37 protein-coding genes, 1 tRNA gene, 1 pseudogene and 1 other annotated feature are annotated in these 40654 nt (G+C 60.3%); of the genes and pseudogenes, 10 read left to right on the top strand and 29 right to left on the bottom strand.

Features of this window, described 5'->3' with window-relative positions:
* Positions 1 to 1051 precede the first annotated feature (1051 nt).
* The 6 genes from BLJAPNOD_RS24365 to BLJAPNOD_RS24340 form a co-directional block, all read right to left on the bottom strand.
* Positions 1052 to 2176, bottom strand: coding sequence for an ABC transporter substrate-binding protein (locus BLJAPNOD_RS24365; RefSeq protein WP_115421746.1), 1125 nt, complete (start codon positions 2174 to 2176; stop codon positions 1052 to 1054).
* 61 nt (positions 2177 to 2237) lie between these two features.
* On the bottom strand, positions 2238 to 3239 hold the full coding sequence (locus tag BLJAPNOD_RS24360) for an ABC transporter permease (RefSeq protein ID WP_077504539.1): 1002 nt from the start codon (positions 3237 to 3239) through the stop codon (positions 2238 to 2240).
* A complete protein-coding gene (locus BLJAPNOD_RS24355) occupies positions 3236 to 4216 on the bottom strand; it encodes an ABC transporter permease (RefSeq protein ID WP_115421745.1) in 981 nt (326 codons plus the stop codon). Before BLJAPNOD_RS24355 ends, BLJAPNOD_RS24360 begins: the two co-directional genes overlap by 4 nt.
* Entirely contained in the window at positions 4213 to 5727 is a 1515-nt protein-coding gene (locus tag BLJAPNOD_RS24350; RefSeq protein WP_115421895.1) for a sugar ABC transporter ATP-binding protein, read from the bottom strand. The genes BLJAPNOD_RS24355 and BLJAPNOD_RS24350 overlap by 4 nt, the downstream gene beginning before the upstream one ends.
* A complete protein-coding gene (locus BLJAPNOD_RS24345) occupies positions 5724 to 6572 on the bottom strand; it encodes a sugar phosphate isomerase/epimerase family protein (protein WP_077504541.1) in 849 nt (282 codons plus the stop codon). Before BLJAPNOD_RS24345 ends, BLJAPNOD_RS24350 begins: the two co-directional genes overlap by 4 nt.
* A 7-nt stretch (positions 6573 to 6579) precedes the next feature.
* Positions 6580 to 7446, bottom strand: a complete 867-nt coding sequence (locus BLJAPNOD_RS24340) for a sugar phosphate isomerase/epimerase (protein WP_158556160.1) — start codon at positions 7444 to 7446, stop codon at positions 6580 to 6582.
* A gap of 162 nt (positions 7447 to 7608) precedes the next feature.
* Between BLJAPNOD_RS24340 and BLJAPNOD_RS24335 the strand changes: the two genes are divergently transcribed.
* The 3 genes from BLJAPNOD_RS24335 to BLJAPNOD_RS24325 all read left to right on the top strand — a co-directional run bounded on the left by BLJAPNOD_RS24335 (position 7609) and on the right by BLJAPNOD_RS24325 (position 10950).
* Entirely contained in the window at positions 7609 to 8643 is a 1035-nt protein-coding gene (locus BLJAPNOD_RS24335; protein ID WP_077504543.1) for an AraC family transcriptional regulator, read from the top strand.
* Between the two features lie 290 nt (positions 8644 to 8933).
* On the top strand, positions 8934 to 9230 hold the full coding sequence (locus BLJAPNOD_RS24330) for a PRC-barrel domain-containing protein (protein ID WP_077504544.1): 297 nt from the start codon (positions 8934 to 8936) through the stop codon (positions 9228 to 9230).
* 126 nt (positions 9231 to 9356) lie between these two features.
* Positions 9357 to 9412, top strand: a sequence feature (sul1 is cis-regulatory element that is thought to sense ions involved in sulfur or methionine metabolism; They are found in Alphaproteobacteria).
* A gap of 71 nt (positions 9413 to 9483) precedes the next feature.
* Positions 9484 to 10950 (top strand): SulP family inorganic anion transporter, encoded by a 1467-nt coding sequence (locus BLJAPNOD_RS24325; protein ID WP_115421744.1) that lies wholly within the window; start codon positions 9484 to 9486, stop codon positions 10948 to 10950.
* A gap of 185 nt (positions 10951 to 11135) precedes the next feature.
* Here BLJAPNOD_RS24325 and BLJAPNOD_RS35210 read toward each other — a convergent pair whose 3' ends face one another.
* Complete coding sequence (locus tag BLJAPNOD_RS35210) at positions 11136 to 11426, bottom strand: hypothetical protein (RefSeq protein WP_139354056.1); 291 nt, start codon at positions 11424 to 11426, stop codon at positions 11136 to 11138.
* A 244-nt stretch (positions 11427 to 11670) separates the two neighbouring features.
* Positions 11671 to 11883: a helix-turn-helix domain-containing protein gene (locus tag BLJAPNOD_RS36410; protein WP_077504548.1), complete on the bottom strand. Its 213-nt coding sequence runs from the start codon at positions 11881 to 11883 to the stop codon at positions 11671 to 11673.
* 178 nt (positions 11884 to 12061) lie between these two features.
* Between BLJAPNOD_RS36410 and BLJAPNOD_RS24305 the strand changes: the two genes are divergently transcribed.
* A complete protein-coding gene (locus BLJAPNOD_RS24305; RefSeq protein ID WP_115421742.1) occupies positions 12062 to 13456 on the top strand; it encodes an MATE family efflux transporter in 1395 nt (464 codons plus the stop codon).
* Positions 13457 to 14115: 659 nt separating this feature from the next.
* Here BLJAPNOD_RS24305 and kduD read toward each other — a convergent pair.
* From kduD to BLJAPNOD_RS24265, 8 genes are all read right to left on the bottom strand, one after another.
* Entirely contained in the window at positions 14116 to 14880 is a 765-nt protein-coding gene (gene kduD, locus BLJAPNOD_RS24300; protein WP_115421741.1) for a 2-dehydro-3-deoxy-D-gluconate 5-dehydrogenase KduD, read from the bottom strand.
* Positions 14877 to 15716 (bottom strand): 5-dehydro-4-deoxy-D-glucuronate isomerase, encoded by an 840-nt coding sequence (gene kduI, locus BLJAPNOD_RS24295; protein ID WP_115421740.1) that lies wholly within the window; start codon positions 15714 to 15716, stop codon positions 14877 to 14879. Before kduI ends, kduD begins: the two co-directional genes overlap by 4 nt.
* Before the next feature lie 46 nt (positions 15717 to 15762).
* Complete coding sequence (locus BLJAPNOD_RS24290) at positions 15763 to 17637, bottom strand: DUF2264 domain-containing protein (RefSeq protein WP_115421739.1); 1875 nt, start codon at positions 17635 to 17637, stop codon at positions 15763 to 15765.
* 59 nt (positions 17638 to 17696) lie between these two features.
* Positions 17697 to 18983 carry an ABC transporter substrate-binding protein gene (locus BLJAPNOD_RS24285; RefSeq protein WP_115421738.1) on the bottom strand — a complete coding sequence of 429 codons (1287 nt, stop codon included), beginning with the start codon at positions 18981 to 18983 and terminating at the stop codon, positions 17697 to 17699.
* A gap of 110 nt (positions 18984 to 19093) precedes the next feature.
* A complete protein-coding gene (locus BLJAPNOD_RS24280) occupies positions 19094 to 20380 on the bottom strand; it encodes a sugar ABC transporter substrate-binding protein (RefSeq protein WP_158556159.1) in 1287 nt (428 codons plus the stop codon).
* 34 nt (positions 20381 to 20414) lie between these two features.
* The gene (gene ugpC, locus BLJAPNOD_RS24275; protein ID WP_115421737.1) at positions 20415 to 21497 is read right to left on the bottom strand and encodes a sn-glycerol-3-phosphate ABC transporter ATP-binding protein UgpC; all 1083 of its coding nucleotides are present in this window, start codon (positions 21495 to 21497) and stop codon (positions 20415 to 20417) included.
* Between the two features lie 47 nt (positions 21498 to 21544).
* Positions 21545 to 22393 (bottom strand): carbohydrate ABC transporter permease, encoded by an 849-nt coding sequence (locus BLJAPNOD_RS24270; RefSeq protein ID WP_115421894.1) that lies wholly within the window; start codon positions 22391 to 22393, stop codon positions 21545 to 21547.
* 37 nt (positions 22394 to 22430) lie between these two features.
* The gene (locus tag BLJAPNOD_RS24265; protein WP_115421736.1) at positions 22431 to 23354 is read right to left on the bottom strand and encodes a sugar ABC transporter permease; all 924 of its coding nucleotides are present in this window, start codon (positions 23352 to 23354) and stop codon (positions 22431 to 22433) included.
* A 156-nt stretch (positions 23355 to 23510) separates the two neighbouring features.
* On the opposite strand from BLJAPNOD_RS24265, the gene BLJAPNOD_RS24260 reads away from it, so the two are divergent.
* The 5 genes from BLJAPNOD_RS24260 (at position 23511) to BLJAPNOD_RS24240 (ending at position 28610) form a co-directional block, all read left to right on the top strand.
* Complete coding sequence (locus tag BLJAPNOD_RS24260; protein ID WP_115421735.1) at positions 23511 to 24701, top strand: glycoside hydrolase family 88 protein; 1191 nt, start codon at positions 23511 to 23513, stop codon at positions 24699 to 24701.
* A 64-nt stretch (positions 24702 to 24765) separates the two neighbouring features.
* Positions 24766 to 25824 (top strand): LacI family DNA-binding transcriptional regulator, encoded by a 1059-nt coding sequence (locus tag BLJAPNOD_RS24255; protein WP_115421734.1) that lies wholly within the window; start codon positions 24766 to 24768, stop codon positions 25822 to 25824.
* A 153-nt stretch (positions 25825 to 25977) separates the two neighbouring features.
* The gene (locus BLJAPNOD_RS24250) at positions 25978 to 27423 is read left to right on the top strand and encodes a sulfatase-like hydrolase/transferase (RefSeq protein WP_115421733.1); all 1446 of its coding nucleotides are present in this window, start codon (positions 25978 to 25980) and stop codon (positions 27421 to 27423) included.
* A gap of 552 nt (positions 27424 to 27975) precedes the next feature.
* Positions 27976 to 28164 (top strand): type II toxin-antitoxin system HicA family toxin, encoded by a 189-nt coding sequence (locus BLJAPNOD_RS24245; protein WP_077505054.1) that lies wholly within the window; start codon positions 27976 to 27978, stop codon positions 28162 to 28164.
* Between the two features lie 5 nt (positions 28165 to 28169).
* Positions 28170 to 28610, top strand: coding sequence for a type II toxin-antitoxin system HicB family antitoxin (locus BLJAPNOD_RS24240; RefSeq protein WP_115421732.1), 441 nt, complete (start codon positions 28170 to 28172; stop codon positions 28608 to 28610).
* A gap of 495 nt (positions 28611 to 29105) precedes the next feature.
* Here the strand turns inward: BLJAPNOD_RS24240 and BLJAPNOD_RS36485 are convergent.
* The 11 genes and pseudogenes from BLJAPNOD_RS36485 to BLJAPNOD_RS24185 all read right to left on the bottom strand — a co-directional run.
* Positions 29106 to 29421: pseudogene (locus tag BLJAPNOD_RS36485) on the bottom strand (SDR family oxidoreductase); the annotation flags it as partial.
* Between the two features lie 11 nt (positions 29422 to 29432).
* Positions 29433 to 29813 (bottom strand): hypothetical protein, encoded by a 381-nt coding sequence (locus BLJAPNOD_RS24230; RefSeq protein ID WP_244611065.1) that lies wholly within the window; start codon positions 29811 to 29813, stop codon positions 29433 to 29435.
* A gap of 23 nt (positions 29814 to 29836) precedes the next feature.
* Positions 29837 to 30625, bottom strand: coding sequence for an SDR family oxidoreductase (locus BLJAPNOD_RS24225; protein ID WP_115421730.1), 789 nt, complete (start codon positions 30623 to 30625; stop codon positions 29837 to 29839).
* 101 nt (positions 30626 to 30726) lie between these two features.
* Positions 30727 to 31716, bottom strand: coding sequence for an ABC transporter permease (locus BLJAPNOD_RS24220; RefSeq protein ID WP_077505040.1), 990 nt, complete (start codon positions 31714 to 31716; stop codon positions 30727 to 30729).
* Complete coding sequence (locus tag BLJAPNOD_RS24215; protein WP_077505039.1) at positions 31713 to 33242, bottom strand: sugar ABC transporter ATP-binding protein; 1530 nt, start codon at positions 33240 to 33242, stop codon at positions 31713 to 31715. Before BLJAPNOD_RS24215 ends, BLJAPNOD_RS24220 begins: the two co-directional genes overlap by 4 nt.
* Positions 33243 to 33290: 48 nt before the next feature.
* Positions 33291 to 34226, bottom strand: coding sequence for a substrate-binding domain-containing protein (locus BLJAPNOD_RS24210; protein WP_077505038.1), 936 nt, complete (start codon positions 34224 to 34226; stop codon positions 33291 to 33293).
* 21 nt (positions 34227 to 34247) lie between these two features.
* Positions 34248 to 35012 carry an SDR family oxidoreductase gene (locus tag BLJAPNOD_RS24205; protein ID WP_115421729.1) on the bottom strand — a complete coding sequence of 255 codons (765 nt, stop codon included), beginning with the start codon at positions 35010 to 35012 and terminating at the stop codon, positions 34248 to 34250.
* Between the two features lie 100 nt (positions 35013 to 35112).
* Entirely contained in the window at positions 35113 to 35895 is a 783-nt protein-coding gene (locus BLJAPNOD_RS24200; protein WP_077505036.1) for an SDR family oxidoreductase, read from the bottom strand.
* Positions 35896 to 35969: 74 nt separating this feature from the next.
* Positions 35970 to 36914, bottom strand: a complete 945-nt coding sequence (locus tag BLJAPNOD_RS24195) for a LysR family transcriptional regulator (RefSeq protein ID WP_115421728.1) — start codon at positions 36912 to 36914, stop codon at positions 35970 to 35972.
* A complete protein-coding gene (locus BLJAPNOD_RS24190) occupies positions 36911 to 37576 on the bottom strand; it encodes a TetR/AcrR family transcriptional regulator (protein WP_077505034.1) in 666 nt (221 codons plus the stop codon). Before BLJAPNOD_RS24190 ends, BLJAPNOD_RS24195 begins: the two co-directional genes overlap by 4 nt.
* A gap of 176 nt (positions 37577 to 37752) precedes the next feature.
* Positions 37753 to 38658 (bottom strand): LysR family transcriptional regulator, encoded by a 906-nt coding sequence (locus BLJAPNOD_RS24185; RefSeq protein ID WP_077505033.1) that lies wholly within the window; start codon positions 38656 to 38658, stop codon positions 37753 to 37755.
* A gap of 95 nt (positions 38659 to 38753) precedes the next feature.
* Here BLJAPNOD_RS24185 and BLJAPNOD_RS24180 point away from each other — a divergent pair, with 95 nt between their 5' ends.
* On the top strand, positions 38754 to 39821 hold the full coding sequence (locus BLJAPNOD_RS24180) for an SDR family oxidoreductase (protein ID WP_077505032.1): 1068 nt from the start codon (positions 38754 to 38756) through the stop codon (positions 39819 to 39821).
* 133 nt (positions 39822 to 39954) lie between these two features.
* Here the strand turns inward: BLJAPNOD_RS24180 and BLJAPNOD_RS24175 are convergent, their stop codons facing one another.
* Positions 39955 to 40449, bottom strand: coding sequence for a ferritin-like domain-containing protein (locus tag BLJAPNOD_RS24175; RefSeq protein ID WP_077505031.1), 495 nt, complete (start codon positions 40447 to 40449; stop codon positions 39955 to 39957).
* Between the two features lie 130 nt (positions 40450 to 40579).
* A tRNA-Lys gene (locus tag BLJAPNOD_RS24170) sits at positions 40580 to 40654 on the bottom strand.

The following is a 40654-nucleotide window of genomic DNA, read 5'->3' as shown; positions in this document are numbered from 1 at the left end:
CTACAGGAGCGGCCATGGAAAATCATGTCAATTGGCCGACGGCAATGGGCGCAAGAGTTCTGATCAATGACGGTTGGTATAACCCAGTCCCACCCCAGCGATTGTGAGCACAGGACGAACGGTTCACGCCGGAGCGGCGACGGACTTTGTCAGGCGTGGCCGCCTTAACTGAATAGAGGAGTGAATTGCCGAGCAGATCTCTCGCACGAAACCAAGAATGACGCGGCAGCCATCGTTGAGAACCCTGAGGACCCTTAGCGTGCCTTCAAAGACTTCGAAGAAGTCTCTTGGCAGCGCCGCATTTGTAAAGCGGAACCGAGAGACCGCCAGGTTCGCGCGCTGATCCGACGTTGGCTGCAGTGGTATGAACTCTCCGCCTACAGATCACGATGGAGGAATTGATCGTCTCTGCGTAATACTTGGGTGAATCCAGATATTATTGCGCTCTGAATGTTGCAACAATCATAACAGAAATCAGAGAACCCGAACATAGAGGCAAGATACTCTCGTATTACTGGCGAATATTCCCGTCGCAACTCATACAAGAATATTCAAATATTAGAATTATTATTTTAGCTCTTTTGATTCATCTCAACGACCGTAGTCGACTCATGCTGACTAAGTCTGCACGGATTTTCCGAAAACCCCGAGGTGACTTCTATGGCCAATAGAAACTTCGCCACACGGCGCAATCGCCGACCGTCAGGGAAACGACTTTTCGGCGATCAGGCATCGGTTGACATAGAACGGCGCTTGCGTCGGTTTGGGCGTGAAACGCTTTGAGGCTGCCTCCACGCTGTTTGGGAATTGCACGGGCGTCTTCTTTTCGGCGTCATGATCGACGGCGTCGTTGCGGCGCGTTGGCTGCGCAGAGACGGCAACAATCCCATTCTCCAATTCTTACGATTTATCCACAATGAAACCACTTCAGCCTCATGCCTAGACCGGCACGGACGTTGTCTGCCGCACCGGTATAGCCACCAATGTTTCCCGCCTGCAGACGCTCGCAAGAAATGGAAAGGGCCGCGCTTCGCGCAGCCCTGTCTTGTTCTTACTGACCACCCCATGCGGCCGGATAGTCTGGCAGCTTTTCGCAGCCGCACATGGCGTGGTGCAGCGGCGGCATCTTGTCGTTGACGTACTCGTCGAGTGTTTCGGCGGTGATTGACGGCTGCGGCATTACCCATTCCGGGCCTGGGACCGGCTCGCCCTTCAGCACCTTAACCGCCGCGATGATGGGCGTGCGCCACTGATAGGTCGGGTAGGTCGGTGCAATCGCCTTGAAGCCTTCAACCTTCCATTTCATCAGAAAGTCCTGTTGGTCCTCCCCGGTGATAACGGGCAGGGGCAGGCCGGAATCCTCGAAGGCCTCGAGCGCTGCAACGGCGGTCGCGCCGGCATCCATCCAGACCGCGTCGATCTTGCCGCGCTGCAGATAGTCCTCGACGATCGACTTGGTCTTGGCGTTGTCGCCCTCGGTGAACTCCTCGCCGATGACGTTCAGCCCCTTTTCCTTGAAGATGTGCTTGGCGGCGGATGCACGGGTTTCCAGAACGTCGACGCCCGGCACGATGCGCAGCATCAGCACGTTGGCGCCGGTGGGCGCATTGGCCGCCACGAACTCGCCGGCCTGGATGCCGAAGCCATAACCGCCGACCGGATGGATGAAGGTGACCGGGCACTTCGTGTTGACGCCGCGGTCAAAGACGATAACGGGCAGCTTGGCGCAGGCCTTTTCGACGGCCGGAGTCAGCGCTGCGGTGGTGTTCGGCGACACAATCAGCGCATTGCACTTGCCGCCGTTGATAAGATCGTCGATGTCAGAAATCTGTTTGTCGTCGGAGCCTTCGGCGTCGACATGGATGAGCTCCTTGATTTCCGGATGCAGCTTCACCTCGGCCTGCATGTTCGTCCAGCCTGTCACCCGCCACGCATTGTTGACCCCGGCATTGGAGAAGCAGATCGTATAAGGACCTTCCTTCTTGAACTTCGCGGTGTCGGCCATCTGGTCACCGTAATATTGCACCCATGGCTCGCCGTCCGGGCCGTTGGCCCTGGCAGTCAAAAGTTCACGCTGCCTGGCGAACTCGGCAGGATCGTCAAAATTCAGCTGTTGGGCCTGCGCGGTGCTAGCGATGAGGGCAGCCGAAAGGGCGGCGGTCAGCAGTCTTTTCATGTCTCACTCCCATTTGATCATGATTTTCAGTTCCTCCCGACGGCCTTGCGGCCGACGAAACTCAGGTCCCGCCGGCGCGGTTGCGCCGATAGGTGGCAAGCACGACGGCAACGATCAGGATCACCCCCTGCACGACGTCGCGCACCGGTTTCGGCAAGCCGATGAAGTTGAGCAGCGTGAAGATCGCAGTCAGCGTCAACGCGCCGGCAATTGAGGCAGGCACCGAGCCGCGCCCGCCCAGAAGCTGCGCACCGCCGATGACGCAAGCCGTGATCGCCTGCAACTCGTAGCCGACGCCGACATCGGTCGAGACACCGGCAAAACCGCCGAGCAGGATGCCGGCCGTCACCGCGCTCAGCGACGACACGACGAAGGCGGTGATACGAACCCGTTCCAGCGGGACGCCCGACATCTGCGCCGCCCGTGGATTGTCGCCGATCGCATGCAGCATGCGGCCGAGATTGGTGCGATGCATGAGCCAGAACAGGCATGAACCGAACGCAAGCAGCACCAGCAGCGCCACTGGAATGAACTGGATCAGTGGAATTCCCTGGATATTGACGCGTCCGAAGAAGCGGAACGTTTCCGGCAGGTAGCCGCGCGGTGAACCGCTCGACCACATGAAGGCTGCACCGTTGAGCGTGATCATCATGCCGAGCGTGGCAATCAGCGAGGGGACCCTCAGAAAGCTGACGACGAGGCCGTTGACGATACCGACAGCAAGCCCGGCGGCATACATGGCCGGGATCACCCACCAGGTCGCATCGGCATTGTTATTGAGCAGCATCGATGAACCGACCACCGTCAAGGTAATCAGGGAGCCGACCGAGAGGTCGAACCCGCCGGACACGATGACATAGATCTGGCCGGCGGCGAGAATCGCCAACGGCGCGGCGCGCTTCAGGAAATTCATGTAGCCCGTGGGCTCGACGAAATTCGGGTTCGACAGCGTGATGGCGACGAGCAGCGCTGCAAGCACGAAGAAGACGGGGTTGATCTTCGGCAGGCGGCCGCTTCGGGGTGCGCCAGGCGCCTCTGTTGAACTGACAGTCTGCTGGCTCATGCCACGATCCTCTTCGAACGCACGGCGTAGAAGGCGACGGCAGCGACGATTATGATGCCGCGCATGACCTGCTTGGCGAAGGCGTCGACGCCGGCGAGATTGAAGATGGAGTCGATCAGCGAGAAGATGATGACGCCTGCGACCGTGCCCCAGATTCCGCCCTTTCCGCCGGAGAGGATCGTTCCGCCGATGACGACGACGGCGATCGATTCGAGATCGTAGGCACCCTCCGTGCCGATCCAGGGCGAGCCGGATTTGAGGCGGCTTGCGAGATAGAGGCCGGCCAGCGATGCGCAGAGACTGCACAGGATATGGCTTGCAATCACGACGCGGTCCGTCTTGATGCCCGCTGCTCGAGCAGTGTCACGATTGCCACCGACCGAATAGACGTTGGAGCCGAAGCGTGTGAACCGCAGCACGACCCATGCTCCAACAACCACCAGCGTCAGCACGATGAGGCTGAACGGCAGCCCCAGCACCACGCCATAGGCGAAGAACTGGAACGCATCCGGGACCGAACCGCCGAACTTGCCGTGGAAGGATGCAAGACAGCCCTGGATGATAAGCGCCATGCCCAGCGTCGCGATCAGCGGATTGACTTCCAGCCTGGTGATCATCAGCCCGTTCAATGTGCCGACCAGCGCACCCATCAGCAGTACGACGAGAACAGCGGGCACCATCATCGCCGGATCGCCGTTCATGATCGCCGACGAGACCACCGCCGACGCGGAAATGAGATGGGCCACCGATAAGTCTATCGAGCCGACGAGAATGGCGAAGGTCTGGCCGACGGCGGTCATGCCGAGAGCAATGGAGCGGTTGAGGATGGAGATCGCCGCTTCCGGTGTCAGGAACCGCGTCAGACCGAGGCTGAGCGCGATCGCGATGTAGATCAGAAGTGCGGCCGCAAGCAGCAGGGCCGGCGAATAGCGCTCGATGCGCGACGGCAGGCGTTTGATGAGTGTCGCCGCGTTCATGCCGCCACCGCCTCTTCACCGGTTGCGGCAAGCATCACATCGGCCTCAGAAACGCCGCGCTCGAACGTTGCCACCAGTTCGCCGGCGCGCATGACGAGGAGGCGGTCGGCGGCGCCGAGCACCTCGGGCAGGTCGGACGAGATCATCATGATCGCCGTACCCTTGCGGGCAAGATCGCGCATGAGGTGGTAGATACCGGCCTTGGCGTTAACGTCGATGCCCCGCGTCGGTTCGATAAAAATCAACAGGCGTGGCGCCAGCGCCAGCCAGCGCGCGACAATTGCCTTCTGCTGGTTTCCGCCTGAGAGCGCCTTGATCTCCTGGGAAAAGCTGCCGGCGCGCACGTCAAGGTCCTGCAGCAGGCCATCCATCTGGTCCGTGGAAGCGAACGGGGTCGCATCGGCCTTGCCCGCGAGAGCCGAAAGTGCCCTTGCCGTCAGCATGCCATTGTCGGTGACCGACTGCATCAGCACCAGCCCTTCGGCCTTGCGGTCGCCCGGCAAAAGGCCGATGCCGGCGCGGATGGCGTCACGCGGGCTCGTGAACCGTGCCTGTTTGCCGCCAAGCATCACCTCGCCCTCGGTGAAGGGGGAAAAGCCGAAAATCGCCTGGGCGAGTGCAACACGCCCCGCTCCCTGCAGTCCGGCAAAGCCGACGATCTCGCCGGCGTGAAGGTCGAGGGTGATGTTCGTCAATCGCTCGTTGCCGGCGTTGCGCACGGAGAGCACCACGCCACCGATCTCCTGCGGCGTCGCCGGAGCCGCGTAGAAATCGCCGATATCGCGACCGACCATGGCGCGCACGATCACATCGGGTTCCGGCACATGGTCGAAGCTCGCGGCCGTCTCGCCGTCCTTTAGCACCGTCACCCGGTCGGCAAGCCGTGTGATCTCGCGCATGCGGTGCGTGATATAGATAATTGCCACACCCCTCTTCTTCAGCGTGTCGACGAGGCCGAACAACACCTCGCATTCCGCCTCGTTGAGGGCGGCGGTCGGCTCGTCCATCACGATGACGCGAGCATCCAGCGACACCGCCTTGGCGATCTCTACCAGTTGCTGGCTGGCAACATCGAGGTCGGCGACAACCGTGTCGGCTTCGATCCGATGTGCCGACCCGAACAACGAGAGCACGCGTCGGGCCTCCCGATTCATCGCGGCGTGGTCGACGAGGCCGAACCGCGTCGGCTCGCGGCCGAGAAAAATGTTCTGCGCCACGGTGCGCTCGGGCAGCAGCGAGAATTCCTGGTAAATCACTGCGATACCGGCGCGGATGGCGTCGAGCGGATGGGTGAAAAGGCGCTCCTCGCCACCCGCGATCACGGCGCCGCCGTCCAGCCGGTAGACTCCGGAGAGGATCTTCATCAGCGTCGACTTGCCGGCGCCGTTCTCGCCGGCAAGTGCGTGTACCTCGCCGGGATAGGCGGAAAAGCTAACGCCTTTCAGGGCCTTGACGCCGGGGAAACTCTTGGTGATGCCGCGCATTTCGATTGCGGGAGAGGGGGTGCTCATGCTTGTGCCCATGTCTTGCGAATGAACGTCGCACTTTCGGAAAAAAGCGTCTCGAAATCTGGAAACAGCGGTCGCCAGACGCGGGTTGCCGTCGCGATGGCCGGAAGTCCGGCGCCGAACGCCTCCAGGGTCAGCCAGCCGTCATATCCGATCTCCTTCAAAGTCCTGAACATCGCGGCGAAGTCTATGTGCCCGCGTCCCGGGATGCCACGGTCGTTCTCCGAAACGTGAAAGACGCCGATATCGCTGCCGATCAGTCGAATGGCGGCCTCCGGGCGGCGCTCTTCGACGTTGGCATGAAAGGTGTCGTACATGATCTTGAAGGCCGGATGCCCGACCCTGTCCACATAGGAGCGGGCCTGCTCCATCGTGTTCAGGTAATAGGTCTCGAACCGATTGAGCGGCTCGAGGCTCAGATGCATTCCGTTTGCCGCAGCCCGCTCCGCCAGGGCCCTGTGCGCGTCAGCGCCGTATTTGAGTTCGTCCTCGCTGGCCCCTGCCCCGGTGAAGAACCCGATCGGCGCATGGAACGGGCCGCCCATGCTTTCGGCTCCAAGGGCAATGGCGCAGTCCAACGCCCAGTCGAGGTGGGCAAGGCCGCGCCCCCGCACATCCGGGTCGCAACTGACGGGGTTGGCGTCCGGCGTCGGAACGATCGATGTGGTGGACCGGGCGATGCCGAGTGTGTCCAGTTCCCTGCCGAGGCGTTCGTAGTGGCTGACCGCGCCTTTGAGGACCGGGACTTCGACCCCGTCATAACCGAGGTCGCGCAGTTGTCCGATGCTTGCCATGTGCCTGTCCTCGACGAAGTCGGTCAGGCAGAGAAGGTTAATGCCGAGGTTCATGGCGCGCTCAGTGCAGCTTGATGCCAAGGTCGCGGCAGCTCGCGCGAATCCAGGCCAAGGATTTCTCGATCATGGGGCCAGCGGCACCCTCACATTCGAGGCTGAGCACACCTTCGTAGCCGTGATCGCGCAGCATCGCGAGGCAGGCCTTGATGTTGCTGGCATTAACGCCGTCGCCGAGGGCACAGTGGCTGACCGCGATACCGGTCTGTCCGCCACGAACCGCCGCGGCGAGCGTTTGCGAGACATCCTTGATGTGAACGTGACTGACCTTGTCGATGAAGTGCTGCAGGAACTCCGTCGGCTCCTGGCCGGCGATGAAGGTGTTGCCGGTGTCCATGTTCATGCGCAGCCAGCGGGAATCGACGAAGGCAAGCATGCGTTCCATGAAATCCGGGCGCGTGGTGAAATGGCCGTGCGGCTCGATATTGACGATGATTTCGTGCGCTTCGGCGACCTCAATGATCTTCTCGTAGCTGCGCTTCATCAGCGCCATCGATTCTTCTTCGCTCAGCCCCGGCGGCATGTGGAGCCCGTCGGTGGTGTCGACGCAAGGGCTGCCGGCCTGCGCCGCCCAGGCAATCGACTTCAGCACATAGGGCACGCCGCGCAACGGGCCGTCTTCACCGGAAAGCGGATAGGCGGCGTCGACCTGGGAGAAGCGCACGCCGTAGCGGTCCATCTTCCGGCGCAGCAGCGCGGGATCCTCGTAGAGCGCTACATGTGGCTGGTAACCGAGCCCGTGAATCCAGCTGACGCCGTCTATGAGGCCGCATTCGATGAAGTGCACATCATTGTCGCTCGCCCACTGCAAGCATTTTTCGAACGACCAATAGGCCGAGTTGAACGCGTCCGTGTGGAAACCTATCCGCACCGGCAAATCCTCCCTGATTCTCCTCCATGCCGTTGAGTTTCAACGACAAATCACCAAGCGCCTCCGTTTGTCGCTTGATGATGACGCAGCATTGCGCAATAAAGGACTGTTCGCGTTCGAAATAGAGGACTGGTAAATTTTGAACATCGGCGAGGGAGAGCGATGAGCAAAATCAACAATGAACGAGCTGCCGGCCGGCCGGCGGTTTTCCGGGAGCCTGGCGCCCTGCTTTACGCCGGGAACTGTCAGGACCTGATGAAGGCGTCCCTTGCCGGACAGGTCTCGCTCAACGCATGGACGCGACGCGGCTATCCGGGCATCGACCTCGGCCACGCCCTGCCTCAGGTCTGTTCCGTCGGGGGGTGGGATGCGACCACGCCACAGGACTGGGGTCTGCGTGAGCATTGCAACGAAGGCGTCAAGATCGCCTATCTTGCACGCGGCTCGCTGACCATTACGATGGATGGACGCAAGACCACGCTCAACGAAGGTCAGATGTTCGTCGTCCGCCCATGGCAGCTGCATGCGCTCGGCGATCCCAATATCGGCGCGAGCCATATCGTCTGGGTACTGATGGACATGGGCGTGCGCCGCCCGCATGAAACCTGGCTTTGGCCCGACTGGATCGGCTGGCCCGAGCGGGACCGCAAACGGCTGAGCGAGCTTTTGTCCAAGAACGAGCAGATCTCCTATCTCGCCTCACGCGAAGTCGCTCGAACTTTCATGGAGATCCACGAGGTGGTGGCAAGCCATGACATCCATGGCGGCGAAGCGCGTCTGCGCCTGCTGATCTCGATGATGCTGCTCCAGTTCCGTCAAATGCTGGAAAGCCAGGCGCCGGTGCTGGATCTGGCGCTTGCGAGCTCGAAACGCACGGTGGAAATCTTCCTCAAACGCTTGAAACACGCGCTGGACGAGGACTGGACCCTTGAGAACATGGCTGCCGAATGCAATCTCTCGCGCACCCAGTTCACCCAGCATTGCCTGGTACTGACCAACATGACGCCTGTGCGCTATTTGCAGATGTTGCGGCTGAACGCGGCTCGGCAACTGCTCGAAAGTGGCCAGCAGTCCGTCACCAACGTCGCTTATGACTGCGGCTTCTCCTCAAGCCAGTATTTTGCCACCTGCTACAAGAAGCGCTTTGGGTTCTCGCCAATCGAGACCCCGCGACAGCAGACGATGATGACCAGCTGAGCTTCTGACGCGAAGCATTTCCGTACCGAATGTGGCTCTCGTTCGAACAGGTCGCCGGCGCTATGCGCAATGAGAGCTTTGGGAAGGCCGGCGCCTCAGGTGCTACGCGGGCATGGTCCGGATCACGTCGGCGACACTGCAAACTGTTGGCAAGTCCGCATCAGGCGCGCTGCCCGAATATGTCGTGACGGGCACCCGATCGCGTTCGTACGCCGCGTGCCAATCGTGGTCGAATGGAACACTTGTCTCCCAAATCGGTTTCACCAATTCATTTCAAAGGAGAAACCAAGATGGATCACACAAATCACGTCCGCCTCGCAGCCGTAGAACTCACGCCGGCAGTCCTGGAGGGTGCGACGGTTTACGGAGCCGATGACCACAAGGTCGGCAAAGTTGACCATGTCCATGGAGAGGGCGCCGGCAGTACCGTAATCATTGACGTTGGCGGCTTCCTCGGCATCGGTGCCAAGCCGGTTGCGGTCCCGCTTACCGATCTCGATTTCATGCGGGACGAGGACGGCGATGTCCACGCCGTCACCTCATGGACCAAGGACCAGCTCAAGGAAATGCCCGAGCATCGCCACTAGGCACCAGCGCCCGGCCAATGTGCCGGGCTCCCCTCCGACATTGGCAACTCCAAAATCGATGAGCGCGCGCGAGGCGCGATTGCATGTTGCATCGCGGAATAAATGAAGTCATAAAAAATCACTCACAACGGACCCGGTGAAACTCCGGGTGGCTCTTCTGGCCGCCGATCCGCCAGACCACGCAAAAACTGCATGCCAGTCAAAACCGCCTCATCGCGCGCGTTCGCCGCCATGCTTTGCGAGAACTCACCTTATGCAATTTTCCTCCTTCCGTCGCGAATGGTCCGCTGCTCCTATGCGCGAAATGCTCGCCGGGTCCGTTGCGACATTCGCCTTGATCCCCGAGGTCATCGCATTTTCATTTGTCGCCGGTGTCGATCCGCAAGTCGGCCTCTTCGCCTCCTTCATCATCGGCATTGTCATAGCCTTCACCGGTGGCCGCCCTGCCATGATCTCGGCGGCAGCGGGATCGGTTGCACTCGTTGCAGCACCACTCGTCCATGCGCACGGACTGCCTTATCTCTTTGCCGCCGGGTTACTGGCGGGCGTCTTCCAGATCGTGTTCGGTCTTCTCCGCCTTGGCGTTCTCATGCGTTTCGTTTCGAAATCGGTCCGCACAGGTTTCGTCAACGCGCTTGCGATCCTGATCTTTGGAGCCCAGTTACCGCACATCATCGGGGGGGACTGGCTTGCCTACAGCATGCTGGCGGCGGGGCTTGCTGTCATCTACCTCGCCCCGAGGATCACAACGTCAGTGCCTTCGCCGTTGATCTGCATTCTCGTTCTCACCCTTGCGTCGGTATCGCTCCAACTCCCGGTGATGACCATTGCGGATCTCGGCAAGTTGCCCGATTCGCTGCCGATCTTCAGCTGGCCGACAGTTCCCCTGACACTTGAAACGCTGACAATTATCGCAGGTCCTGCACTCGCAATCGCCATGGTCGGCCTGCTGGAATCGATGATGACGGCCACTGTCGTTGACGATCTCACGGGAACCCCCAGTTCTAAGAACAGGGAGTGCACGGGCCTGGGCATCGCCAATGCCACGGCAAGCCTGTTCGGCGGGATCGCGGGCTGCGGCATGATCGGCCAGACCGTCAGCAACGTGAAGTATGGCGGGCGTGGTCGTCTGTCGACACTGTTTGCGGGAGCCCTCCTTCTGGTGCTGATGGTGTTGCTGAAGCCGTGGGTGTCTCAGGTTCCGGTCGCCGCCCTGGTTGCCATCATGGTGATGGTGTCGATCGACACGTTCGACTGGTCTTCGTTGAAAAGTGTGGTTGTCCATCCCAAGGTCTCGAGCGCCGTCATGATAGCGACCGTCCTCGTTACGGTTTTCACCTCGAACCTGGCACTCGGCGTAACGGTCGGCGTTCTTCTGAGCGGCGTATTCTTCACGTTCAAAGTCGCCCGTCTCTTGCAGGTTGAAACCGTCACCGGGACTGCTGCGGGGCGTTTGACCTATCGCGTATCCGGCCAGGTGTTCTTCGCCTCGGCCGACATTTTCGTCGACGCATTCGATATAGAAGAGGCAAGTGGCATGGCTGTTGCCATCGACTTATCGCAGGCGCACTTCTGGGACATTACCGCCGTTAAGGCCCTCGAAAAGGTCGTGGACCGTTTCAAGGCGCATGATATCGCCGTAGACATCCTGGGCCTGAACGAGACGAGCACCACGTTGATTGAAAGCCTGGATGGGCCGATGAAGCTTCGGGAAGTCTGACCCAGGGTTGCTCGAACCGACCGAGAAACGGTCACCAGAGCAAAGCACCGCGGCCCTGATCCGTTAGGCCGCTGGTGACTATAATGATCGAACTGCGACCGCCGGATGCGATCGCCGCAACTCCTGCTGACGCCGGTGAGATGGAGATTGGAGGATCGAAGCTGCTGCGGCGCCGGCCGCCGAGATTATGGGTTCACGCCCTGGTCAACAATCCCGAAAATTCCGAACTGCACCGCGCAAACACCGCGCATAATATTTGCGCTGAGACCGACATGTCCTCCTAATAGCTTGGGAGCCATGTGTGATGAACAAAGCCGCTGCATCTCGCCAAGAGATAATCTCGCCAAGAGATAATAGAGCCCGACGACTTCTACAAAATTGAAGGCGTATTTCGCGAACTGGTGCGCCAGAAGGGCATCGCGCTGGCAAGCAAAGAGGCCGACACGCTTGCCGCCCGTCTTATCGGGCTGCACCAAAGCGGCATCCAGGATCCGGACGCCCTCAAAGCACGTCATGAGCTGCTGGCGTTCGTCGGCAGATGGCCCACAAAGAAGCGGCCTCCCCTGTGGAGGCCGCAATTGCAATGCGTACCCAGTCCCTAACTCTACCACAATCCCAGCGTCAGCAAAATGGCAGGGCTACCATCCGCGTTTCGCCGAGCGGTCAAGAACTTCTCTCCTTGGTGGCCGTTCGCGCTGCCGAATGCTCAACGGGCGGACCTTAACGTAATATCTTCGAGCGGAACTCCCGCGGCCCGTCGCCGGTTGCTTTTCGGAATGCTCTGGCGAAATTGGCTGGAGACGAATGTCCCAACTCTGCCGACACGCGCGTGATCGAGCCGCTCATGTGTCGCAGCATTTCAGCGGTTCGCTGACCCCGTGCCGCGCTCGCCAACGCGCGAAAATCGGTTTGCGGATTTTTTGACACACGCATCTATTGACAATAGCTGGGTTTGGTGGCTGTTCTCGGCAAGGTTCCGAGCACCTGCCGCCTGCAGACGCAAGTCACGGTGAAGCCCGGCCATTAAAGACCTTTCTCACCCTCGAAGCATTTCGTCGGTGGCAACGCAGGCCCCCATCACAGTCGAAATGCCTCTTTGGAGGAGTGAGTGATGTCTTCGCGACAATCGCCCGAAAACCGTTTTCTGACTGCCTCTCCGGGCAGAATTTTTGCCGCGACCGCATTTCCCATGATCGCCATCATGGTGATGAACGGGATGCTGGGTATCATCGACGCAGTCTTTCTTGGGCATTTCGTCGGTGCAGAGGCCATGGCGGCAGTCGGCATGGCCTTTCCGGTCCTGATGTTGACGATCGCGCTTTCGACCCTAGTCAGCGGGGGAATGTCAAGTCTGCTGGCTCGCCAACTTGGCGCCGACGACCGCGATGCGGCCAACTCGACCTTCGCCGGTGCTCATGGACTTGCGTTGATGATCGCTTCGACGCTGATCGTCATCTTCTGTGCGGGCGGGTGGGCTTTCGCCCTACACATTGCCGGCTCCGACGGCCCTATTACCGGCATGGTCTGGATCTTCCTTGCCATCACCGTATTCGGAACCCCGATACAATTTCTGCTGGGAGTTCATGCCGATGCCTGGAGGAACGAAGGGCGGGCCGGATTAATGGCACTCATGTCTCTTGGGGTCACGCTCATAAACATTGTGCTGAACTACATCCTGGTCGTTGTGCTGGAGTTCGGTGTTGCCGGATCGGCCACGGGCACGGTTCTGGCACAGGCGATGGGACTGCTGCTTCTGGCCGGGCTGCGCCGTTTCATCGGGGGCATGATGCCGCTCAACAGCCTCTGGCGGAACCGCTGGACCGGCAGTTGGAAGCGTATTGTTGCGCTGGGGGCACCTGTCAGTCTGGGCTTTATCGGAATGGCGCTTTCAGCCGCCAGCGTGGTTCTCGCGTTACGTCTTGTAGGCAGCGCCGATTACGCCAGCACCATTGGCGCCTACGGGATCGTGACACGCATATTCGGCTTTGCCTTCCTGCCAATCATGGCTATCGCGATGGCTATGCAGAGCATCGTCGGCAACAATGTTGGTGCGCGTCTTTACACCCGCTCGGATGCTGTTCTGCGGATCGCCGCAGCAACAGCATTGTTTTACTGCGTTCTTGTTGAGGTTTTGCTGTTGAGCGAGGGCACAGTCGTCGGAGCAGCCTTTGTGGCTGATCCAGACGTCATCGGCGAGGTAGGTCGAATGCTTCGGCCCATGGCTTCAATCTATCTTTTTTCCGGACCAGTTCTCGTGCTTGGGCTTTATTTTCAAGCCATCGGCCAACCGACCAGAGCGGCTCTTCTTACCATGGTCAAGCCTTTTATACTCTTGCCTGTCTTGGTCGCGGCCGCTGCGGCAATGCTGGGCGCGAATGCAATCTGGTTCGCCTATCCGCTGGCCGATGGCTTGGCCGCAATAGTCGCAGCTCTTGTGCTTGCCGACGCCCTGAAGGCGCGGGGAGACGCTGGTATCGGGCTGAAGGCTGTGGGGAACCCGTCATGACAGAAAGAGCGCTGTTTGGGATTGAAAATGCGTGGCCACCGCTCTCGACGTGAAGCTATCCGGCTTCGAGGCGCCAGCAAAAATGAGCGTACCAGGCGCTGGCGGCTTCGCGGCTAGAGCCAGTTCGCTCGTGGTTTGACCGGTTAAATGCCTCGTCTCGGAGGATCAGCATCGCGACGGCCAAGGGCCGCGATCAGAGAAGCCTAGGCCCAGCAAGCCGCTCCGGTAATCGATCCTGGAAGACCCGTACTCAGCAGATTTGGCATTGAGGAAATCTGGAAGACTTTTCCTTCACGCTGTCTCGCGATGGACCCGACCTTCGAAGATAGCGCATTCAGTTGCATATCATCTTCGCCTGAGGACTCGTCCGAAGATAGGCCCGCAGCCACGGCTGCGGACCTATCTTCGGACATGACGTCGGCCAGATTCGCGCTCGACAAATTCAAGAGCGACTGGCGCCGTGTCGTCGCAATCGAAAGCGCGGGAAAGATTGCCTGTCAAATGCGATGTATCAGTTCCGATGTATCTGTAGTGTGAACGCATTCGCTCGCTCGGTTTCGGGCTGGCTCCCACCGTCATCCAAGAGACGGAGGGCACGAACGTGCCCTAGCCAGCTTGAGGAGACCCGGGGTCTACCACGGTCGTTGAGCGAACGTCGCTCACCGGGCGAGCCATCCTCCGTCCACCGGAATGATCGTACCGGTCACATAAGAGGCATGAGGACTGGCCAGGAAGAGAACGGCCGTCGCCAGGTCTTCAGGAACGCCCCAGCGCCCCATCGGAATGCGCTCGAGAATTTGTCTTTGCCGCTCCGGGTCCGCCCGCAAGGCGGCGGTGTTTTCGGTTTCCATGTAGCCGGGCGCTATCGCATTGACCGTGACACCGGATGCGGCGAGTTCGTTTGCCATCAGCTTCGTCAGTCCGGCGACTGCATGTTTGGAAGCCGTATAGGCCGGGACGCGGATGCCCCCCTGGAAGGAGAGCAGCGATGCGATGTTGATGATGCGGCCGAAGCGGCGCAAAACCATGCCGCGCGCCACAGCCTGGCTGAGAAAGAACAGGCTCTTTTCGTTGACGTTCGTCACCACATCCCAATCCGCCTCGGTGTAATCGAGCAGATCGGCGCGCCTGATGGTTCCGGCATTGTTGACCAGGATATCGATAGGCCCGGCCTGCTCTTCGATCTGGCCGACGAGCGCGCGAAAGTCGTTGGGTTGCGAAAGATCCGCCTGGATACCGAGGAAACGGCGTCCGGTTGCCTCTATAAGTCGGCCCGTTTCCGGCATCGGCATGGATCCAAGGCCGACGATTTCGGCCCCCGCCCTCGCCAGCCCCAGAGCCATCGCCTGCCCCAGCCCTCCCCGAGCGCCGGTGACCAGCGCCCACTTGCCGGAAAGGTCGAACAGATCCGCAATCTCGTTCATCGCAGGGTCTCCATTGGCACAAAATCCATGTCGGCGAAGGACTGATTATCGCCCGCCATCGCCCAGACGAAGGCATAGGATCCCGTGCCGCTGCCGCTATGGATCGACCACGGGGGCGAGATGACCGCCTGCTCGTTGCGAACGATCAGGTGACGTGTCGCCTCGGGCCGCCCCATGAGATGGACGACCATACGATCATCGGGCATCTCGAAGTAGAGGTAGGCTTCCATGCGCCGATCGTGAAGGTGTGCAGGCATGGTGTTCCAGACGCTTCCGGGTTCGAAGCGCGTGATGCCAAGCATGAGCTGGCAGGTCGGCAACAGGCCGTCATGGACATACTTGTAGATGGTGCGCTTGTTGGCGGCCTCGCTCGTCCCTAGCGCCTGCGGCGAAGCTTCATCCTGGGTGATCTTGCGGGTGGGATGGCTGGCATGCGCGGGCGCCGAGACGCCATAGAGTTTTGGCGGCGATGCCGCGTCCGCAGCGGCAAAGGAAACGCCTTTCGCCCCCTTGCCAATGTATAGCGCCTCGAAAGGCGCAATGACATGATCCGCACCATCGACAGATATTTTCGCGGCACCGCCGCCAAGGTTGACGACGGCCAGTTCCCGGCGCTCTAGAAAATCGGCGACGCCGGCGGATTTTGCCAGCGCGGCGCTGAAGGCGAGCGGCGTGGCTTCAGGCCTGATGCCAAGCAGAACCAGGCGATCATAGTGGCTATAGGCGGCGCGTATCTCGCCGGCAACGAAGAGATCCTCGACGAGGAAATGGCGGCGCAGTCCCTCGGTATCGAGTGTCTCGGCCTGTTCGAAATGTATCGCTTGGCGAATATCCATCAGTTCTTGTCCTCAGCTTTCAAAATTGGCCGACATCAGCAGCCGGTCAGGCACTCGTACTTCTGCTCATGAGCGTGACCTGCCGGCCCTTTGCCCTGATCAGGGCTTCAAGCGTCGGCAGGTCGGGGGTCGGTGGCAGGCGCGTCAGCGTGCTGCGGCCGGCAGCCGGATCGGTGCTCGCCAGGACGGCAGCAAAAAGCGTGCTCTCTCCAGGAGGAAGCTCGGCCATCAACTGTGGCACCAGCGTCTGTGCGGCAATCAGGTTGGTGTTCGGCTGAGCGATATGCGCCTTGCCGATGCGAGCGACCGACGAGCCGAGATCGACGATCGCCGAGAGGTCTCGCGGGGTCGCAACGACCGCCTTGCCAGCTTCACTTTCGAGTGCCTCGGCAAGCCTGTCGTGTCTGGCGATCGCAAAGCCCCCTTCCTTCGTGGTAACGGCTCGTTCGGTTCTCACGCGATGGGCGCGGACATGGAAATCCCCATGCCAGTAGAGCCAGGTTTCGACCAGGATGCCGTCATTGGGCCGCCAGCGCGCGTAGAGGACGTCGTCGGCGATCAACACCTCCTCATTGGCCTGGCGGACCTGAAACTGGAGACCGTCGCTGCTGAAACCCAGCATGCCATCCAGGACTGCATCGGCGAAGCGATTGGGGTCGCTCTCCACGCTGAAACCGTAGCGGGCGGAATAGACGAACTTGCTGTATTTCTCGGCACCGAACCGTGCCCAGGTGTTTTGCGGCCCCGTCTGCTGGCCGCCGCAAAGCGCGACGGCATCGCCCGGAGGGTTCTTGATGAGCATGCCCGTGTGCCGGTGTACGGCGACGTGATCGCGCGGCGGACAATCCGCCTCCTCAGCGCTCCAGAAGGGGTGTTGCTGCGGCAAGGCCAGCGGCAGAAACGCCTTCAAGGCCCAATAGGGCGACTGAGGCGAATTGTAGGTCTCGCACATCAAAAGGTTCGGGTAGGCGTAGCCAACCGGCAGGATACCGTCCCGCGACGCCATCGGCTGCTTGGCCCACCAGCGCAGATTGCGCAGGTAGAAGCCCTTGAGTTGCCCCCAGGGCAGCGCCTCTTCGCCGGCAAATGCCAAAGCACCGAAGAAACCGGCGATGGCAAAGCGATAGGTCATCGACCGACCGAACGCCAATGCGGCGCCGTCGTCGGCAAACCATCGCGTCATATCGCCGGCGGCGAGACGCGCACGCTCGCGATAGGGCTGCGTATAGGTGCTACCGTCGAGCACGGCAAGAATGAGCCCGTAGAAGTGAAAGGCGAAGGGGATGTAGTGGTCGGCACGGCGCGCGTCGCCATCGCTGTACCACCCATCGCCGAAATAGAACGTTTCAAGCTCGTCGATATAGGCTTGGTCCAACTCCCGATCGTGATCGGCACCGACGGAATCCAGCCCCAAGCCGATCAGCAACCGGAAGAACTTCCAGTTGTTCTCGGAAAACCGGCAGGCATGCCCTGCTTTCAGATAGGCGACGACGTTCTCGCGTTCATGTGGCTCCAAGGGAGCCCAGAGCTTCTCGGGTACGAGACGCAACGCAAAGCCGATGGCCGCGAGTTCGACGAGGCGCTGGTTGCGATCCGTCGGTTGCCCCCAGTATTCGGCATGGTGCGGATCCGTGCCGGACGCAAGGCCGCGCGCGATCGGAGCCCAGTCGATCCAGTCGGCCCCGCCGACTTCAGCCGGCACCAAGCCCCACAACAGCCGCGAGAAGCCCTCCAGATCGGCTGCCGCCTGATCGAAATGCGCTGCGGTCGCGTCGAACCGCAACCGCGCGCCACCGGCCGACCGATAGGTGTCGGCTGGGTCCCAGAGCGATTTCAGAGCGCGCTCGACGTCGGCGCGCGTGCGCAATTCATTGCCCGACCATGGATGGAACAGGCTGTCGAGGTATATGCCGTCTGTCATTGGCCATTCCTGTCTTGGGAGGCTTTTGGTGCAGGGCCCTGGGCGAGCCGTTGGAAACGTCAGCTCCTGAGGATGCGGTTTGCCTGCGCGACCAGCTCCTCGCCGGCTGCAGCAACAGTCAACTGGCCGAAGGCGACCTGGTCGGCAATCGGGCGGAACACGCGCTCTTCAAGCTCGGAGGCTCCGATCGGAACCTGGGGCGGAAAGGCGCCCACCCGTCCCGCTATCGAGGAAATGTAGTCCACGGATCGTTTCGAGACATCGTCGACAAGAGGCGCCACCAGCTCCCTGACATCAAGGTTGATCGGCACGCCGCGTTCCACCCCGAGAATTTCCCCGGCCGCGAGGTCGTTGATGAAGAAATCGAGGAACCGGGCTGCAAGCTCCGGCTGCCTCGAGGTGCTTGCAATCCCGAAATGCAGGCTTGCCTTGTAGAACAGGCCGGAAGGTCCCGCCGCATCGGCGATCGGGAGCGAGGTGATCCCCAGCCTGTTCTTGGCGAGCGCCTGATAGCCGAGCAACTGGTTGGAAAAGGCAATCGCCATCACCGCATGTCCGGTCGACAGCGGGTTGGAATCGATCTGCAGCTTGTCCATTGCCTGGACCTCGGCCGACACGCAGCCGCCATTCTTCGCCAGACTTTCCCAATAGCCGTACCAGTCGCTGGCATCGGCAGCATCGAAGCCGATCCGGCCATCATCGCCGTACAATCGCTTGCCGCGCTGAACGAGAAACGCCTCGAAGGCATAGCTGTAGCGCGCGCCGTTGCCGACCGCCCAGACATTCTTCCGCCCGATCGCCTTGGTGATATCTATGCAGAGCCGGGCAAAGTCGTCCCAGGTGGTCGTCGGTCCGGGCGGCGCAATGGCGGCCTTTTCGAAGGCGACACTGTCGTAAAGCAGAGCAAACGCATTCAATGACAGAGGCATGCCGACGACCTTGCCGTCGACCGCCCCGAGATCAAGGACGCCGGGCATCAATTTGTCGGTGCGGATCGTGCTTCCCAGGTAATCGCCGAGAGGAAGCATGGTGTTGCGGCGCGCATAGTCGGCAAAGCGGCTTGGCGCGAGCTGGAAAATGTCGGGCGCATTGCCGCCAGCCAGCATCGTCGTCAGCTTCGACCAGTAGTCGTTGCCGCCGACCTCGCCATTGATCTTCACGCCGGGATTTGCGGCCTCGAACAACCGGGCAACACCGAGGGTGCGCTCGGCGCGTGCGGGCGAGCCAAACCAGAAGAGGCGCATCGTTGCGCTATCCGCCAGGGCCGAACGCAACGGCGATTGCAAAAACGTTGCCGCACCTCCGAAAAACAACCCCAACTGCAAAAGTTCGCGTCTGCCAAGCATGGTTCTCTCCCGAAAGCTTCGATTTCCGTGCGCCGCCGACCTCCTTCGGCGGCGCACCTGGGCACATGGGCTATTTCGACAAGCGAAGGGCCATCGATCGTCCGAGACGATCAGCCCTTGAGAATTCGGCCACCTTCCGCCACCAGCTGATCGGCCGCCTCTGCGGGCGTCACCTGGCCGAAGGCCACCTTATCGGCCAGCGGCCGGAAGGCGCGGGTGTCGAATTCGGAGGCGCCGACAGGCACCGGTGGCGGATAGGCGCCGACCCGGCCGGCAATCGACGAGATGTAATCGACCGTGCGCTTCGACACGTCGTCGATCAGCGGAACGACCGCGTCCTTGACATCGGTGTTGACGGGAACCCCGCGCTCGACACCGAGAACCTTGCCGGCAGCCATGTCGTTGACGAAGAAGTCGATGAACCGGGCAGCAAGCTCCGGATTTTCGCAGGTGCTTGCAATCCCGAAATGGAGGCCCGGCCGATAGAACAGGCCTGATGGTCCCGAGGGCTCAGATACCGGCAAGGTGGTGATCCCGAGCGGGTTCTTCACGGCCGACTGGTAGCCGAGAAGCTGGTTCGAGAACGCGATGGCCATGGCGGCCTTGCCGGTTGCGAGTGGGTTCGAATCCACCTGAATCTGGTCCATCGACTGGACTTCGGCCGACACGCAGCCGCCGTTCTTGGCGAGGTTCTCCCAGTAGCCATACCAGTCCTTGGCATCGTTGACATCGAAGCCGATCTTGCCGTCCTCGCCGTACAATCGCTTGCCGCGTTGGTTCAGGAAGGCATCGAACGCGTAGGTGTAGCGCGATGCATTGCCGACGGCCCAGACGTTCTTGCGATCGATCGCCTTGGTCAGATCGACGCAAAGCCTGGCGAAATCGTCCCACGTGGTCGCAGCCCCCGGCGGATTGAGCCCGGCCTGCTTGAAGGCCTCCGTGTCATAAAACAATGCGAAGGCGTTGAGCGACAGCGGCATGCCTGCCACCTTGCCGTCGACGGTTCCAAGATCCAGCACACCCGGCGCGAGCTTGTCGGTGCGAATGGACTTGCCGAGGAAATCGTTGAGCGGAAGCGTGGTGTTGCGACGCGCATAGTCGGCAAACCGGCCAGGCTCGAGCTGGAAGATGTCAGGCGCGTTGCCGCCGACAAGCATCGTCGTCAGTTTCGACCAGTAATCGTTGCCGCCGACTTCGCCGTTGATCTTGACATCCGGATTGGCGGCTTCAAACAGCCGAGCGACGCCGAGCGTGCGCTCGGCACGCGCAGGCGTGCCCCACCAATAGAGCCGCATCGTGGCGCTGTCGGCAAATGCGGTCCGTAGCGGAAGCTGCGAGAATGCAGCCGCTCCGCCGAGCAGCAGGCCGTTGCGTAGAAGTTCGCGTCGATTGATCATGAATTCCTCCCTTTGGTTCCGTTTTTTCCTGAGCCTAGTCGGCAAGCCTGCGCCCATCGGCGTCGAAGAGATGGCAATGTTCCGGCGCGATGCTGACGCTCAGCGTTTCGCCGGTGTTGAGCAGCGTCTGGCCTTCCATTGCGACGATGAGCGCCTGCTTGTCGGGCAGGCGCCCATAGACGATGGTCTGGCCGCCGAGATGCTCGATATGGGTGATCGTCAAGGTCCCGAGATGGATGCCGCCCGCGCCGTTGGCCCTGATATGTTCCGGGCGAACGCCAAGGCTGAGCGTCGCTCCGATCTCGGCTCTCTCGACCAGCGGCACGGCGACATCGGCGCCGGCAAGACCGATGACAACCCCGTCGTCTCGACGACCCACCACGGAAACATCAAGGAAATTCATCTTCGGCGAACCGATGAAGCCGGCGACAAAGCGGTTGACCGGCTTGTTGTAGATTTCGAGCGGCGATCCCTGCTGCTCAATCCGGCCGGCGCGCAGCACCACGATCCTGTCGGCGAGGGTCATCGCTTCGACCTGGTCATGGGTGACGTAGATCATCGTGGCACCGATGTCGGCGTGGAGCTTTGCGATCTCAACACGGGTCTGCACGCGAAGCTCGGCGTCCAGATTGGACAAGGGTTCGTCGAACAGGAAGATCTTCGGATCGCGCACGATGGCGCGGCCGATGGCGACGCGCTGGCGCTGACCGCCGGACAGTTGCTTTGGCTTGCGTTCCAGCAGCGGGGTGATCTGCAGGATTTCGGCGGCCTTGCGCACCCGCTTGTCGATTTCGGGCTTGGGCATGCGCATGGTTTCAAGGCCGAACGACATATTCTTGTAGACGCTCATATGCGGATAGAGCGCATAGGACTGAAAGACCATGGCGATGCCGCGTTCGGAGGCCGCCTTCTCGTTCATCCTGGCGCCGCCGATCGCCAGCTCGCCGCCGGAGATGGGTTCCAGTCCGGCAATCATGCGCAAGAGCGTGGACTTGCCGCATCCCGACGGGCCGACGAAAACGACGAACTCGCCGCTGCCGATCTGGAGGTCGACGCCGCGGATGACCTCGACGGCACCGTAGCGCTTCTGGACTTGCTTCAAAGCGAGCGTCGTCATGGGGCTCCCCTTTCCTGTTTCTTGTTCTGTGGTTCTTGTTCGTGGCGCTACCGCTTCATGCCCGTCGTCGCGATGCCTTCGATCAGCAGCCGCTGGAACAGGAGGAAGAGGATGAAGATCGGCAATACGGTCAAGGTCGACATCGCAAGCAGCGCGCCCCAATCCGATTGCGCCGTGGCATCGACGAAGGTTCGAAGGCCAAGCTGGGCCGTGTATTTCTCGATGTCGTTCAGATAGATCAGCGGCGCGAAGAAATCGTCCCAGGTCCATATGAACGAGAAGACTGCGGCGGTCGCCAGAACAGGCGTCGAAAGCGGCAGGATCACCTTGAGGAAGATGCGCAATGGTCCGGCGCCGTCCATGATGGCCGCCTCGTCGAGCTCGCGCGGGATGCCACGGAAGAACTGAACCATCAGGAAGATGAAGAAGGCATCGATGGCGAAGAACTTCGGCACGACAAGCGGCATGATGGTGTTGACCCAGCCGAACTTCAGAAACATTAGATATTGCGGGATCAGCACCGCATGCTGAGGCATCATCAGCGTCCCGAGCATCAGCGCGAACCAGAACCCGCGCCCCTTGAACTGCAGCCGTGTGAAGGCGTAGGCGGCCATCGAGCACGATATCAGATTGCCGATGACGACCAGGACCGAGATCAACAGCGAGTTGAGGAACATGTAGCCGAAGCTGACGCTCAGCCCATTCCAGCCGCGTCGATAGGCATCGAGCGTAAACTCCTGCGGTATCAGCGATGTCGTCGCGAAGATCTCGTTTTCGGGCTTGAAGGAGCTGGAGACCATCCACAGCAGCGGATAGAGCATGATGAAGCTGACCGCGGTCAGGAGCGCGTAGACCAGCGCCCGGTTCAGCGGCGAGGATTTCGCTCCTTCGGGCATAGCGGCTGCCTCGACGACGTTCGACGCATAGACGGTATCAGTCATCGTAGTGCACCCAATATTTGGCCGACATGAAGGACAGCGCCGTGAAAATGGCGATGATGACCACTAGCACCCAGGCAAGGGCTGACGCATATCCGAAGCGGAAGTTGGTGAAGGCTTCCTGGTAGAGGTAGAGTGTGTAGAACAGCGTCGTATCGATGGGGCCACCGCTGCCGTCGCTGACGACGAAAGCCGAGGTGAAGGCCTTGAAGGCGTCGATCGTCAGGATCACCGCATTGAAGAAGATCACCGGCGTCAGCAGCGGTAGCGTGATCTTGAAGAACTGGCGGGAGCGGCTTGCGCCGTCGATGCTGGCTGCCTCGTACATATCCTGCGGGATCTGACGCAGACCGGCCAGGAAGATAATCATCGAAGAGCCGAACTGCCAGGCTGCGAGCAGGACCAGGGTGTAGAGCGACGTGGACGGGTTCGAGATCCAGCTCGGGCCTTCGTAGCCGAAAAGCGCCGCCAGAACCTGGTTTAGCACCCCGTCGCCCGCAAAGACCTGCCGCCAGAGCACCGCGATTGCAACGCTGCCACCGACCAGTGACGGAAGATAGAAGATCGCGCGAAACACCGTCAGGCCGCGCAGCCCCTTGTTCAGCGCGACCGCGATCGCCAGTGCGAACATCAGCTTGAGCGGAACCGACAGCAGGACAAATGTGAACGTAACCCGCATCGCCGTCCAGAAACGGGGATCATCGCTGGCAATCCGCACATAGTTCTCGGCGCCGACCCAGTTGGCCGGACCCATCAGGCCGAAGTCGGTGAGCGAGAGATAGAACGACGAAACGGCCGGCCCCAAGGTCAGCACGACAAACCCCAGCAGCCAGGGCAGTATGAAGCCGTAGCCGCCCAACTGGCTGCGCAGTCGCACGCTCAGAGGCGGCCCTGCATTCGATGCGTCCGTAATGGACATTCCCTCACCCTCCCTTATCGGCGCCGTGGACATCACGAAGGACGCCCAGACTAGACGCAAGAATGAAACCGAAAACATTCTTCGTCAAGCGAAAGTTTCGCTATTGACGAAAATTACGTAATAAGCAAAAAGATTTCCATACTCAGGAGCACTCACATGAAAATTGAAACCAGTAGCTACTTCGCAGCCTCCGTGCCGGCAGCCGCCACCTCTCATGTTGATCGCCACCAGGCAGCACTCGTGCGCAGCGTCGAGAAATTGCGCACGACCATGCCGATCATCGGCATCCGCAACCCAAAGATCGGCTTGAGCGACAATGGCTGGGCCTATTGCAGCCCCTACGACTGGGTCGTGAGCTTTCATGCCGGCCAATTGTGGCTTGCCTCGCAGTTGACAGGAGATCCGGCATTCCTGAACGCAGCCCGCGCCCGCCGCTCGATCTTTCGGGGCATTCTGGCGCATCGCCGCGCCCAGGACCATGATCTTGGCTTCCAGTTCTCGCTCAGCTGTGTGGCCGAATGGCTGATGACCGGCGAAAAGGAAGCCCGCTCCCTCGCTCTTGAGGCCGCCAATCTGCTGCTCGGCCGGTACCGACCGGAGGGGCGCTATCTTCAGGCGTGGAACGCGCAACCGGCGCACGGCTCCATGCGCGCAGACTTCGCCAACGGGCGGATCATCGCCGATACGATGCAGAACCTTGCGCTGCTATATTGGGCGCACGGCGAAACCGGACGCGCCGACTTTCGCGAGGCCGCCGATGGCCATGCCGACACCACATTGAAGCACCTGGTGCGCGACGACGACACCAGCTTCCACACCTTCCTGTTCGACCCGAGCACCGGCGAGGCACTGCGCGGAGAGACCCACCAGGGTCATGCCGACGGCTCATGCTGGTCGCGCGGCCAGGCCTGGCTGATCCACGGCTTTGCGCAATGCGCGCGCGTCACCGGTAACAGGATCTATCTGGATGCGGCCCGCAGGCTCGCCGCCAAGGCCGAGCAACTGATGGGCAGCGACTTTGTGCCGGTGTGGGACTATGACGTGCCCGAACCCAAGACTGCGCCGCGTGACAGCTCCGCCGGCGCCATCATGGCAGCCGGCATCTACATGCTCGCCGATCAATGCGCCGCCGAAGAAGCTCAAGTCTGGCGCGAGTTTGCCGACCGCCTGATCGCGGGCCTGCTCGACACCTGCGACCTGACTGGTGACCCAGCGGCACTCGGCCTTCTCGCCCATGGTGCGGCCCATGTCGGATCAGGCTACTCCGACACCATGCTTCCCTATGGCGACTACTATTTCATGGAGGCCCTTATGCGGTCGCTCGGGCATACGCAATTCTTCTGGTAAGCAGACGAAAAGCCCGCCGCCGCGACTCCCAAAACGCGCAGGAATCTGATGGAGTGCATTTCCAATGACCGATGATCAACTCGCCACACTGACACTGCGCGACATCGCCGATGCAGCCGGCGTTTCGGTCGCATCCGTGTCGAAGGTTCTGAACAATCGCGGCGGCGTCAGCGGCGAGAGCCGCAAGAAGATCCTGGCTCTCGCCGAAGAGCTCGGCTACCTCGGGCGCAGCGCCCGTTCGCTGCACAAGGCCGGCATCGGAAGCACCGCCTTGATCGTTCCAGCCGAGTACTACTCCGGTTCGCAGTTCTACGAGGATGTGATCCGCGGCGCGCTGGACGAGGCGGCGGCGCACTCGCTGAAGGTCGACGTGCAGTTGCTGACGCTCGACGCGCAACAGAACGCAATGGAAATCGACGAATATCTGCGCGGCGCGGAACCGAGCACAGTCATCGCGGTCGGCCTGGATGACCGGGCCGCGATCGACCGGCTCGCCGCAAGCGGTGTGCCGACCGTTCTGATCAACGGCATGGATCGCTCGATGCGCATGGACAGTGTTCTGCCCGACAACTGGTCTGCGGGCTGGCTTGCGACGCGGCGCCTGCTTGAGGCCGGGCACCGAGAGATCGTGCACGTAACCCTGCCACGACGATTGTCGATGCAGCGCCGCCTTGAAGGTTTCCGTCTGGCGCTCGAAGAAGCCGGAATTGCCTTCGACCCGGACAAGCACCTTATTGATCTCGGCAAGATGGGGTTCCTGGAAACCCAGGCGCAACTGGCCACGCGCCAGGCGCTAGAGAGCGGCAGGCTCAACAAGGCGACGGCCCTTTTCTGCAGCATGGACGTGGTCGCGCTCGGCGTCATGCAGGCGCTTCAGAGCCAGGGGCTTTCGGTGCCCGACGACTATTCGATCATCGGGCTCGACGACGTGGCGATTGCCATGCACAGCCGGCCGCCGCTGACGACGATCAGCATCGATCGCCTGGAGCTCGGCCGGATCGGTGTTCAACTGCTGATGAAGCGGATCGCCAACGCCGAAGAGAGCATCACCCGCGTCAACATGGGCGTGAAGCTGATCGAGAGGGCGACCGTCGGGCCGCCCAGACAGCGCCCCGCCCGCTGACGGCATGGAGACTTGTCGGCATCACCGCCGCCGGTACGTCCCTTCGCTACCGCCTGCCCAGCTCCGATGTCCGAAACCGCCTGACCATATAACACGCGGCAAGCGCCGGACGATCGCGCGATCTTTTCTCCCCGGACCAGCGAGGATGCCTCCATGAAGAAACCCAACGTCGTCGTCATCATGGCCGACCAGCTTCGCTACGATTTCATCGGCACATCCTACATGCCGCATCTGCAGGCGCTTCAGGCCGACAGCTGTCTTTTCCCGAACGCCTATTGCGCTTCCCCGCTCTGTGTTCCCTCGCGTGGCGGGTTTTTCACCGGACGCTATCCCAATTCGACCGGCTGCCTGATCAATCCCTGGGTCGAGGCGGACAGGCAACGTGGCTTCATCCCGGATGGCATCGCCAACCTGTACGACCTCCTGTCAGCCGACTGGGATGGGTGGCATTCGGGAAAACAACACCTTATGTACCAACCGCTGCTGGAAACACGCGAAGGCACCAGGACCAAGTGGAACGCCCTTGAAGACAGTTATGGCGCGTTTCTGCAGGCCAGAGGGCATCGGCCACCCGGAGGTGCGCGCTTTCGTGGCATCGTTCCGGAGCTGACCTCCGGCGCCGTTACCTCAGTCGGGAACTATTCGCTACCGGCGACTGGTTGCTACGAGCCGGGCTTCGACAGTTTCTTCGACGGCTACATCCTGCGATCGGCGACCGACGCCATCGAGAACCGCGATCGGTCCCGCCCGTTCTTCCTCAGCGCGATGTTCCTGGCGCCGCATCCTCCATTCGATGTCCCCGAACCTTGGTTTTCGCTGGCGCGTGAATTTGATCCTCCAGACAATGTCGGCGTTTGGTTCGCCGGCCAAAGCCCGCTGCAGCTCTACAATCTGCCCGGCTTCCTCGGCGCCCGCTACAGCCGCGACGATTGGAAGGAGATCTGGCGCGTCTATGCTGGCCTGGTCGCACTTCTCGATCATTGCATCGGCGAACTCGTAAGCAGGCTGAAGGCCGAAGGCATCTACGATGAAACGCTGATCGTGTTTACGAGCGATCATGGCGAGATGCTCGGCTCGCACCGGCTCTGGCAGAAGATGTGCATGTATGAAGAATCCGTCAGGACACCCCTCATCTTCAAGCTGCCTGCGGGGATGGTGGGCATGGGCATCTGTGAGCAGCCTGTGAGCCACATCGATGTGCTTCCCACGATCTGCGAGCTCCTGGATATCGAACGCCCGGCTGATCTTCCCGGGACCTCCTTGCTGCCGGCGATGAGGGGCGGGATGACGCGCGAGCACCGGGACATCTTCATCCAGTATGACGGCAATGGCGCATTTGGCAATTTCTCGCGATGCATCATCTGCAAATCGCACAAGCTCATCGTCGACATATTCAAGGATGAAATCTTCTTCGAACTCTATGCGCTGGCAAGCGACGCGCAGGAAACGACCAACCTGGTTGTGGAACGCGCAGATTTGGCCGCGGAGTTGTTTTCCAAACTGGTCGAGCACATGCGAGTGACGGGAGACCATGTCGCGCTTGCTCCCGATGCGCTCCAACAATTCATTCTGCGTATGGATAGTGTGCACTCCGCTTAGGTTTCAACTTGTCCCGGACACCAAATGCCGGGCAGGTACCGCACACGCCTACGCTGATGTCGTGCAGAAACGAGTTACGAGAATCCGCTCCTGACGTTCCTCGCGCGTTCAGATCAGTAACGCGAACTCTCCACTCGACAACCGGAAGCCGGCAGCACGGATGCCTCCAATCCCCCGCCTTGATGGGAATGAACCCGAGGCTTCTGGAGGGAGAGGACAACGTGGAAGCGGAACACCGGTTACGGTTCTCCTTGATCAGCGAGCGACCTTGTGGACCAGATGCCACTGAATCTTCATCCAGCGGCGACTAGTGGTGCACTCTCCGGCAAAACTGAAGCCCATGGGGTCGAACGAACCCAAGACTTTCGGCTTCAGTCGATGCATTATTCGACTGTCGAGGCACATAGCGGAAACTGACCCCGATAATGAAGCGTCCGGCGCTTGTTGCTGACCAACCGAGAGCCGGCGAGCCCATTTTCGATTGAGGGCGATGTCCCAATCGTTGTGATGTTACACTTGCAGAAATACACATTCGTGTGTATCATTCTGAAGATGAAAAGCGGTGAGATCATTGCGGCCTTGCAAAAGGATGGCTGGTACGAAGTTGCCACCAAGGGCAGCCATGTTCAATTCAAGCATCCCGAAAAGCCTGGCCGCGTCACTGTTCCACATCCGAAAAGGGACATTCCGATCGGAACGTTGAAGAGCATCGAGAAACAAGCCGGACTCAAGCTGAGGTAACGAACATGCGCAATTATATCGGATTGATCCATAAGGATGCCGACAGTGATTACGGCGTGTCCTTTCCCGACTTTCCTGGCCTGATCACAGCTGGAACCGACCTCGACGATGCTCGAGCTATGGCCGAGGAAGCCTTGTCCCTACACATTGAAGGTCTAGCCGAAGACGGCGAAGCAATTCCCGAACCTTCCACACTAGAAGCGGTGATGGCAGACGCGGATAACCTGGACGGTGTTGCAATTCTTGTTGGCGTCAAGACCGAAGCCAAAAGAGCGGTTCGCGTAAACATCACCCTGCCAGAAGACGTCCTAAAGGCGATCGATGCTTTCGCCGAAGCCCATGGGCTGACGCGATCAGGCTTCCTTGTTCGAGCCGCCAGGCATGAGATCGGACACGCAAACGACGATTACAACGATCGCCATGCAGAGACGCGGCTAGGGGCCTGAACAGAACTCTGTCCGTGCCTGCCTCACCCTTCTAAGACGTTGAGGGTCTGGTGATCACAAGGCCCTCTATTCGATCCGCCTTATCTCGCCCTTCACCGCCGCCCGGGATCAAGAGCTCCGGGCGATCCAGCATTCTCCGCCATGAGCCATGCAGTACGCCTCATCGTTCCTTCATCGCGCCGGATGCGACCTCGGCCAGCGGCGAGAACAGATGTTCGAGAATGCGGCGCTGACCGCTCTTGATCTCGATGGTCACCGTCATTCCCGGCGTAAGCGGAACCGCTTTGCCGTCGACCTGAATGTCGGTCTCAATTGGCTCGATGACGACGGGATAGATGAGGTTCTGGACGCGCTGGGCGTTGCTGACGGGAACCGCCGATTGCAGATTTCCGGTCGACTTTCCCTAAGCTGGCGAGCATCATGTTTGGGAATTGCGTCGACTGCGACACGAATGACCTTACCGAAGCCGTACCGGTAGGTCTCATCAGGCCAACGTTAAATGCGTGCCCACTGCCGAAACGCAGGCACCAACCTAAGGAAAAGGCCTGCGCGCCAGATTTCGACAAGTGAACCACATATGAATGCTGCGCCTTCGGAGGCCAGAAGGCTACCAACGCTGCGACCTTCACCGGTGATCCGCGACTAAAGTGCACGCGCTTATAGACCAGATAGGCAATGGTGCGCCCGGATCGCTTTACTCCGGCTTCCAGCATGGGGGTGTCGATCGCGACGGGGCACTCGGCGTTGACGCGGATCTTGTCCGGCGCGTCGTCGCGCGCATGGTCTGCGTGAAGCGAGCCACCGCTACCTTCGGATAATGGATCACCAGACTCTTCGAGAGCGATCCAGATTGAGGGAGGCTCTGAACTCTATCGTCGTGAAGGCAATGTTTGTATCGCCGATATTAGTCAGGTCGTGGACCATTGTCTCGTTGTCCGCGAATGCAAACACCTTGCAGTCGCCAGGCAGGTAGTCTGTGTCCACTGTGTTGCCGTCGAGGTACATTGAGCGGGAGCGACCCGCTGTCAGCGCAATCCAGCAATAGTCGAGCTCATGCCGGTGAAAGCCGAGGCGCTCGCCGGGCGCGAGAATGATATGCCAGACCCGTACGATGTCCGTTTCCAACACCAGCAACTGGCCGACCTGCGTGCTTGCATTTGCCATTTCATCGCGAAGTGCTTTCGATGCTTCATGTCCAACCATCGATGCCATCCTGATTTTCATTGTCACGTAGTGGGTGTAACGCCGCCATCGATGTTGATCACGTCGCCGCTGATGAACTCCGCCATGTCAGAGGCAAGGTAAAGGACGGCAGTTGCGACGTCCTTCGCCGTCCCCAGCCGTCCGGCCGGCAATTTCGATTCCGCGAGGAACGCATCGACCGCACCGTCGATCGTCGTGCCATAACGCTCGGCAAGCGCATGCAAGAAGCCGCCGGGCCGGTCCCAGAGTTCGGTGCGAATATGAGCGGGCGCAACGACATTCGAACGGATGCCCTTCGGAGTGAACTCTCGGGCCAGCGCCTTGGAAAGCAGCGTGATCGCCGCCTTGGAGGTGCTGTAGTCCGGAAGCAGCGGATGCGGCATGCGGCCGGCTTCCGAACCACAATGGATGAGGACACCCTTTTTCTGCGCGAGCATGACCGGCAACACTGACCGCGCCATGCGGACATAGCCCATGAGATTTATGTTTAGCGTCTGTGCCCAATCCTCATCGCTCACATCGAGAAACCCGCCACGTGTTGGGCAGATGCCGGCATTATTGAAGAGGACGTCGATGCGGCCGAACGCCATCAAAGCGGCGTTCGCTACGGCTTCTCCCGCCCCTCTCTCCCCAAGATCGGCCTCGAATCTCAGCCATTGGTCTGGCGGTCCCAGATCGGCAGCCGATGACATATAGCGGCTGACGCCGACCACGCGGGATCCCTCCGCAAGGAACATCTTCGCAGTCTCCAACCCGATGCCGGAACTCGCACCGGTAACAATGACAACTTTGCCTTTCAGATCGAGGTTCATGGCTGCTACCCTTCACGCGCTTCTCGTTTGCGACAAGGATGCCACAAAAAGCGCGGAACACGTCAAGGCTCCATCTTCTGTCATCCACGCTCTGCGCTTCGTCAAAGGAGCTTCAGCTTCGTCGTGCGAGAGACCACCGATACCGCGATGACGATGATGATGCCCTTGACGATGCTCTGCACATAAGTGTCCATTCCCACTAGGTTGAGACCGTTGTTCATGATGCCGATCAGCAGCGCTCCAAAGAACGTGCCCATGACGGTCGCAGTGCCGGGGCGAAGCATCGTCATGCCGATGAACACGGCCGCAAGACCGTCCAGGAGGTAGGTCTCTCCCCCGTTCGGCTGGCCGGAACCGAGGCGCGCTGAAAGAATGATCCCGGAGATCGCTGCGAAAAGCGAACTCAACGCTAGTCCATAAACACGGTAGGAACGCACCTTGATGCCGGACAGCTCGGCGGCGCGCGCATTGCCGCCCACGGCATAGAGGTAGCGGCCGAATGTCGTGCGCTCCATGACGAACCAGGAAGTGGCAACGACCGCCAGCATAATAAGAGCCGGATACGGTAAGATGCCACCGACTTTGCCTTGGCCGATGCTGAGGTACTCAGCTGGGATGCCCCCGTAGATCGCGCGGCCGCCGGAGATCATGAAATTGATGCCCCACAGGATCGAGCCGGCAGCAAGCGTTGCGATCAGCGAAGGGACGCCCACCCCGACGACCAAGGCGGAATTGATGAGGCCGACACCGAGGCCCGCGCCGAGTGCGGCAAGGACAGCAAGCGGGATAGGCACGCCCGCCACCATCAGCAGAGGCGCGAGCAGACCGGCAAGACCGACGACATAGCCGACGGACAGATCCATTTCCTTGGCGGCGAAGCCGAAAGTCAGCCCGACGGCGACGATGGTCAGCATCGATATCTGCTGGAGGATGTTGACGAGGTTGGTGCCCGTGAAGAACCGGTCCGTGCCGATCGCGAACGCCAGAAAGAGTACGATAAGCACGGCAAGCGTGCTGTATTTCTGGATAAGCGTCCCAAGGCGTATCGGGCGGGATGGCTTTTCCGGAACGATAGTTGTTGTCATGGTCATTGGGTCACCCCCGCTATTGCATTGATGAAAACAGCCTCGCTAAAGTCGCAGCGAGCGATCTGGTCGGCATCACGGCCATTCCTGAAGGCCACGACACGATCGGCGACATGGGCGATTTCCAGAAGATCGCTTGAAGCGACGATTACGGCAGCACCCTTTTCGGCGAGCGAGGTGATGAGGTCATGGATCTCGCGCTTGGCACCCACATCCACGCCTTCAGTGGGCTCGAGAAAGACAAAGAGCTTGTATTTTCCCTCTGAGGCGAACTGCCATTTGGCGACGGAGACTTTCTGCTTGTTGCCGCCACTTAGCTCGACGACCTTCGTCTCCGTGCTCGAGGTCTTGATGTTCAACCGCTTGATCAGGCGGCGCGTCTCGGTGCGTTCGCGCCCGGCATGGACAATGCCCAACGGGCTCGCTTCCTGGATGCCGGCCATCGACATGTTTTCCCGGACGGTCCAATCCCCGATCATCGCGTTGATCATGCGATGATCGGGGATGAGGGCAGCCCCGTATCTTTTCATGTCACGCACACTGGCCCGCCCGACATCCCTGCCCTTGAACCGATAGTGGCCTTCGCCGGCAAGGCGCGGTTCGAAGAGCGACTGGGCGAACTCGAAATGGCCGGAACCGGTAAGTCCGATCAGCCCAAGGATTTCCCCGCTGCGGACCGTCAGGCCGTCCATATGGAACCGTGCGCCCTGCCAACTTCGGACATCGACGACGATCTCCGCATCATCTGCCAGCGTGCGTTCCGTCGGCGCACTGTTCAGTGAGCGATGCTGCTCGCTCGCCTGCCCGCGGTTCAGCATGAGATCGATCAATTGCCGCTCGGTCACCTGGTGGTGCTCGGCGGAAAGATGGCTCACCTTGCGACCGTCCTGCAGCACGGTTATCTCGTCGCATAGATCGATCACCTCCTGAAGGAAATGACTGATCAGGACGACGGCCATCCCGGCATCGGACAATTGGCGGATCAGGGTCCAGAGGCTCTGCTTCTCCTTGGCCGGCAGCGTTGCCGTTGGCTCGTCGAGGATCAGAACCTTTGGGCGCGAATGCAGTGCTCGCAGGATTTCGATGACCTTTTGGTCCGCGTAGGCAAGTTCGTCGACCTTGCGATTGAGTTCAATCGCCGTGTCCGGAAACCAGTGTTTCGCCAAGGTTTCCGCCTGCCGCTGGACTTCGCGTCGGTTGATGAAGAAGCGACTTTTCACCGGCTCAAAGCCTAGACAGATGTTCTCCGCCCCAGTCAGATGGGGCACGAGGCTGCCTTCCTGCGAAACGAGCGAAACACCGTTGGCAACGGCTGCTGCCGGGTTTTCGAAAGCCACCGACTGCCCCGCCATGCTGAGCGTTCCGGCCGTCGGTTGCACAGCGCCGCTCAGAATGCTGACGAGCGTCGTTTTGCCGGCACCATTCTCGCCGACAATGCCGTGCACCCGCCCCTCGACGACCTCAATGGACACGCCGTCAAGAGCCAGTGTCCCCGGCCATTGCTTCGTGATGTTCTCAAGAACAATCGACATGTTGAACCTCCGAAGTGGACGGGCGGAAACGCCGCCCGTCCGACCCGTTCACTTGCAGTTGTCCTTGGTGAAAAGCGTGGCACCGTAGTAGACGATGTCCTTGCCATTCGTGACTTCCTTCGGGTGGGCTCCATCCACCAGGACACGCTTGGCGTAACTTGCCAGGTTGACGCCCCATTCCTCGAACTGCTGCCGTCCGGTCGCAACAAACATGGAGTTCGGCTCACATATCGCCTTGATCGCTTCGGGATGTCCGTCCATGCCGGAGACAGGCACAGTCAATCCAGCCCCCTGGAGCGCAGTGATCGCTGCCTGTGCCGGTTCGTCCCACGGGGTCCAGACAGCCGTGATTTCATCGCCATAGCGGGTTGCGAAGTCCTGCACCGCGTTCACGGTTTCCTGGTAGAAGTTCGCCACGTCGAAGTTGTACTCACCGATGATCTTGACCTCGGGATACTCCTTCAGAATCGCGCGCAGCGTGTCGGTGCGCTCGCGGACCGGTTTGATCTTGTCGGTGGTGATGATGATGAGGTTGCCCTTGCCTTTCATCTGACTGATCAGGCTGAGCGATACTTCGGCAGACATTTGCCAATTGTTCGTCGTGATGTCCGCAGTCGAGCCCGGGATCCAGCCGGAATCGACCGTGTAGACAGGAATATGCGCCGCTTCTGCGCCCTTGAGGGCGTTGCTGGAAGCACGAAGGTCTGCGTAGGTCACGTAGATGACGTCGACGCCGCGGTTGATGGCATCCTCGATGTTGTTGGCGACCTTCTCCGCAGACCCTGCGGAGTCGAGATACGTAACCTCCCAGTCCGTGATCTTGTTGTCGTCCAGATATTTCTTGAAGCCGTCCTGGGTGCGCTGTTCGGCCTGGAACGCCGCGTTGCCCTGGACCCAGCCGACCTTGACCGGTTTGGCCAGCACCGGCGATGCTGCCCACAGCGCGATCATCGCAACACCGGTGAATTTCAGAACTGTCGACATGATTTCTCCTCCACTTTGTCGTCAGATTGATAGAAAGCCGCCGTCGATATTGAGATCGACACCGGTGCAGTAGCTGGCCGCCTCGCTGGACAGGAAGACCGCCGGCCCGCCTACCTCATGCGGCTGCCCCATTCGTTTCATCGGCGTCATGCCGGCGAACTTGCGGACGTTCTCGGCCACTTCCGGTCGACTGTTCATGGGGGTCGCCATGAAGCCAGGGCTCAGGCAGTTGACACGGACGCCCCGCCCGGCCCATTCGGCGGCAAGGCTTTTTGTCAGGCGGATCACCGCTGCTTTCGTCGCGTCATAATGCGCCTGCTCCAGACCGGGAATTGCGGTCGAACCGCAGATCGATGCCATGTTGAGGATGGAGCCTCTTCCACGGGCCAGCATCCGGCGCCCCTCGACCTGGCATGACCAGAAAAGCCCGTTGAGGTTGATGTCCATCATCTGCAAGAACTGCGCTTGCGGCATCGCCTCGGCGGCACCGACATTGGCAATGCCGGCGCTATTGACGGCAATATCGATCTCCCCGAGGTCGCGCTCGGCACGGTCGAATGCGGTCTCGATCGAGACGGGATTCGTAACGTCTCCCGCAAGCGCCAGCATTTGCCGGCCGGAAGTAGCGATCGCAGCCGACGTCTCACCCTGACCGGCAGCGCCAGGCATATCAAAGCAGGCAACATCTGCACCTGCCTCGGCGAGCGCAATGGCGATCGCCTGACCAAGGCCACTCGCAGCGCCGGTGACGAAGGCTCGCTTCCCACTCAGATCAAATCTGTTCACCTGCACCTCCCGAAACCTGCTGATTTTATTGATAAACCGATTGGCGCTTGGGATTGAGGACGTTGCCGTGAATTCACTCTTCAGCACTGCTGAAGAAGGCTCACAGAATGGCCCGGATTGTCCCGCCTTCCGCCCGCATCGCCATGCCATTGAGATGCGGACTGGCCGCAAGGTGCACGACGCTGCGCGCCACCTCCTCCGGCTCGATCATCCGCCGGATGAGCGACGTCGGCTCGGTTTCATCGAAGTAGTCGGAGACGACGGTGTCGCGGGTCGTCCCCTTCTCGTCGGCGATTTCCTGATGGTAGCGTCGAACAGCTTCTGTGTTCGTCGGACCGGGCAGGATGGTGTTGACCCTGACCCGGGTGCCTTTCGTCAACTCGGCAAGCGACCGCGACAGACCGAGCAGGCAGGTCTTCATGGCGCCGTAGTGGGCCATCCAGGGCTGCGGTTTGACCGCACTTTCGCTGCTTATGAACACCACGCTGCCCTCACCGCGCGCCAACATGTCTTTTAAGACCAGCCGCGACATCCGCACGCCAGTCATGACGTTCACGTCGAAATAGCGGAACCAGTGCTCGTCCGTCGTCTCGAAGAAATCGCGAACCTCGAAGATGCCGATGTTGTTGATGAGGATGTCGACGGTCCGGTGCGACTTGGCAAAGGCATAGAGCCGCTCGGCCTCACCGTCGGCCGTCAGATCACCCGCAATCCCCCGGCAGCGCGTGCCGAGAATGGCGATTGCATCCTCGACCTCTGAGGCGCTGATGCCGCTCACGGTGACATCTGCTCCCTCCGCGAGAAAGACGGAGGCGATCGCGCGCCCGATCCCCGTGGCACCACCTGTGATCAGCACCTGTTTGCCAGCAAGACCATAGTCCATTGAAAAATCTCCATGCGTCGTCGTTCGGTGGCCGGAAAGACGCACCGTCGGAGTGAGGGCGATGTGAAACGCGATCAGGCGGCGCCGCGCAGCCTTGGATACTCGGTCCTGCAGAGCTCTGCGCTGCGGCTCAGGCGCTTCACCCGCTGCAGGAGAAAATCGATGAACTCGGCCGTCCGCAAAGGCAGGCGGTGTCGCGGTTCGGACAGGAGATGGATGATCTCGGGGTCGCAGTCGAAGTCTTTGAGGACCGCGATCAACGTCCCTTCTTCCAATTCGCGAGCGACGTCCCAGGACGACACGCGAATGAGCCCTTGGCCGGCCTTCGCGAGGTCGATCAGCGCCTGCCGGTCGGAGACGATGCGGTTGCCGCTGACGCCAACAATGATCGGTTCGCCGTCAACGGCGAACACCCATTTATCAGCAATGACCTTGCCGTCGAGATAGATGAGACAGTTATGTACCGCCAGATCGCAAGGCGCGTCCGGCGCGCCGCTGCGCGCCAGGTAGTCGGGTGCGGCGCAGATGACCATCGGATTCTCGCCCAGCTTGCGGGTGGTGAGCGCACTGTCGGGCACCGCACCGAAGCGGATGACGATATCGCAGTCGTCATCAACCAGATTGACGTCGTCATCGCCGAGGATGAGGCGAAAGCCGATTTCCGGATGTGCAGAGCCGAACTCATTGGTCAGTGGGATCAGATATTTCCGCCCGAACTCCGAGGGCGCGGCAATGGTCACCGTACCGTTCGGGTTCTTCTTGCGTTGGCGCATCGTCTTGTCGAGGCGCTCGAAATCCTCAAGGATCGCCTGTGATGTCTCGAACAGATACCGTCCCTCCTCCGTCAGGCAGAGAGAACGCGTCGTCCGCTTGAGGAGCGCGACGCCGAAATGACATTCAAGCGCCTTAAGCCGCCCGCTCATCGTTGCCGGCGACAGGCCGAGTTTCGAGGCCGCGAGCGAAAAGCTGTTCGACTTGACGATCTCCGAAAAGACGCGGAGGTCCTGGATGCTGTTCATCGGCCCACCTCCGTTTCCGGCAGGAACTGCCCGAGATGGGGCATGCTCTCGACAAGACCGGCAACGAAGACTTCCACACGCGCCCGGATGATGGGATCGAGGTCATCCGGTATCTTGTTGCGGTAGATGTACTTGCGCACGCCCATGTAGAAGAAGCTCGAGTGGAAGCCCCAGACAATCTCGAGTGCCAGTTCGTCGGCCTGCGGCCCCGATGGAACGGGAACACCGGCTTCCACTGCAATCTCGGCAAAGATCAGCGGAAAGGTCGTTTCGTGCAAAAGGCCCAGATATTTCTTTGTAATCTGAGGGTCTTCCAGCGCCGAAGCGATGAAGATGCGGATCCAGCGCTCATCCAGTATGGCCTCCGTGTAGGCGGTCAGGTAGCGAACGAGGCGTTCCCGGATCGAGAGCGAGCGATCCGCAAGCAGTTCGTTCCAGCCAGGATCCCAGCGTTTCAGATAGACTTCGTCGTAGATCTTCTGAAGCAGGTCATCACGGTTCTTGAAATAGCGGTATAGCAGAGGCTGGGAAACGCCCAGCGCATCGGCGAGCTCCCGTGTCGTAAATCGAAGCCCTCTCTGGGCGACGAAATCGATCGCAAACTCCAGGATTTGCTGTTCGCGGTCGGCCGCATCAAGGTATTTTCGTGCTGCTTTTGCCATAGCCTATCGTTCCGACACACGGGTGGTGTCAGCCCTTCATGCTTTTGAAAATCAGACTTGGCTCCGACCTGAATAGCGGCCGGGAACCTCCCATGCTCTCTCCCTGAGCTGACATAAGAATTACCACCGCCACCGGAACTGATCAAGTGATAATTTATCATTTGATAATTTCCGTGTCAGATGGACCGCACCAGGAAATCCAGAAACCTACGGATTCTTTGCGGCACATGCGTCTGGGCCGAGTAGATTGCCGAAATCGGTTCGCTCTCCCCTGCATCCCATGGCTCGAGCAGCCGCACGAGCCGTCCTTCGGAAAGATCACGGTCGATGTGAAACCCGGAAAGCCGCCCGATGCCAGCCCCTGCAAGCGCGAAGTGCCTGATGGATTCGCCATTGTTGACGAACAGCCGCCCACTCACATCGACATAAACCAACGTCCCGTCGGCAGGATCTCTGAACTGCCAGGTATTGAGGTGTGGGCGCCCGCCAAAAGTCAGGCACGCATGCTGGCGCAACTCCTCGGGACGCACCGGCTCACCGTGCCGGGCCAGATACTCCGGTGCGGCAACGACGTGCCTGGGTGATTCCAGCAACCGTCGGGATCGGAGCGAAGAATCGCGGAGGGAACCGGTCCGGATCGCGATGTCGGTCTTCTCGGCGATCAGGTCGACCGGCTCGTCGCTGAACTCGATATCGATGCGCATGCCTGGGTTTTCGTCGAGAAACCGGACGACGAGAGGTGACAGCACGTGCGTGCCGAAAGGCAGGTTGGTGCTGACTTTCAAGAGCCCGCCGACGGCCTCCGCCTTGCGGGCAATCTTTGCTTCTGCCTCGTCAATTTCTTGCACGATTGCGCGTGAGGTCTTGTAGAAATCGGTTCCCTCAGTGGTCAGGCGGAAACTGCGGGTCGAGCGTACGACCAACTGGACGCCCAAACGTTTTTCAAGCCGCGTGACCAGCTTGCTGACGGCCGATGGCGACATAGAGAAGAGCCGGGCGGCCGCCGAGAAACTGCCAGCATCGACAATCGCCACGAAGACTTCCATCTCAAGAGCGCGGTTCTGCATTGCGGCGACCTTCATGAATTATGTTCACTTCAGTTATTCCCCAAAGCCACCTAGCTGACCAGAGGGCAAACCGTCATCCTCTCGCCCACACGTCTCAAAGGGAGGAATCCATGTATCAAAAACGCGCATTGATCGTCGGTGCGACGGGTATCGTCGGGCTGAACGTCGCAGAACATCTCAGAGACCTCGGCGGCTGGGAAATCCACGGCGCCTCACGCCGGCCACCGCTTGGATCGTCCTATATCAAGCCGCACGCCGTTGATCTGTTGAAGCGGGACGAGGCGATTACCGCCCTCTCCCACTTGGCGCCGACGCACGTCTTCTACTGCTCCTGGACGCTTGGGGCGAACGAAGACGAGAACATTCGCTTCAACGGCGACATGCTGAAGAATGTGCTCGACGCCTTCAAGGACAAGGGCTGCCTGCAGCACGTCGGCGTTGTCACAGGCACGAAGCATTATCTCGGGCCTTTCGAGGACTACGGCAAGGTCCAGCCGATCACGCCGTTCCGCGAAACGGCGCCCCGGCTGCCGAAGAAGAACTTCTACTACGAGCTCGAAGACATCGTAATGGCCTATGCCGCCGAGCACAGGTTCGGCTGGTCGGTCCATCGCTCCCATACGATCATCGGCTATGCGGTCGGCAACCTCATGAACATCGGCGCGACGCTTGCCACGCACGCCTCGATCTGCAAGGCGACCGGCCGGCCATTCCGTTTCCCTGGAAGCCCGACTGCCTATCGCGGCCTCAATGACATCACCGATGCACGGATCCTCGCCAAGCAGATCGTCTGGGCTGGCACCGAGCCGAACGCCCGCAACGAAGCGTTCAACGCGGTCAATGGCGATGTCTTTCGTTGGGAACAGCTGTGGCAGACGATCGCCGACTACTTCGAGATCCCGGTGGCGGACTACCCCGGGCAGTACAACTCCCTTGCCGAACAGATGAAAGATCTCGGCAACGATTGGGCTCGCCTTGTCGGCGACCATGGCCTTCAGCCGAACAAGCTCGATCGTCTCGCCTCGGCCTGGCACACCGATCTCGACCTCGGGCGCCCGATGGAATGCGTGCACTCGATGGCAAAGGCGAGAGCGCTCGGCTTTGCCGAGACGCAGGATACCGAACGCTCCTTCATCGATGTGTTCGACCGGCTCAGGGCGGAACGCATTATTCCCTGATCTGAACAGACATTAGCTGCACAGACGGTCGTTGGGTGGTCGCACTTGCCCACTCGGCGACCACGTGCATTTTCCCGCAAGCACACCGAACGATGTGTAGTGCAAAAGGGCGGTTAGTGCCGCCCTTGTTTTGCTATGCCGCCTTTGAACGCGCCGAGGTCTTGTTAATCGACGTGACGGCCAAGTTGGTGAGCTTGTTGTTGGTCGCCTTCTCCTGGTCGAGGATCTCGCTCAAAAGCTTGTGCGCTTCATCATGGCCGAGGTCCTTGGCCCATTCGCGAAGCGAGCCATAGCGGGCGATCTCATAGTGCTCGACAGCTTGGCAGGCGGCCAGAAGACCGGCGTCCAGCGCTGTCCCTTCGGCCTCTTTCATCAAACCGTCGGCCTCCTTGATCAGGCCCTCGATGGCATCGCACTTTTCGCCGGATGCCGTCTTGCCGATTGACTTGAAGACCTGCTCCAACTTCTTGATCTGCTCTTTCGTTTCCGAAAGATGCTCCTCGGCCGCCTTCTTCAGTTCAGCGCTTTTCGCGGCCTTGGCGACCTTTGGAAGCGCCTTCGTGATGGCGTTCTCAGCGAAATAGACATCCTGCAGCGTGTGTTCGAAGATATCAGCCAGCGATTTCATAAACTCTCTCCTTGGCAAATGATTGCAGGGGAGAAAGCATCCAACGGCGGAATCGTTCCGGCTCGTATGTCTGAAATACAGGACGCCCTAGGCATCGCTTCGTCGAAATCGATGTGCGTCAAGGGAGTTTTGGTGGGTGATCACGGGCTCAACCGTGGACCCGCTGATTAAGAGTCAGCTGCTCTACCAACTGAGCTAATCACCC

The sequence above is a fragment of the Ensifer sp. M14 genome (assembly GCF_003355565.1).
GTDB lineage: Bacteria > Pseudomonadota > Alphaproteobacteria > Rhizobiales > Rhizobiaceae > Ensifer.
The sequence above is the reverse complement of the archived record's forward strand: the minus strand, read 5'-3'. Positions and strand labels throughout refer to the sequence as shown.

Coding starts and splice junctions, on each gene's coding strand:
- BLJAPNOD_RS24365 (WP_115421746.1), bottom strand. CDS start 2,176: ATGAAAAGACTGCTGACCGCCGCCCTTTCGGCTGCCCTCATCGCTAGC.
- BLJAPNOD_RS24360 (WP_077504539.1), bottom strand. CDS start 3,239: ATGAGCCAGCAGACTGTCAGTTCAACAGAGGCGCCTGGCGCACCCCGA.
- BLJAPNOD_RS24355 (WP_115421745.1), bottom strand. CDS start 4,216: ATGAACGCGGCGACACTCATCAAACGCCTGCCGTCGCGCATCGAGCGC.
- BLJAPNOD_RS24350 (WP_115421895.1), bottom strand. CDS start 5,727: ATGAGCACCCCCTCTCCCGCAATCGAAATGCGCGGCATCACCAAGAGT.
- BLJAPNOD_RS24345 (WP_077504541.1), bottom strand. CDS start 6,572: ATGAACCTCGGCATTAACCTTCTCTGCCTGACCGACTTCGTCGAGGAC.
- BLJAPNOD_RS24335 (WP_077504543.1), top strand. CDS start 7,609: ATGAGCAAAATCAACAATGAACGAGCTGCCGGCCGGCCGGCGGTTTTC.
- BLJAPNOD_RS24330 (WP_077504544.1), top strand. CDS start 8,934: ATGGATCACACAAATCACGTCCGCCTCGCAGCCGTAGAACTCACGCCG.
- BLJAPNOD_RS24325 (WP_115421744.1), top strand. CDS start 9,484: ATGCAATTTTCCTCCTTCCGTCGCGAATGGTCCGCTGCTCCTATGCGC.
- BLJAPNOD_RS36410 (WP_077504548.1), bottom strand. CDS start 11,883: ATGCGTGTGTCAAAAAATCCGCAAACCGATTTTCGCGCGTTGGCGAGC.
- BLJAPNOD_RS24305 (WP_115421742.1), top strand. CDS start 12,062: ATGTCTTCGCGACAATCGCCCGAAAACCGTTTTCTGACTGCCTCTCCG.
- kduD (WP_115421741.1), bottom strand. CDS start 14,880: ATGAACGAGATTGCGGATCTGTTCGACCTTTCCGGCAAGTGGGCGCTG.
- kduI (WP_115421740.1), bottom strand. CDS start 15,716: ATGGATATTCGCCAAGCGATACATTTCGAACAGGCCGAGACACTCGAT.
- BLJAPNOD_RS24290 (WP_115421739.1), bottom strand. CDS start 17,637: ATGACAGACGGCATATACCTCGACAGCCTGTTCCATCCATGGTCGGGC.
- BLJAPNOD_RS24285 (WP_115421738.1), bottom strand. CDS start 18,983: ATGCTTGGCAGACGCGAACTTTTGCAGTTGGGGTTGTTTTTCGGAGGT.
- BLJAPNOD_RS24280 (WP_158556159.1), bottom strand. CDS start 20,380: ATGATCAATCGACGCGAACTTCTACGCAACGGCCTGCTGCTCGGCGGA.
- ugpC (WP_115421737.1), bottom strand. CDS start 21,497: ATGACGACGCTCGCTTTGAAGCAAGTCCAGAAGCGCTACGGTGCCGTC.
- BLJAPNOD_RS24270 (WP_115421894.1), bottom strand. CDS start 22,393: ATGCCCGAAGGAGCGAAATCCTCGCCGCTGAACCGGGCGCTGGTCTAC.
- BLJAPNOD_RS24265 (WP_115421736.1), bottom strand. CDS start 23,354: ATGTCCATTACGGACGCATCGAATGCAGGGCCGCCTCTGAGCGTGCGA.
- BLJAPNOD_RS24260 (WP_115421735.1), top strand. CDS start 23,511: ATGAAAATTGAAACCAGTAGCTACTTCGCAGCCTCCGTGCCGGCAGCC.
- BLJAPNOD_RS24255 (WP_115421734.1), top strand. CDS start 24,766: ATGACCGATGATCAACTCGCCACACTGACACTGCGCGACATCGCCGAT.
- BLJAPNOD_RS24250 (WP_115421733.1), top strand. CDS start 25,978: ATGAAGAAACCCAACGTCGTCGTCATCATGGCCGACCAGCTTCGCTAC.
- BLJAPNOD_RS24245 (WP_077505054.1), top strand. CDS start 27,976: ATGAAAAGCGGTGAGATCATTGCGGCCTTGCAAAAGGATGGCTGGTAC.
- BLJAPNOD_RS24240 (WP_115421732.1), top strand. CDS start 28,170: ATGCGCAATTATATCGGATTGATCCATAAGGATGCCGACAGTGATTAC.
- BLJAPNOD_RS24230 (WP_244611065.1), bottom strand. CDS start 29,813: ATGGTTGGACATGAAGCATCGAAAGCACTTCGCGATGAAATGGCAAAT.
- BLJAPNOD_RS24225 (WP_115421730.1), bottom strand. CDS start 30,625: ATGAACCTCGATCTGAAAGGCAAAGTTGTCATTGTTACCGGTGCGAGT.
- BLJAPNOD_RS24220 (WP_077505040.1), bottom strand. CDS start 31,716: ATGACCATGACAACAACTATCGTTCCGGAAAAGCCATCCCGCCCGATA.
- BLJAPNOD_RS24215 (WP_077505039.1), bottom strand. CDS start 33,242: ATGTCGATTGTTCTTGAGAACATCACGAAGCAATGGCCGGGGACACTG.
- BLJAPNOD_RS24210 (WP_077505038.1), bottom strand. CDS start 34,226: ATGTCGACAGTTCTGAAATTCACCGGTGTTGCGATGATCGCGCTGTGG.
- BLJAPNOD_RS24200 (WP_077505036.1), bottom strand. CDS start 35,895: ATGGACTATGGTCTTGCTGGCAAACAGGTGCTGATCACAGGTGGTGCC.
- BLJAPNOD_RS24195 (WP_115421728.1), bottom strand. CDS start 36,914: ATGAACAGCATCCAGGACCTCCGCGTCTTTTCGGAGATCGTCAAGTCG.
- BLJAPNOD_RS24190 (WP_077505034.1), bottom strand. CDS start 37,576: ATGGCAAAAGCAGCACGAAAATACCTTGATGCGGCCGACCGCGAACAG.
- BLJAPNOD_RS24185 (WP_077505033.1), bottom strand. CDS start 38,658: ATGAAGGTCGCCGCAATGCAGAACCGCGCTCTTGAGATGGAAGTCTTC.
- BLJAPNOD_RS24180 (WP_077505032.1), top strand. CDS start 38,754: ATGTATCAAAAACGCGCATTGATCGTCGGTGCGACGGGTATCGTCGGG.
- BLJAPNOD_RS24175 (WP_077505031.1), bottom strand. CDS start 40,449: ATGAAATCGCTGGCTGATATCTTCGAACACACGCTGCAGGATGTCTAT.